Source organism: Amycolatopsis nivea, assembly GCF_004522235.1.
In the GTDB taxonomy this organism is placed as follows: Bacteria; Actinomycetota; Actinomycetes; order Mycobacteriales; family Pseudonocardiaceae; genus Amycolatopsis; species Amycolatopsis nivea.
Genome location: NZ_SDLT01000009.1, coordinates 169,740 through 225,591, shown reverse-complemented (window position 1 = coordinate 225,591; position 55,852 = coordinate 169,740). Strand labels below are relative to the sequence as shown.

General features: G+C 69.2%; 52 protein-coding genes and 1 pseudogene (2 of these 53 only partly in view). 27 read left to right on the top strand and 26 right to left on the bottom strand.

The features are described 5' to 3' along the window. On the bottom strand, positions 1-259 hold the 5' portion of the coding sequence (locus tag EIZ44_RS13860; protein ID WP_134728933.1) for a hypothetical protein. Its footprint begins 92 nt before the window's first position; only the first 259 of its 351 coding nucleotides appear in the window; the start codon lies at positions 257-259; its stop codon lies beyond the left edge, outside the window. 63 nt (positions 260-322) lie between these two features. Then, positions 323-1,405, bottom strand: a complete 1,083-nt coding sequence (locus EIZ44_RS13855; protein WP_134728932.1) for a glycosyltransferase — start codon at positions 1,403-1,405, stop codon at positions 323-325. Between the two features lie 104 nt (positions 1,406-1,509). Between EIZ44_RS13855 and EIZ44_RS13850 the strand changes: the two genes are divergently transcribed. From EIZ44_RS13850 to EIZ44_RS13830, 5 genes are read left to right on the top strand one after another with little or no spacing between them, the layout of a single operon-like run. Beyond that, positions 1,510-1,797: a hypothetical protein gene (locus tag EIZ44_RS13850; protein ID WP_134728931.1), complete on the top strand. Its 288-nt coding sequence runs from the start codon at positions 1,510-1,512 to the stop codon at positions 1,795-1,797. Then, positions 1,794-2,720, top strand: a complete 927-nt coding sequence (locus EIZ44_RS13845; protein ID WP_134728930.1) for an FAD:protein FMN transferase — start codon at positions 1,794-1,796, stop codon at positions 2,718-2,720. Before EIZ44_RS13850 ends, EIZ44_RS13845 begins: the two co-directional genes overlap by 4 nt. Continuing rightward, complete coding sequence (locus EIZ44_RS13840; RefSeq protein WP_134728929.1) at positions 2,717-3,280, top strand: ferric reductase-like transmembrane domain-containing protein; 564 nt, start codon at positions 2,717-2,719, stop codon at positions 3,278-3,280. The genes EIZ44_RS13845 and EIZ44_RS13840 overlap by 4 nt, the downstream gene beginning before the upstream one ends. A gap of 3 nt (positions 3,281-3,283) precedes the next feature. Then, on the top strand, positions 3,284-4,393 hold the full coding sequence (locus EIZ44_RS13835; RefSeq protein ID WP_134728928.1) for an NADH-ubiquinone oxidoreductase-F iron-sulfur binding region domain-containing protein: 1,110 nt from the start codon (positions 3,284-3,286) through the stop codon (positions 4,391-4,393). Further along, positions 4,390-4,587, top strand: a complete 198-nt coding sequence (locus EIZ44_RS13830; RefSeq protein ID WP_037810504.1) for a ferredoxin — start codon at positions 4,390-4,392, stop codon at positions 4,585-4,587. Before EIZ44_RS13835 ends, EIZ44_RS13830 begins: the two co-directional genes overlap by 4 nt. Positions 4,588-4,898: 311 nt before the next feature. Here the strand turns inward: EIZ44_RS13830 and EIZ44_RS13825 are convergent, their stop codons facing one another. Beyond that, positions 4,899-7,868, bottom strand: a complete 2,970-nt coding sequence (locus tag EIZ44_RS13825) for an AfsR/SARP family transcriptional regulator (RefSeq protein ID WP_134728927.1) — start codon at positions 7,866-7,868, stop codon at positions 4,899-4,901. 191 nt (positions 7,869-8,059) lie between these two features. On the opposite strand from EIZ44_RS13825, the gene EIZ44_RS13820 reads away from it, so the two are divergent. Continuing rightward, entirely contained in the window at positions 8,060-9,274 is a 1,215-nt protein-coding gene (locus EIZ44_RS13820; RefSeq protein WP_134728926.1) for a hypothetical protein, read from the top strand. A 221-nt stretch (positions 9,275-9,495) separates the two neighbouring features. On the opposite strand, the gene EIZ44_RS13815 is transcribed toward EIZ44_RS13820, so the two are convergent. From EIZ44_RS13815 to EIZ44_RS13790, 6 genes are all read right to left on the bottom strand, one after another. Continuing rightward, positions 9,496-11,442, bottom strand: coding sequence for a tetratricopeptide repeat protein (locus EIZ44_RS13815; RefSeq protein WP_167754115.1), 1,947 nt, complete (start codon positions 11,440-11,442; stop codon positions 9,496-9,498). Positions 11,443-11,554: 112 nt separating this feature from the next. After that, positions 11,555-11,926, bottom strand: coding sequence for a helix-turn-helix domain-containing protein (locus tag EIZ44_RS13810; protein WP_037810499.1), 372 nt, complete (start codon positions 11,924-11,926; stop codon positions 11,555-11,557). Positions 11,927-12,143: 217 nt separating this feature from the next. Then, entirely contained in the window at positions 12,144-13,412 is a 1,269-nt protein-coding gene (locus EIZ44_RS13805) for a sensor histidine kinase (RefSeq protein WP_037810497.1), read from the bottom strand. A gap of 63 nt (positions 13,413-13,475) precedes the next feature. Continuing rightward, a complete protein-coding gene (locus EIZ44_RS13800) occupies positions 13,476-14,576 on the bottom strand; it encodes a methyltransferase (RefSeq protein ID WP_037810496.1) in 1,101 nt (366 codons plus the stop codon). Positions 14,577-14,749: 173 nt separating this feature from the next. Further along, positions 14,750-15,883 carry a TFIIB-type zinc ribbon-containing protein gene (locus EIZ44_RS13795; protein ID WP_134728923.1) on the bottom strand — a complete coding sequence of 378 codons (1,134 nt, stop codon included), beginning with the start codon at positions 15,881-15,883 and terminating at the stop codon, positions 14,750-14,752. 25 nt (positions 15,884-15,908) lie between these two features. Then, entirely contained in the window at positions 15,909-17,168 is a 1,260-nt protein-coding gene (locus tag EIZ44_RS13790; protein WP_240691290.1) for an SPFH domain-containing protein, read from the bottom strand. Positions 17,169-17,696: 528 nt separating this feature from the next. Between EIZ44_RS13790 and EIZ44_RS13785 the strand changes: the two genes are divergently transcribed. Beyond that, complete coding sequence (locus EIZ44_RS13785; RefSeq protein ID WP_134664995.1) at positions 17,697-17,876, top strand: hypothetical protein; 180 nt, start codon at positions 17,697-17,699, stop codon at positions 17,874-17,876. A gap of 165 nt (positions 17,877-18,041) precedes the next feature. On the opposite strand, the gene EIZ44_RS44670 is transcribed toward EIZ44_RS13785, so the two are convergent. After that, entirely contained in the window at positions 18,042-18,209 is a 168-nt protein-coding gene (locus EIZ44_RS44670) for a hypothetical protein (protein ID WP_158714436.1), read from the bottom strand. Positions 18,210-18,377: 168 nt separating this feature from the next. Here EIZ44_RS44670 and EIZ44_RS13780 point away from each other — a divergent pair, with 168 nt between their 5' ends. From EIZ44_RS13780 to EIZ44_RS13750, 7 genes are all read left to right on the top strand, one after another. Next, positions 18,378-18,632, top strand: coding sequence for a hypothetical protein (locus tag EIZ44_RS13780; protein ID WP_051728752.1), 255 nt, complete (start codon positions 18,378-18,380; stop codon positions 18,630-18,632). 127 nt (positions 18,633-18,759) lie between these two features. Then, positions 18,760-19,215: a hypothetical protein gene (locus EIZ44_RS13775; RefSeq protein WP_134664993.1), complete on the top strand. Its 456-nt coding sequence runs from the start codon at positions 18,760-18,762 to the stop codon at positions 19,213-19,215. A 17-nt stretch (positions 19,216-19,232) separates the two neighbouring features. Continuing rightward, on the top strand, positions 19,233-19,850 hold the full coding sequence (locus EIZ44_RS13770) for a DUF3558 domain-containing protein (RefSeq protein WP_078870352.1): 618 nt from the start codon (positions 19,233-19,235) through the stop codon (positions 19,848-19,850). After that, the gene (locus EIZ44_RS13765; RefSeq protein ID WP_134728921.1) at positions 19,850-21,253 is read left to right on the top strand and encodes a hypothetical protein; all 1,404 of its coding nucleotides are present in this window, start codon (positions 19,850-19,852) and stop codon (positions 21,251-21,253) included. The genes EIZ44_RS13770 and EIZ44_RS13765 overlap by 1 nt, the downstream gene beginning before the upstream one ends. 9 nt (positions 21,254-21,262) lie before the next feature. Next, entirely contained in the window at positions 21,263-22,015 is a 753-nt protein-coding gene (locus EIZ44_RS13760) for an ESX secretion-associated protein EspG (protein WP_134664989.1), read from the top strand. Between the two features lie 83 nt (positions 22,016-22,098). Further along, positions 22,099-22,239, top strand: a complete 141-nt coding sequence (gene cutA / locus EIZ44_RS13755; RefSeq protein ID WP_134728919.1) for a divalent cation tolerance protein CutA — start codon at positions 22,099-22,101, stop codon at positions 22,237-22,239. Between the two features lie 495 nt (positions 22,240-22,734). Continuing rightward, the gene (locus tag EIZ44_RS13750) at positions 22,735-22,884 is read left to right on the top strand and encodes a tyrosine-type recombinase/integrase (protein ID WP_134728959.1); all 150 of its coding nucleotides are present in this window, start codon (positions 22,735-22,737) and stop codon (positions 22,882-22,884) included. A 109-nt stretch (positions 22,885-22,993) separates the two neighbouring features. Here the strand turns inward: EIZ44_RS13750 and EIZ44_RS13745 are convergent. The 5 genes and pseudogenes from EIZ44_RS13745 to EIZ44_RS13725 all read right to left on the bottom strand — a co-directional run bounded on the left by EIZ44_RS13745 (position 22,994) and on the right by EIZ44_RS13725 (position 29,700). Further along, a pseudogene (locus EIZ44_RS13745) lies at positions 22,994-24,112 on the bottom strand (serine hydrolase domain-containing protein). A 67-nt stretch (positions 24,113-24,179) separates the two neighbouring features. Continuing rightward, positions 24,180-25,796 (bottom strand): ABC-F family ATP-binding cassette domain-containing protein, encoded by a 1,617-nt coding sequence (locus tag EIZ44_RS13740; RefSeq protein ID WP_134728917.1) that lies wholly within the window; start codon positions 25,794-25,796, stop codon positions 24,180-24,182. Beyond that, positions 25,793-27,415, bottom strand: a complete 1,623-nt coding sequence (abc-f, locus tag EIZ44_RS13735) for a ribosomal protection-like ABC-F family protein (RefSeq protein ID WP_134728915.1) — start codon at positions 27,413-27,415, stop codon at positions 25,793-25,795. Before abc-f ends, EIZ44_RS13740 begins: the two co-directional genes overlap by 4 nt. 380 nt (positions 27,416-27,795) lie before the next feature. Beyond that, positions 27,796-28,224, bottom strand: a complete 429-nt coding sequence (locus tag EIZ44_RS13730) for a MarR family winged helix-turn-helix transcriptional regulator (protein WP_134664981.1) — start codon at positions 28,222-28,224, stop codon at positions 27,796-27,798. Positions 28,225-28,233: 9 nt separating this feature from the next. Then, positions 28,234-29,700, bottom strand: a complete 1,467-nt coding sequence (locus tag EIZ44_RS13725) for an FAD-dependent oxidoreductase (RefSeq protein WP_134728913.1) — start codon at positions 29,698-29,700, stop codon at positions 28,234-28,236. A gap of 85 nt (positions 29,701-29,785) precedes the next feature. On the opposite strand from EIZ44_RS13725, the gene EIZ44_RS45120 reads away from it, so the two are divergent. Beyond that, a complete protein-coding gene (locus EIZ44_RS45120; RefSeq protein WP_205673137.1) occupies positions 29,786-30,823 on the top strand; it encodes a TetR/AcrR family transcriptional regulator C-terminal ligand-binding domain-containing protein in 1,038 nt (345 codons plus the stop codon). A 204-nt stretch (positions 30,824-31,027) separates the two neighbouring features. Here EIZ44_RS45120 and EIZ44_RS13710 read toward each other — a convergent pair whose 3' ends face one another. Beyond that, on the bottom strand, positions 31,028-31,597 hold the full coding sequence (locus EIZ44_RS13710; protein WP_240691289.1) for a YdcF family protein: 570 nt from the start codon (positions 31,595-31,597) through the stop codon (positions 31,028-31,030). Positions 31,598-31,726: 129 nt separating this feature from the next. Between EIZ44_RS13710 and EIZ44_RS13705 the strand changes: the two genes are divergently transcribed. The 5 genes from EIZ44_RS13705 (at position 31,727) to EIZ44_RS13685 (ending at position 37,959) form a co-directional block, all read left to right on the top strand. Further along, positions 31,727-33,373 (top strand): sigma-54-dependent Fis family transcriptional regulator, encoded by a 1,647-nt coding sequence (locus EIZ44_RS13705; protein ID WP_134728911.1) that lies wholly within the window; start codon positions 31,727-31,729, stop codon positions 33,371-33,373. Positions 33,374-33,436: 63 nt separating this feature from the next. Then, on the top strand, positions 33,437-34,936 hold the full coding sequence (locus EIZ44_RS13700) for an aldehyde dehydrogenase family protein (protein ID WP_134728909.1): 1,500 nt from the start codon (positions 33,437-33,439) through the stop codon (positions 34,934-34,936). A 28-nt stretch (positions 34,937-34,964) separates the two neighbouring features. After that, positions 34,965-36,086: an NDMA-dependent alcohol dehydrogenase gene (locus EIZ44_RS13695; protein WP_043836689.1), complete on the top strand. Its 1,122-nt coding sequence runs from the start codon at positions 34,965-34,967 to the stop codon at positions 36,084-36,086. Continuing rightward, positions 36,083-37,021: an AAA family ATPase gene (locus tag EIZ44_RS13690; RefSeq protein WP_134664975.1), complete on the top strand. Its 939-nt coding sequence runs from the start codon at positions 36,083-36,085 to the stop codon at positions 37,019-37,021. The genes EIZ44_RS13695 and EIZ44_RS13690 overlap by 4 nt, the downstream gene beginning before the upstream one ends. A gap of 182 nt (positions 37,022-37,203) precedes the next feature. Next, positions 37,204-37,959: a vWA domain-containing protein gene (locus EIZ44_RS13685; protein WP_167754114.1), complete on the top strand. Its 756-nt coding sequence runs from the start codon at positions 37,204-37,206 to the stop codon at positions 37,957-37,959. Positions 37,960-38,419: 460 nt separating this feature from the next. On the opposite strand, the gene mftR is transcribed toward EIZ44_RS13685, so the two are convergent. Beyond that, positions 38,420-39,064 carry a mycofactocin system transcriptional regulator MftR gene (gene mftR, locus EIZ44_RS13675; RefSeq protein WP_134728905.1) on the bottom strand — a complete coding sequence of 215 codons (645 nt, stop codon included), beginning with the start codon at positions 39,062-39,064 and terminating at the stop codon, positions 38,420-38,422. Positions 39,065-39,344: 280 nt separating this feature from the next. Between mftR and EIZ44_RS13670 the strand changes: the two genes are divergently transcribed. After that, complete coding sequence (locus EIZ44_RS13670) at positions 39,345-39,953, top strand: acetate uptake transporter (RefSeq protein WP_134728903.1); 609 nt, start codon at positions 39,345-39,347, stop codon at positions 39,951-39,953. Positions 39,954-39,970: 17 nt separating this feature from the next. Here the strand turns inward: EIZ44_RS13670 and EIZ44_RS13665 are convergent, their stop codons facing one another. After that, the gene (locus EIZ44_RS13665; RefSeq protein WP_043836493.1) at positions 39,971-40,429 is read right to left on the bottom strand and encodes an Lrp/AsnC family transcriptional regulator; all 459 of its coding nucleotides are present in this window, start codon (positions 40,427-40,429) and stop codon (positions 39,971-39,973) included. 175 nt (positions 40,430-40,604) lie between these two features. Here EIZ44_RS13665 and EIZ44_RS13660 point away from each other — a divergent pair, with 175 nt between their 5' ends. Together EIZ44_RS13660 and EIZ44_RS13655 are read left to right on the top strand one after the other, a co-directional pair. Then, positions 40,605-44,048: an indolepyruvate ferredoxin oxidoreductase family protein gene (locus EIZ44_RS13660; protein ID WP_134728901.1), complete on the top strand. Its 3,444-nt coding sequence runs from the start codon at positions 40,605-40,607 to the stop codon at positions 44,046-44,048. Positions 44,049-44,570: 522 nt separating this feature from the next. Then, the gene (locus tag EIZ44_RS13655; RefSeq protein ID WP_205673136.1) at positions 44,571-45,938 is read left to right on the top strand and encodes an IniB N-terminal domain-containing protein; all 1,368 of its coding nucleotides are present in this window, start codon (positions 44,571-44,573) and stop codon (positions 45,936-45,938) included. Here the strand turns inward: EIZ44_RS13655 and EIZ44_RS13650 are convergent. Beyond that, entirely contained in the window at positions 45,932-46,738 is an 807-nt protein-coding gene (locus EIZ44_RS13650) for an SDR family NAD(P)-dependent oxidoreductase (protein WP_134728897.1), read from the bottom strand. The genes EIZ44_RS13655 and EIZ44_RS13650 overlap by 7 nt on opposite strands. Before the next feature lie 13 nt (positions 46,739-46,751). Then, positions 46,752-48,182 (bottom strand): MFS transporter, encoded by a 1,431-nt coding sequence (locus EIZ44_RS13645; protein WP_240691288.1) that lies wholly within the window; start codon positions 48,180-48,182, stop codon positions 46,752-46,754. Positions 48,183-48,233: 51 nt separating this feature from the next. Here EIZ44_RS13645 and EIZ44_RS13640 point away from each other — a divergent pair, with 51 nt between their 5' ends. After that, entirely contained in the window at positions 48,234-48,956 is a 723-nt protein-coding gene (locus EIZ44_RS13640) for a TetR/AcrR family transcriptional regulator (protein ID WP_134728895.1), read from the top strand. 44 nt (positions 48,957-49,000) lie between these two features. Here the strand turns inward: EIZ44_RS13640 and EIZ44_RS13635 are convergent, their stop codons facing one another. The 4 genes from EIZ44_RS13635 to EIZ44_RS13620 all read right to left on the bottom strand — a co-directional run bounded on the left by EIZ44_RS13635 (position 49,001) and on the right by EIZ44_RS13620 (position 51,739). After that, the gene (locus EIZ44_RS13635) at positions 49,001-49,798 is read right to left on the bottom strand and encodes a sigma-70 family RNA polymerase sigma factor (RefSeq protein WP_134728893.1); all 798 of its coding nucleotides are present in this window, start codon (positions 49,796-49,798) and stop codon (positions 49,001-49,003) included. A gap of 393 nt (positions 49,799-50,191) precedes the next feature. Continuing rightward, complete coding sequence (locus EIZ44_RS13630) at positions 50,192-50,455, bottom strand: metalloregulator ArsR/SmtB family transcription factor (protein WP_240691287.1); 264 nt, start codon at positions 50,453-50,455, stop codon at positions 50,192-50,194. Positions 50,456-50,489: 34 nt separating this feature from the next. Then, complete coding sequence (locus EIZ44_RS13625; RefSeq protein ID WP_037817763.1) at positions 50,490-50,852, bottom strand: DUF5313 family protein; 363 nt, start codon at positions 50,850-50,852, stop codon at positions 50,490-50,492. 20 nt (positions 50,853-50,872) lie between these two features. After that, positions 50,873-51,739, bottom strand: coding sequence for an RNA polymerase sigma-70 factor (locus tag EIZ44_RS13620; RefSeq protein ID WP_134664956.1), 867 nt, complete (start codon positions 51,737-51,739; stop codon positions 50,873-50,875). A gap of 134 nt (positions 51,740-51,873) precedes the next feature. On the opposite strand from EIZ44_RS13620, the gene EIZ44_RS13615 reads away from it, so the two are divergent. Continuing rightward, complete coding sequence (locus EIZ44_RS13615; RefSeq protein WP_134728891.1) at positions 51,874-52,608, top strand: SDR family oxidoreductase; 735 nt, start codon at positions 51,874-51,876, stop codon at positions 52,606-52,608. A 39-nt stretch (positions 52,609-52,647) separates the two neighbouring features. On the opposite strand, the gene EIZ44_RS13610 is transcribed toward EIZ44_RS13615, so the two are convergent. Beyond that, positions 52,648-53,199, bottom strand: coding sequence for an HAD family acid phosphatase (locus EIZ44_RS13610; protein ID WP_134728889.1), 552 nt, complete (start codon positions 53,197-53,199; stop codon positions 52,648-52,650). Positions 53,200-53,408: 209 nt separating this feature from the next. Continuing rightward, positions 53,409-54,278, bottom strand: coding sequence for an oxidoreductase (locus tag EIZ44_RS13605; RefSeq protein ID WP_037817769.1), 870 nt, complete (start codon positions 54,276-54,278; stop codon positions 53,409-53,411). Positions 54,279-54,430: 152 nt separating this feature from the next. Here EIZ44_RS13605 and EIZ44_RS13600 point away from each other — a divergent pair, with 152 nt between their 5' ends. Together EIZ44_RS13600 and EIZ44_RS13595 are read left to right on the top strand one after the other, a co-directional pair. After that, positions 54,431-55,618, top strand: a complete 1,188-nt coding sequence (locus tag EIZ44_RS13600) for an amidohydrolase (protein WP_134728887.1) — start codon at positions 54,431-54,433, stop codon at positions 55,616-55,618. Positions 55,619-55,705: 87 nt separating this feature from the next. After that, positions 55,706-55,852, top strand: partial view of a serine hydrolase domain-containing protein gene (locus tag EIZ44_RS13595; protein ID WP_134728885.1) — the start only. Its footprint extends 1,209 nt past the window's final position; the window shows 147 of its 1,356 coding nt (coding positions 1-147); its start codon is at positions 55,706-55,708; the stop codon falls past the right edge of the window.

Genomic DNA, 55,852 nt, shown 5'->3' with positions numbered 1-55,852 from the left:
AGTCGTCGTCGAGGGGAGCGAGGATCCGGCGCAGTTCCGCACGGTCGCGGCGGGGGAGGACTCGCAGGGCGGCGTCCAGGTCGTCGCGGGCGTCGACTGGATCGCAGCACGGGCAATCGGACAGCGGAAGATACAGCCAACGGCCAGGCTGGCGAAGGAAGCTCCGGTACCGGTCGAGTGCTGGGGAAACGCGTTCGGCCCACAGATCGCGGGCCTCGGGCTGGTCGGCGCGCAGCGCGCCGGGCGTCCTACGAGGCATTGCCCCTTCTGGTCGACATCATGCCGTGAGGATGCCATATCCCGCTGATGAGCGCGGCAGTGTTCAGTAAGTCCGGCCCTTCCACCCAGTTCGGCGACGGGCGGAGTCGATCGTCATAAGCGTGTACAGCGCCGCAGTGAACGGCAGCAACAGCCCCGCGACCAGCGGCTGCCGGTAGTACCGGGCGACGGGGACGAACGTCGCCGCCATCAGCAGCCAGGCGAGGGCGGCCTGCCACGAGCCGGTCAGGGCGAGCGCAGGCGGGGCGAGGAAAACGGCGATCATCCCGACGACCGTCCCGGCCAGCAGCAGCGGCGAATGCCGGAGCTGGGTGTAGGCGCTGCGGGCGACCATCTGCCACAGGTCCGCGAGCCGCGGGTACGGCCGGACGCTCCAGACCTTCGTCGCGTAACCCAGCCAAATCCGGCCGCCCGCGGACGCGACGGCACGGGCGAGTGCGACGTCGTCGATGACCGCACCGCGGATCGCGGCGATTCCGCCGGCGCGTTCGAGCACTGAGCGGCGGACGAGGACGCAACCACCGGCCGCGGCGGCGGTGCGCCAGCGCGCGGAGTTCACGCGGCGGAAGGGGTAGAGCATCGCGAAAAAGTAGACGAAAGCGGGCACGATCAGCCGCTCCCAGAACGTCGCGGTGCGCAGAACGGCCATTTGCGACACCAGATCCCGGCCGCTGGTCGCGACGAGGGCTTTCAGCGAATCGGGAGCGTGTGCGATGTCGGCGTCGGTCAGGAGGAGGAAGTCGACGTCTCCTGCCTCGCGGACGCCGTGTGCGACGGCCCAGAGTTTCCCGGTCCAGCCATCCGGTGGTTCGCCGGGGCTGGTGACGGTGAGCGGGAGTCCATTGGGGACAGTCAGCGCGCGGGCGACTTCCGCGGTGCCGTCGCTGCTGCCGTCGTCGACGAGAATCACCCTGGCGTCGCCGGGATAGCTCTGGCGAAGCAGCGTGGGCAGGGTTTCTGGCAGCAGTTCGGCCTCGTCGCGGGCTGGTACCACGATGGCGACGGACGGCCAGCGTTCCGGCCGGACCGGCTCGGGCAGTCGCTGGTCGGTGCGCCAGAACCAGCTGTGGCACAACGCGAGCCCGGCCCACACCGCCAGCGTCGCCCACGCGAGGACCGTGCTCATGCGCGGAGTGTAGTGACTGGCAGCAAACTGACAGGTCGCTCCCAGCGGACTCATAGATTCGCGGCTGAGACTGGGTGTTCCCACCACCGGAGAGGACACCCGGCATGGACCCGGACATCAGGAGAAGGCAAGCGGAACGGGCACGCGTCCGGCACCGGACTGCGCTCGTCACGGCGGTCGCGGCGGCGCTCGGAGTCGCGGCGGCAGGCGGGATCGGCTACGGGCTGACGGCGGCCGGTTCGACCAGCAGCACCACCTCGACCGACAACAGCACCACCTCGACCGACAGCGGGACGGGGTCGAGCACCTCGGACCAGGACCAGTTGCAGGCGCCCGCGCAGGATCCCGGATTCGGTTCCGGGCACGCGCACACCGGCTCGGGTGCGTCGTGACCGGGCCGTACTCGGCGGCGTTTCCCTCGCTCGGCACGACCGCGCGGGTGCTCGTCACCGAGGAGGCCGCGCTCGGCCCGGCGACTGAGCTGCTGCGGACGCGGCTCGCCGAACTCGATCGGGCATGCAGCCGATTCCGGACGGATTCGGAAATTTCGGCCCTCCACCGCGCCGCGGGCCGGGAAGTGGCGGTGAGCCCGCTGCTGGCCGACGCGCTGTCAGCTGCGTTGCGGGCCGCGTGGCTGAGCGGTGGCTTGGTCGATCCGACGGTGGGCGGGTCGATGGCGGCACTCGGCTACGACCGGGATTTCGCCGAGATCACCGACGGTCCCGCCGCGGCGCCGGTCCCCGCGCCGGGTTCGCATTGGGTGCTGTTCGAACCGGCCCGCCGGATCGTCGTGCTGCCGCGCGGCGTGATGCTGGACCTGGGCGCGACCGCGAAAGCGTTCGCCGCGGACCGAACCTCCGCCGAAATCGCCCGCCGCACTGGCTGCGGCGTGCTGGTGAACCTCGGCGGCGACATCGCGGTGGCGGGTCACGCTCCGGCAGGCGGCTGGAAGATAGCGATCGGCGACGACCACACCGACTCGATCGACTATCCGGACACGACGATCACGCTCACCAGCGGCGGCCTGGCGACCTCCGGCGTCGCCCGGCGGACCTGGCGACGCGGCGGTCGCGTGGTGCACCACATCGTCGACCCGCGCACCGGCGAATCGGCGGATCCGTGCTGGCGGACGGTATCGGTGGCGGCACAGTCCTGTGTGGACGCCAACACCGCGAGCACGGCGTCGGTCGTGTTGGGCGTTGCCGCGTTGGACTGGCTGAGGTCGCGTGGGCTGCCCGCGCGACTGGTGAGTTCGCGTGGCGCCGTCCGGACTACCGCCGGTTGGCCGGGGGATCGCCGGGAGCGTGCGTCGTGAGTTCCGCGCTCTGGTATTTCAGCCGTGCCACTGGAATTGTCTCGCTCGTGTTCTCGACGGCCGTGGTGGTGCTCGGTTTCCTCAACTCCGGACGGTTCGCGACCCGGCGCTGGCCCCGCTTCGCCCTCGCCGACCTGCACCGAAACCTCGCCCTCGCCAGCCTCGTCTTTTTGGGCGCACACATCGTCTTCGCGGTCGTCGATGGCTATGTCGACCTCAGCTGGCTTTCCGTTGTCGTCCCGTTCGTCTCGGGCTACGAACCGTTTTGGATCGGCATCGGCGCGGTCGCGGTGGATCTGCTGCTCGCCATTGTCGTGACGAGTCTCCTGCGGACTCGTATCGCGCCGCGGTTGTGGCGCGCCGTGCACTGGCTCGCCTACCTGTGCTGGCCAGTCGCGCTCGCGCACAGCGTCGGCCTGATCGCTTCCGACAGCGCCCGCCCGCTGCTCATCGCGCTCGACATCGTGTGCCTGATAGCCGTTTTGGCGGCCGCGAGCGTGCGGTTCGGCAGTACCAACCCCGACACCGAGGCCCGCCGCCTCTCTCCCCTCCAGAGGTGACTCGTGCTTCTTCCGTTGCACCGTAACAATCTTGCCGCGCATCTGTCCGTCCATGGTGGACTCCCCGCCTTGGATCGCGACGCCTTGATCCACGCAATCGACGCCGCCGGTATCCGCGGCCGAGGCGGCGCTGGCTTCCCCGCCGCGGCGAAACTGCGCTCTGTCGCACCAGGACAGTCCATTGTGGTCGCCAACGGCTGCGAGAGCGATCCCTTCAGCAGCAAAGATCGCGCGCTAATGGAGCTTGCGCCACACCTAGTGCTGGACGGTATCCAGGTCGCCGCACGAGCCGTCGGTGCTACCGAGGCTTACCTTTGCCTGCACGGAGAAAACCGAAGCGTAATGGCGGCTCTAGCCGAACGTCGCGACGCAGTTCCGGTGAAGGTCGTCGCAGTCCCGCCCCGATACGTCGCCAGCGAAGAAACCGCGCTAGTGCATTTCCTGGCCACCGGCGACGCCCGCCCGACCGGCAAATTCCCCCGTCCAACCGAACGCGGCCTGCGCGGACGCCCGACGCTAGTCCAGAATGTCGAAACCCTGGCCCGCTTCGCGCTCGTCGCCCGACCTGGCGCGGACCGCTCTGTCCACACAGACCTGGTCACCGTCACCGGAGCCGTCGCCCGCCCCGGCGTGCTGGAATTCCCTGCCGACACCCCGATCTCCGCAATCCTCGCCCGCGCCGGCGGATCCGTTACCGCACAAGCAATCCTGATCGGCGGCTACGGCGGCACCTGGATGCCCCGAGCCTTGGCCGACCCGTTGCCGCTCGGCCGCGAACCGGGATTGTCCTCGCTGCACCTGCTCCCGGAACCGAACTGCGGCCTGGAGCTGACTCGGAATATTCTCTTTGCCCTGGCTGGAGAATCAGCCCGCCAATGCGGCCCGTGCATGTTCGGATTACCGGCCATCGCCGCGGATTTCACCGACCTGCTGTCCGGAAGGGACGCAACCGGCCGCCTGGCCCGCCGCCTCCCGCTCCTCAGCGGACGCGGCGCGTGCGCCCACCCGGCCGGAGCTGTTCGCCTAGCCGCAAGCGCGTTACGCGTCTTCGCCGCCGACGTCCACGCACACCTCACGATCGGCTCGTGCCGGATGATGGCAGGTGCGGCATGAACCGCCTGACTGTGGACCCGATCGCCTGCCGCGCACACGGTTTGTGCGCGGACGTCCTGCCGGAACTGATCACAGTGGACGAATGGGGTTACCCGGTAGTACGCGGGGAATCGGTACCCGAATCGCTGCTAGCCGAGGCACGACGGGCGGCCGCGGCTTGTCCGGCGCTGGCGTTGCGGCTACGGAAATCGTAGTAGCGGCAACGCCAACGCCGGATTCAGTGGCGCATTAGCAACGCCACCACGCCGAAAGCGCTCCTGCAGCTACGGTGAACCACGGGGCATAGTCGGCGAATGATGCGACCACAAACGACAAGTCGAGCTCCTCGTGAACGTGCTAGTGATACATGCTGCGTAACATGTATGACGCAACAACCGAGCTGCCTGGGATTCCGGTGCTAGCCTCGATGAGTTTTACTCTGTGTGGCTGTCTGCCGGATGAGACAGTCTCGGCAGGGGCATCTTGTCGTAAGGACGGGTGATCTCGCTAGGCACCCCCTCTTGTGTCACCCGTTCGAGGTTGCAGAGCGGCGCGGCGCAGGCATGGCGACAGTGCGTTCTCCGTCCCTGGCCTGCGGAATCGCATGGGGATTCCCGGCCACGGCCAGCTGTTGTTCGACGCGGTCGGCCTTGGCGTCCTTGCCGCGACCCCGGTAAAAGGCGGCAGCGCGCCGCCACGCGTCGACAGCGTCTTCATGATTTCCGCGTGAGTAAAGGATTTCGGCGAACGCTTCCAAGGCTCGGGCCTGACCGGTCGCGTTGTGGGCACGTTCGGCGAGTTCGACCGCTTCCTGGGACAACCGCAGCGCGGCGCGGTCGTCCCGTTCGGCTGCGGCGAGCCGGGCCTCCACAGTGCGCAGCCGCATCGTCGCGGTGAGATCGCCGGCGATCTGGGCATGCGCCAGCTGGCAATGCCGGTGGGCAACCGCGAATTGTTCCTCTCGGAGATGGAGCTCCGCGAGCGTCGTGTAGGTCGTCGCTTGACCTGCGGTGTCACCGGTGAGCGCCCGCAGGTGGAGCGCGCGGTGGTAGTGCGGCAGTGCTTTCTCGTACTGGTCGAGTTCGGCGAGGGTCTCGCCGAGGTACTGCTCGGCCTTCGCCTCGCGGACCGCGTCGCCGTTGCGCTGCGCGTGCGTGATGCAGCGACGGAAGAGAGCGATCGCCTCCACGGGGCGTCCGGTGTGCCGGTACAACTGTGCGAAGTTGATGTTGATTGTCAACACCCCGATGGGCGATCCGTCGGCGGTGGCGAGTTCCAACGCTTGGGTCAGCGCGTGCTCGGCCGCTTTGTGGTTGCTGAGCGTGAGGTTGAGCTCGCCGAGATCATTCAGGCTCGAGGCTTCCGCGTGCGAATTGTTGTTCGCTCGCGCGGCCCGTGCGGCAATGCTGAACCCAGTGCTCATTTCGTCATAAAATCCATACCTGTCAAGGGTATCCGCAAGGAGATGCGGCAGCATGTACGCTATTTCGAAGTAATGATGCTGCTCCGCCACTGCGGCGAGTGCTATCGTATTTGTTCTCTCTCGCAAAAACCATCGCTTCGCGGCTTCCGGAGTCGTGAACTGCGTCGGACGGATGCCGGGTTCGGGATCAAGCCGCGGCGGGCGGTCGCGATACGGGTGCGCCATCCGATGCGCGTGGTACGCGGTGCTGTAGTAATGCGACAGCAAGCGCCGCAAGGGCCGCGAGTCGTGGTCTTGATCGCTGAGCGTTCGCGCGTACCGGTGGAAGATCGAGACAATCCGGTAGCGGTCCGTGTCGCCGGGCTGGTCGATCAAGTGCAACGCGACCAAGGTTTCGAGCGCTCGCCGGGTTTCCGCGGCGGGGAGGCCGGCCGCGGACAGCAAAGTGTCGACGTGGATTTCCGCACCGGGGTGGTGGCCGAAGAGCCGGAAAACGGCCTGGCTCGGAGGCTCCAGCATGCGATACGACGAGGAGAAAACGGCGCGCAGGCTCCGGTCATCGCCGTCGTCGCCAATGCTCAGCAGCATCTCCGGATCGCGCAACTGGTCAAGCATAGTGCTGAGACTCAGCCCCGGACGGCGAGCGGCGCTCTCGGCAATCAAGGTGAGCGCGAGTGGCAAGCCGTCGCAGAGGTGGGCGATTCGGCGGGCCGCGTCGGGTTCTCGTTCGCCTCGGCCGTTCAGGCGGCGGACGAACAGTTCCAGGGAATCGCGGTCGTCGAGGCGGTCGAGGCTGAGGGCGGCGAGTTCGTGTCGCCGGGTGAGTGCGCCGAGCCTGCGGCGCGAGGTGATGATCACCGAGCATTCGGACAGCACGTTCAGCAGCTGGTCGACGTGTCCGGAGTTCTCCGCGTCGTCGAGGATGACCAGGACGGACCGGTCGGTCAGCTGCTGGCGCAGGACCGCGGCGCGGGCCGTCGCGTCCACCACGTGGTCGACGGGGTAGCTGAGTTCCTGCAGGAGCCGGTCGACGATGTCTGTCGGTTCGAGGCGCGGTGCCGGGCCGAAGCCGTGCAGGTCGAGGTAGATCGTCCCGCCGGGGAACCAGTCCGCGGCGCGGTGTGCCCAGTGGACGGCGAGGCTCGTCTTTCCGATTCCGGGCGGGCCGCTGAGCACGACGGCGGGCGAGCGGGTCGGCGAGCCTGGGCGGAGCCACTGGTCCAGCGTGTCCAGTGCGCGGGTGCGGCTGATGAACCCGCGGAGGTCGCGGGGGAGCGGATGCGTCGGCGGCGCGGCCCGGCGCACCGGGGCGGCCGGCGGGTTTTCGTGGCGGTCCCGGAGTTCGTCGTGGAAGGCGCGCAGCATGGCCGTGGCGGTGTCGTCGGCGGCGTCGCGGAATCGCCGGTGTGCGTCGAGGTAGTGGGCCTGGGCCTGCTCGGACTGCCCGAGCGCGTAGTAGATCTGGAGCTGGAGCTTGACGAAAGCCAGGCGGCTGGCGTGTTCGGGGGCCAGATCCTGCATCCGCCCGGCGGCCTCGTCGGGACGGCCGAGCGTCAGCAATTGGCTCGTCAGGAATTCTCGCGCGGGAAGCAACATGGACTTTATTCGGTCCTCGCGCCAATTGTCCGCGCGTTCGGTGCGGAGCTCCGGCAGCGGTTCATCACGCCATAAGGAAAGAGCGGCTTCGGCTGATTCGCAAGCCGCTTCATGATCGCCGGAACTCGCCGCGGCGTGTGCTTTCCACATTGTTTTCCGAAAGACCGCGACATCCACGAGACCCTCGTCGAGGTCGATCAGGTAACCGTCGCCGGATCGCGCGACCGTGGCGTGCACGTCCGCTTCTTCGAGGGCGGGACGCAGCCGGTGCACCGCCTTGTACAGGGCTTCTTGCGGGTTTCCGGGCAGGTCGTCGTCCCAGAGCCACGAGATGAGGGTGTCCTGGGAAAAACGCTGGCCCGGCCGGGTGAGCAGGATTCCGAGAATATTCCGGGTTTGCCGCTGGCCCCACTGCTCGCTCATCTTCCCGTGCATCCGCACCGCAGTCTGCCCGAGAATTCCGTAGGCGAAGTCCATTCGACGCCCCTCCCTCGTCGATTGCCTAGTTTCGCATTGATCCGAGGGATCGGCGACCGCTTTCGGGATAAGGATCAGCCAGGGAATTGTCTTGTCCGGTTTCGGTCCGCTTTGTGTCCAGCGGCGGGAAGTCCCCGGTCAGGACCGCGCCGCAGCCTCGGTTCGTCGGTTTCCGGACGGAGGGGATGAAGATGGCGCACGACGTGTGGGTACGCGGTCCGATCGGTCTCGACGCCGCGTCGCGGGTGACGCGGCCGGGGTGCCGGACCGTGCTGGCGGTCGTTCCGACCGTGACGGCGGGGACGCGGCTGGTCGAACTGCTCTCGCTGCTCGAGCGGGACTTGCGGGTGCAGGTGATGTTCACTGTGCCGCACAGCACCGACCGATGGGCCGGGGTCGAGGAGTACGTGCGGGCGCAGCACGGGCTCCTGCTGCCGTGGGAGCAGGCGGTGGCGCACCGGTTCGATCTGGTGCTGGCGGCCAGTCACCGGAATCTCGACCAGGTGCGCGGACCGCTGATGCTGGTCGAGCACGGAATCGGGTCAGTCCGGCCACGCCGGTTCAGCCGCAAGGCGGGCGGGGCGACAGTCGAGACTACTGGACTGGACCGGGAGCTGATCACCTTTCGGGGGCGGGTGCTTCCGGCGGTCCTGGGCCTCGCCACCGAATCGGAGGTCGACGTTCTGCGGGAGCGGTGCCCGGAGGCAGTGCCCGCGGCGGTCGTGGCCGGTGACCTCTGCCTCGACGGGATGCGGGCGGGCATCGGCCGGCGGGAGCGATACCGCCGGGCGCTGGGCGTCGGCTCGCGACGGCTGGTGGTGCTGAGCTCGACCTGGTTCACTGACTCGGCGTTCGGCCGTGTCCCGCGGATGTACGAAGCGATCGTGAACGCACTGCCGAAAGACCGTTACGCGGTGGCGGCTGTGCTGCACCCGAACATCTGGGCGGTGCACGGACGGCGCCAGGTCACCGCCTGGCTGGACGGGTGCCGGGGCCTGCGCGTGCTCCCGCCCGAGCAAGGATGGCAGGCGACGATGATCGCGGCGGACTGGGTGATCGGCGACCACGGCTCGACCACGGGCTACGCGGCTGCCATGGGGAAGCCGGTGACGCTCGCCTCGCTGCCCGACGGACGCCCGCGCGCCGGAAGCGTCGCGGACATCGTGCGGGCGCGGACGAAGCTGCTGGCCGCGGACCAGCCGATCGAGGAGCAAGAAGAAGCCGCCGTCACCGCGGCTCCGCGGCTCGCTGCGGAGGTGCTCCCTGTCGTGAGCGCGAGGATCGACTGCTCAGCGGGGATTTTGCGGTCGGCGATGTATCAGTTGCTGAAGTTGCCCGAACCGGCCGCCCCGGCGTATCCGCCGTTGCCCGCGATGCCCCAGCCGCTGCCCGGGTGGGACGCGTGACCGCCGGCGTCGCGCGCGTTCGGCTCGCGCTGCCCGGGCGTCGCGCGATGCCGGTGCTGGTCGCGGACCTTGACCGGGCCGGGCCTCGGCAGGCAGCCAGCGCGGACGTTGTGGTCCGGGTCCGGTCCGGTGCCGCGACGAACTGCGAGGCTGACGAGCTGAGAGCGGTGTGGCCGGGAGCGATCGCCGCGGCGGTGTGCTGGCCGGGCGGGGCGGTGTGGTCAATGCGGCGGCTCGGCGGGATCCCCGCTGAGGCGGCGGGCCTCGTCGAGATGGCGCTGGGCGCTTGCCTCGTCGCCGTGACCGCGTTCGAGATCGGCGAGCGCGGTGAGGACCTCGGCCTGGAAATGCGGTGACTGGAGGCGCTTGACGCCTTCGAGTGCCTCCAGGAGTTCGGTGCGCGCCCGGCGGTAGTCGCCCCGCCGGGCATGGATCGCGGCCAGCGGGACGACCGCACGTGCGTGCTGGGCGGCGTCGTCCGCCGCCGCCATGATGGCGGCGGCTTCGGCGAGTTCCCGCATCGCTTCGTCTTCCCGCCCCAGTTTGATCAGCAGTTCGCCGCGACGGCGCCGGGCCATGCCGACGCCGCGCGGAAGCCCGATCTCGGCGTGTTTCTCCGCGCTGCGCTCGTACAGTGCCAGTGCGCCTTCGAGGTCGCCGCGGCCTCGGGCGTCCCTGGCTATCCGCGACAGCGCTGTGGCCTGCGTCGGACCGTGCTGCTCTCGGTCGCCGATCTCGAGTGCCGCGGTGTGGTGGGCGGAAGCTTTCCCGAACTGCCGAAGCCGGTCATAGACGTAGCCGACTTGACTGTGCAGCCGAGCCTCAGCCAGCGGCTGCCCGCATCGCCGAGCCGCCTCGATCCCCGCCGTGCACAATTCCAAAAACGGTTCGTAATCCCGGTAGTGCAGGAAGAATCCCCACGACGCTTCGGCGAGTTGCCACAGTTCCTCGTCCCACCCGTGTGCCGTGGCGGCTTTCGCGACGGCGTTGATGACCGGCCGGTCGCGGCGCCACCAGGTCACCGCCTGGTCGCGGTCGGCGAAAGATGCCGTCGCCGCAACGGTTTCGGCCGCGAAGGTCGGGCGGAACGGGTGGATGAGCGCGCTCGCGGTGACGGTTTGGTCCCGGTACCAGCGGATGTAGCGGCGGACGAGATAGTGCCGGTCGGCCTCGGCGTCCTGGCGTTCGGCGCGCACGCGGGCGTCGTGGCGGACGACGTCGTGCTGTGCCACGGTTTCGTCCTCCAACTCGTGGAGGAGGTTGGCTTCGATCAGCTCGTCGACGGCGTCGTCCAGGTGGGCGGGCGAGCTCTGCAGCGTGTCAGCGAGCGCATCGACGGCGTGGTGCGGGCCGGGCAGAATGCCGCAGGTTCGGTAGAGCCGGGCCGCCGAGTCGTCGAGCGCGGCGTACGAGGCGTCGAAAACCGTTGCCAGATCAGTAGAACCGCCTAGGCGTCGAGCACGTCCGCGGCGCGCTTCCTGGTGCGGGTTGCGTCTTGGCCGGACGCGCAGCCTCGCTCCGGTGATGGTGAGGGCCAGCGGGAGACCGGCGCACGCGGTCAGCAGGTTTTCCGCGTCCTCCTGGCTGATCTGCCGTTGCCCGGCCCGGCGGACGAGCACCTCGCGGGCCGGTCTGTCCGGAAGCGGGCTCAGCGGAAGGATTTCCGCGCCGTCCAGTGCGAGACTGGTCAGCTGCGACCGGCTGGTGACGAGCACGAACGCGTGCGCGCTGGACGGCAGCACGGCGCGGGCGTCGGCGCTGTGCACGACGTCGTCGAGCAGCACGGCGAACCGGCGATCCGCGGTCACCGCACGGAATTCGGCGGCCCGCTGGGCGAGCGAGGCCGGGATGTCGTCGGCGGGAATGCCCAGCGCGACAAGGAAACCGTGCAGTACGCCGCTCGCGGATTCCGCGGTTTCGGTGCCCTCGGAGGAAAATCGCGCGCAGAGGATGCCGTCGGGGAACTGGGCGCGGTGGGTGTGCAGCCAGTGCAGGGCGAGCGCCGTTTTGCCGATCCCGCCGACTCCGGTGAGCACGACGACGGACGGGGCGGGGTCGGAGCGGAGCCGGATTTCGTCCAGCCGGTCCAGTTCCGCGTTGCGGCCGAGCAGCACGGACGGCGCGGGCGGGAGCTGGACCGGCGCCCGCACCGGTCTGTCGGACGTCACCGCCCCTGGCCGCGCTTCAGTCATTCCGCACCCCCCATTATTCCTCCTTACCCGGTCCGGATGGCGAATGAAATGAAAAGCGTCAGGAATCACCCACCCCCTGGGGGAAGGATCAGTGACGTGGGGTATCGGGCTTGCGCCGATCGAGAGCGTTCTGGCCGCCATGCGGGCGGATCGTCACCTTTTCCCGCAGCAGCAAGCGACGGATCGTGCCATAGGACGCCTGATGCGCGTCCGCGATGCTCTGGATGGTCGAGCCGGATTCGTATTCCCGGACTATCCTCGGCACGTCGAGTTCGCGGCGCACGCCCTGGCGGATTTCCGGCAGCACCGCGCCTTCCTGCCGCAGCAGCCGTCCGGTCCAGCTCAGGGACAGGCCGTGCTCCCTGGCGATCTCGGTGATCGACGCGCCGGCCCGCCAGGATTCGAGCATCCGGCGATTCCGCTCGATCCGATTCGTGCGTGCCTCGTCCGGCGTGTCCATGCAGGCGCTCCCGCTGCTTGGCCCGAAGGTGATCGACCCTCCATTATCAGCGTCGCGGAGCGGGAATGTGAACCTACGAACGGGGTGCATGCGCGGCAGGGTGTTTGTCCGCAATTGGCGACACCAAGCGAGCGAGCTGAATTGAATATTCAGCAAATGGAGCAGGCCGCTCCGGAAAGCGCAGCGCTTCCCCGGAAGCGGGGTAGAATCCGCCGCGTCAGTGCGGCACCCACAGCGTGACGCGGGTCCCGTTGCCCGGCGTCGATTCCACCCGTCCGGTGCCTCCGACCTCCGCCAGCCGGGCTTCGATCGACTGCTGGATGCCGAACCCCGGACCCCGTTCGCGCACGTCGAAGCCGCGGCCCTGATCCCGTGCGACCACCGCGGTCCCGCCGTCGCGTTCCTCCACCCGGAGTACGACGCGGCTCGTCCCGGCATGTTTCACGGTGTTGCGCAGGGCCTCCCGCACCGCTTCGCACATCGCGGTGCGCCGGTCAGCGGAAAGGCGGTCGTCGTCGGCGAAGTCGGCGGCTACGAGCTGGGTGCGCAGGCCTTCGCGGGCCATCTCGGCGGCGACGTCGGCCAGTTCGACCACGAAGCTGCGCCCCTTGCGCGGTTCGATCGGCTCGGTGATGCTCCGGCGGAGTTCGGCCGCCTCGGCGTGCGCGACCGAGCGCAGCTGGGCCAGCCGTTCGGCGGCGTGGTCGGCGTCGTCGGACGGGGCGATGGCGAGCGCCTCCAGGGTCTGCAGCACGCTGTCGTGCAGCAGCCGCTGGGTGCGCCTGCGTTCGGCCTCCTGACCGCGGCGCAGGCCGATGTCCAGGGCGAATCGGGTGCCGACGCCCAGCAGCACCAGGATCCCGCACGCCACCACGATCGACACCGCCAGCGCGACCAGGCAGCCGATCGACCGGCTGATCGCGAGCGGATCGTCAAGCCGCAGCCCGCCCGCCACGGTCAGCAGGACGCGTACCGGGACCGCCGCGGCGAGCAGCAGCACGGCGGCGGGCAGGCCGGACGTCCCGGCCCACATCGCGACCGAGCCGACCAGCCACGTCCAGGTGACGTCGATCGCGAACGGCTGCACCGCGTCCGGGGCCAGCACCGCGATCAGCAGGTTCAGCGCCAGCCCCGCAGCGAGGTCGACGGTGAGCACCCGCCGCGTGCGCCGCGCGGGCAGGCCGCCGGAGCGCAGCAGCCACCACAGGAACCCGGCGTTCGCGGCGACGCCCAGCACGGCCGCGGGCAGCACCGGGAACAACCCGGTGCTGCCGTTGGCCGCGGCGAAGCCGATGAACACCTTCACGAACGCGGCGATCCGGTAGGCGACCGGGACGACGACCCAGTACCGCGCGGCGCGCGCCAGCGTCGCGTCACCGACCTCGGCGAGGTCCCCGCCTGCGTCCGGCCGCTCCGGCGGGCTGCCGCGGTGCAGCAGCGTCCGCACGAATTCCCGCCGCGGTACGGCAAAACCCGGTACGGGCATCGTCCCTCCCCGTGTCTTCGGCGAGGATATTCGATTGGTGTAGTCCAGCGTGGAAACGCCGGGTCACGCTCTGGACATGGTCAACCGCCACAGGATCGTGCGTTCCCGGGAACGTGCCGCGTGCAGCGGATCGGCACTGTCCGTGGCGCGTCGGTGCCGTGGCGTGGTTTCGCGGCGTCCCACGACCTTGAGACCAGCGGCGGAGATCCGGTCGAGCAGTTCGGCACGCGTCCGCAGACCGAGGTGTTCGGCGAGGTCCGACAGGATCAGCCAGCCTTCCCCGCGCGGCGTCAGATGCTCGGGCAGACCGTCGAGAAACCGGTGCAGCATGGCGGACGAGGCGTCGTAGATCCCGAGTTCCAGCGCCGAGGCCGGGTTTCCGGGCAGCCAGGGCGGATTGCAGACGACCAGGTCAGCGCGCCGGTCGGTGGGCCACAGGTCGGTTTCGCGGACCTGGACCCGATCGGACAGGCCGAGCCGGCGCAGGTTGTCCCGCGCGCAGCGCACGGCGCGCGGGTTGAGGTCGGTCGCCACCACTTCGGCGGCGCCCCGCCGGGCCAGGATGGCGGCGAGCACGCCGGTACCGGTGCCGAGATCGAATACGACCGGAGACCCCTTGCCCGGCAACGGTTCCTGTGCGACGAGGTCGAGGTATTCGCTCCGTGTCGGCGCGAACACGCTATACGACGGATACAACCGCGCGCCTAATGCGTTGATATGGATGCCTTTCTGATGCCATTGATAAGCGCTCAGGGCGCCGAGCAGCTCACGCAACGAAAGCAGCGTGCCGGGTAAACCGCCGAACGCGTGCTCGCAGGCGGCTTGGATGTCGGGGGCTCGGCGGAGCTGAAGCGAATGGTCGGCTTCCACGGAGACCAGGACTTTTCCGAGCAGCGCCGCGCGTTCTGCCCGAGCGGCGCGCACCTCGGCGAAAGATCCCGCGCGCTGCGGGAGCCGCCGGTCCATGGCGCGCACGAGCTGTCGTGCGTTGGGGAAGTCGCCGCGCCACAGCATTCCGGTGCCAGCGCGCGCGAAACGCAGTGCGGCGGCAGCGGTCAGCCGGTCATCGACGACGACAATGCGGCCCGGCGGCGGAGTTCCGTTTCCGGAATGCCAACGGGCGGTGCGGGTGGTTTCGTTTTCGGTCCACGTGACGGTGGACATGAATGCTCCCGGGAAGGGTCGAAGGGCCAGTCAGCCGTCGACGCTTCGCAGAGAGCAGGCGAGGATTCCCGCCGGTCAAGACAGCGGCGAACCCGCGTGCTCCCGCGAAACGCGGGAGCGGCGGTCGCCGAGAACCATGCCCATCAGCACGGCACATCACTTCCTTCGAAAACTCAGTGGTGCGTAACGGAATGGTGCGTGGTGCCGGTGCTGTGGCCCTTCGTCGCGATCAAGTAGACGATCACCGCGATCACGATCAGCGCGAGCACCGCCGCGATGGCGATCTTGACCTTGCTCCACGGACGCTGGCCGTGGATCTCGCCGGTGCGGCCGTTGACGAGGATCTGCCAGTTCTTCCCGGCGTACACATAGGTCGCGACCCATACCGGCAGCAGCATCAGCTTGAAGGTGACGTTGTTGTGCTGCGTGTCGACCGAGTTCAGCCGCTGCGTGTCGCCGCCGATGTCGTACTTGCAGTCGTCGGCGATGACCGGGGCCATTCGGTTCTTCGCCTCTTCGAAGCCGTTCTCCGGTTCGACGTCGTACCGCAGCGCGAAGTGCCCGGAGAGGAATTGCGGCTGGTACGGCGCGGAATCGAGCAGCGGCCACGGCGCGAGCTTGTCCAGCTCCGGCAGCGGCAGCTGGGTGCTCGCCGGCACCAGGACGTCGTCGAAGTTCCGCGCGACCTGCCCGCGCGCCGGGTACCAGCGGGTATGCCGCACCTGGCGCGTCTTGCGCTCGCCGTTGTCGTAGTAGGTCTCGGTGACGTAGTAGTACTCGCCGCGCGCGCCGGTGTACACGGACACGGTCTGCGAGTCATACGTCCAGTGCGGGATGTACGTGCTCTTCGTGGACTCCGCCGTGGTGACCTTCTTCAGCGCGGTCGGCGCGAACCAGCGCGAAGACGTCCACTTCTTCAGATGCGTGCTCACCGCGGGCCGGTCGAACGCGAACGGCAGCACGCCTTCGGGCACCAGCTGGCCGGACGCGCCCGGGTCGATCACCAGCGGCGCGCCGCAGAACTGGCACATGCTGGCGGTCTCGTTGGTTTCCGTCCTCGCCGCGCATCGCTGGCACACGAAGACGTACTTGCCGATCGACCCGACTGGCTTGCGCGCGAGGTTCGCCAGCTCGGCGAACGGGATCTCGCGGATCTGCCGCTCCCCGGCGGCGATCTCCTGCCGGAACCCGCAGTACGGGCACTGCATCGCGGTCGTGCCCGGCGCGAACTCCAGCCGCGCGCCGCAACCGCCGCACGGATAGGTCGTGTTGGCCACGCCTTCCTGCTGGAAGCGCGGGTCAGTCATGGGTCCCCCAGATGGTCGGCGCGGCTCAGGACGGCGGCAGCGGCGGCGGGGCCGCGCCGAACAGCGCCGACACCTCCGGCACCTGCGCGGCCGGGGTCCACTGCGCCATGCCTGCCTTCCACACCAGGGTGTCCCGGGCGAGCGTGCCCGAGGAGATCTGCTGGCCGAGGCCCGCGCGGTCGAACGGGCCGAGCTGCTGGCCGTTCGCGCCGACGAACCACTGCTCGCTCTGCGGCAGCGGCGGCGGCATCTGCGGCGGGGCCTGCTGCTGGTACTGCGGCTGCTGCGGGGCCTGCTGGTACTGCTGGGGAGCCTGTTGCTGGTACTGCTGCGGGGCGGGCTGCTGCTGCGGTCCGGCCGCGCGCTGGCCGAGCGCCATGCCGAGGCCGATGCCCAGTCCCTCGCCCGCGCCGCCCTGGTTGTTCGCCGCCGCCTCGATCGCGTTCGCGGACTGGAACTTCGTGTACTGGTCGAGGTCGCCGACGACCCCCATCTGGGTCCGCTTGTCCATCGCGGCCTCGACCTCGGGCGGGACCGAGATGTTCTCGATCATGAACTTCGAGATCTCGATGCCGACCTCGCGCAGTTCGAGGTTCAGCGCGTTCGCGATCTTGCCCGCGATCTGGTCCTGCTGGGTGACCAGGTCGAGCATCGGCACCTGGGCCGCGGCGATCGCGGGCCCGAGCTTGCTGATGACCATGCTGCGCAGGTAGTCCGACACCTCTTCGGTGCGGAACTGCGGGTCGGTGCCCGCCAGTTCCTTCAGCAGCGCGACCGGCTCGACCACGCGGACCGCGTAGCCGCCGAACGCGCGCAGCCGGACCATGCCGAACTCGGCGTCGCGCAGGATGACCGGGTTCTGCGTGCCCCATTTGAGGTCGGTGAACTGCCGGGTGTTGACGAAGTACACCTCGGCCTTGAACGGCGAGTTGAAGCCGTACTTCCAGCCCTTGAGGGTGGACATGATCGGCATGTTCTGCGTCTGCAGCGTGTACATGCCCGGCGGATAGGCGTCGGCGACCTGGCCCTCGTTGACGAACACCGCGGCCTGCGACTCGCGCACGGTGAGCTTGGCGCCCATCTTGATCTCGTTGTCGTAGCGCGGGAAGCGCCACACGATGGTGTCCCGGCTGTCGTCGGTCCACTCGATGATGTCGATGAACTCGCCGCGGATCTTGTCGAAGATGCCCACGTCTGACCCCTCGTCGCGTTGCCTCGTGCCCGCGGGCCACAGTACCGTGCCCGCCCCGCCGCGGATCACTCCGGCGCGGCGGCCTCCTGCCAAGCGTCCTGCTTTTGGCACTTCAAGGCGCTGGCCAGGGCGTTGCTGCAGAATTATCCGTCTGACCTGCGGTTTTAGTCCGGTTAGTTCTGGTTGAGTCCGGGCTGATCCGTACCTGTGACGGCCTGGGAGTTGCGGGTCGCCCGGTCGCTGCGAGGGCTCAAGATGAGGATTTCTTGCCCTGTGCGGAGCGACAGTGCGGCCTACCCGCGGCTGATCGCCGTTCGTCATCCCGCCGCCTCCGTAGGTGGGTTGTCCGGTTGATCCAATGGGCCATTCGGCGCCGTGTGGTCGGTATGGGCGGAGGAACGGTTTTCGATCTGCGGCGCACGGGGAGCGCTCAGCGGCTCGTGAGAAGCGGTGAGCGCGGGTTTCGCGGGGGTTGCGGTGGCCGGTGCTGTGGGCAGTATCGGCGCTGGCCTTGGCGGCTGCGGCGGTGTTGAGGCTGCGGGAACGGCGCGAGCAAACCCTGGTCGCGCTGGGGCTCGCGCGGCGACGGTCGCGGGCGGGGCGGTCATGTTGGGGGTCTCGGTGGCTGAGGAGAAACGGCAGGAACAAGCCGTCTTGGACCAGCAGCATCAGACCTTGGTGGCGCGGATTCTGCCCCGCGCGCCGGGCAGCATGGTGAACTTCTTGGTTGAGAAAATCGCCTATCCGACGCCGGACGCGGTTTCCTCGGCGTGCTTCGTTTGGTGGACGCGTGCCGTCTGACGTTCGACGCGCTGACCGACGACACCCCACACGCCGAGGCCGGTTCCCAGTTCGGGCGCTTGACCCTGCAACAACAGGGCGAAGCGTCGCGGATCGTGGCCTGTCAGCCGTGCCGGTAACGCGGATGCAGGCCGTCCTTGAGCGCGTCGCTCAGACCCAGCGTGGTCAGTTTGGTGGCGACCGCGGGGGCAGCACCAGTCCGGACTTGGTGGCTGCGGCGGCTTTGCTGAGCAGGGCCCAGGCGGATTCCATGCTGAAGTAGCTGACCTTGGTGAGATCGACAACGACGGTCGCGGACGCACGCGCGAGGGCTTCGTCCAGCGCCGAGGACAACGCAGCGGGGTCCGTTCTTCGTCGTGGGTTCGGACGGTGACGGTTTCCTGGTCGGGCGTGCTGAGTTTGATCGCGCCGTCGTCTGCGGGCTGCGGCGCTGGCTGTTCTGTCCGGTGATGGTCGACGTTCTGCGCGCCCCGCCGTTTCGGCAGGCGTTAGCGTGGAGAAATGGGCCGCCCGAGCGATACCGGCGACGGCGCGGAAATCGAGTGCGGCGCGCCGTATCCGGCCGATATGCGAGAGAAGGCGGTGTGGCTCCGGCAGACGATGGGCCAGGCGGCTGACGTGCTGGCCGCGCAGGGACTCGCGCATGACGAGATGCTGGCGGCTGGTGGTCCGGCCAATTCCCGTGCGTGGGTCGAGTACGAGGCCATGACGCGCCGTCACGCCGAGTTGCTGCTTAGGGACCCGTCTCCAGAGTGACGCACGCCCTTTTTCGGTGAACCGGTCACCCCTGCGTGACGGGTCCACTACGGTGATTCTAGGCAAGTTGCCCATGGATCGGAGAACTGTCCTTGGGCGGGCGCAGGTCATACGAGGGGTGGGCGCAGTGTCGCAACCTGGACAGCAACCGGGGTGGCTCGACGGGCTGTACTTCAACATCGGCGATGCGTTCAGCGCTGGGGACGCGGCCGGTGCCGCGATGGGCGGTGCGCCCAGCGGCCAGGGATTCACGATGAGCCGCGACGACGCAGCGGCGATGCTCACGCTGGCCAAGACCGTCCGAGAACACTTCCGCGACATGCGCCCTGAGGCGAATGAGCTGACCCGGCTGACGTCTCCGGCGGACGAGCCGACCAGCAACGGCTACACCAAACTCCTGGTCAACGAGGGCGAACCGAAGGGCGCGTTCGTCACGGGCAGGGACCAGGTCGACCAGGAGTTCGCCTATGCCGACGAGCTGGTGAAGCGGCTGGAGAAGGCGCTCGGGATCACCGAGTCGTCGGATGAGCAGGCAGCGACCGACGTCAAGAACGCAGGTAAGCAGGAAGGGGGGTTCGCGTGAGGACTGGCCGAACGCTCATGTCTGTACTGGGCGCGGCTGCGGTTGTGTCGGTTGCTGCCGGATGCTCTGGTGGTCCGGCGGCTGCTCCGGCGACTACCGCGTCGACGTCCTCGTCCGCGGCTGATGTGGCGTTGCCGCACAGCGGTGCGCCGAAGGTCGAGCATCCGCTGCCCGCGTCGGTGCTGTCCGGGCAGCCCTGCCAGGAGGCGCTGACCTCTGACCAGCTCAGCCAGATCTTCGGCACGGTGCCGCAAGGCAAACCGGACACCCTTGGCGGAATTGGTCCCGAGTGCAAATGGAACAACCTCGACTCGGGTGCAGGGCTGTCGGTTTTCTACGTGACGCAGCCGCACGACGGGCTCAGCGGCCTGTACCAGAACACGAAACCACAGGCCAAGGTCTGGCGGGAGCTGTCGCCCATTCAAGGGTTTCCGGCTGTCGCGAATTCGACGTTCAGCTCGGGCACTCAAACTGGCTTCTGCCAGGTGAGTGTGGGCATCTCGGACGAGTTGACGGTCGATGCTTCACTGACTCCCAGCGATGCCAAGAGGGCCAGCGGGGCTGATCCGTGTGAGTTGTCGGCGCGCGTGGCGGACATGGTGGTCTCGAACCTGAAGCGCAAGGCGGGTGCGTGATGGGGTTTTTCGAGATGCTTGGTGACGCGGCGAAAGCCGTGGGCGGGGCGATCGAAGACGCCGCGGACTGGGTCGGGGATCGGGCCAGCGACGTGGGCCATTGGTTCGGCGATCTCTACCACGGGAACCTTGGTGACCAAGCCGTTCCGGCGCCGGAGCTGGTGGCGAAGATCCTGGCCAGCCAGGGCGCCCAGAGCTGGCATCAGGGCGCGCAGCAGGCCACGGGCCTGGCGGGCAAGCATGACCAGGCCGGTGCCTGGGTGCAGCAGTTGAGCGCGGGCCTGGAGTCTGCGTGGACCGGGGGCGGTGCGGACGCCGCGCAGGCGCGGATCAACCCGTTCGCCGACGCCACCACGGCCGCCGCGCAGACCTACACCGGCAATGGGCAGAACCTGACCGATCTCGCGCACGGGTTCGACTCCATGAAGCAGAGTTTGCAGCCGATGCCGGGTGCTCCGCCGCACAAGAACCTCTGGGACGAGGCGACCTGGTGGAACACCGACACCGAAGACCAGATCAACCAGTACAACAAGACGGCTCAGGACAACCTCGACAAGTACCACGGCTACACCCAGCACGCCCAGACCAGCGGGCAAGGGCTCAAGAGCGACTACGGCCAGCTGAGCGGGTTCGACGGCGACGTGACCGTATCCGAGCCCGACAAACACAAGACGGGCGGTCCGGACGACGGGCACGGACCCGACGGCCGCTCCCGCTCAGGTTTCGGGCCGTCGCGCACAGGCGGGCCTTCGGAGACCGGCGGGCCGTCGAGCACGTTCACCCCGAGCTACCCCGGCAGCATCCCTCCTCCATCAGGTTCGGGCAGCCACCTGCCGACCTACCAGCCGCCGAGCCATCCGGTGGGGACTGGGCCGGGCGACGGCACGACGGCAGCAGGGTGGACGCCGCCGGACGCCACTCGGACCACCGGTCCGGGCTCGGGCTGGGTTCCCTCGCCCTCGATCCCGGGCGGCGGCACCGGCGGCGGCACCGGCGGCGGGAGCTCGTGGACGCCGGGGCTGGCTGGCGGATTCGGTCCGACCGGCGGATTCTCCGGGAGCGGTGGAGCCTCCGAGACCGGCGGTTCCAGTGGTCGAGGGGGAAGCGCCGCAGGTCGGCTGGGCGCCGGATCAGGTACCGGTGGTGCGGCCGAGGGCGCGGCGGGGAGAACCTCATCCGCAGCCGGCGCCGGGATTCGCGGCGCGGCCGGGGCCAAAGGATCGGCCGGAATGGGCGGCATGGGTGCCGGGGGCGGCAAGGGCAAGGGCGAAGAGGACAAGGAGCACCAGCGCAAGTACGGGCTGGAAGACGATTCCGCGTTCGACATCACCGACGACGAGGACGGCCGGTTGCGTGACTTCCGCACCGGACTCCCGCCGACTCCTCCGACCATTGGCGGCTGAAACACGCCGATGACGATCCTCGACAAGCCGGTGCGCATCCCGCGGTCGGCGTTCTTCGTTGCCTGGAGCCACCTCAGCGGGGGCACGCTCCCCGCCGTGATCGATCCGGACACCACCTACACGCCCGCGGACTTCGCCCGCGAGCTGGAGCAGCGCACGCTATCCCGGTTCGAGGCATTACGGCTGGCCACACCGGACGGACGGCTGACTCCGTCGTTCCGGGCCACGCTGGAACTGCTCGCCGCACCAGAGAAGGAGTTGTACGCCTGGACCGCGTTCGTCCACCGTCCCGACGACAACGGCGCGGTTTTCGTCGCTTCCTCAGGCGATAGCGCCGTCCGGCTGATTACTGACCATCGCTCCATCCAGCTCGACCCGATCCCGGTGCGCGAATTGGCGACGAGCCTGGTCGGCACCCTGCCCGACTACGCGCCGGCCAGGATCAGTCGACTGCGGGTGCCGATGTCCTACCTCGACGGCAGCAACGCTGACCCGCTTTCGGAAGACTCTGGTCAAGCCGACCAGATCCGCCACCTGACCCGGGCCGAACGCGCAGGCGTGCACAAGCTCTACGCCGCCATTCAGCGGGGCGCCAACCGTATCCGCAGTACCCCGCTCACCGTCTACGACCTCACCCGAAACGGCCGCATCCTCGCCTTCACCAGCACCGGCAACAACGGCAGCGAAGAAGCGACCATGTGCCCCGGCAGTCACCGGAACCTGGTGGACGCGCTCAACCTCACCCTCAACGCCCTCGGCTGACCGCACCGGCACGTCTCCTGGCGCGAACCCGGTTGCTCCAAGCCGGTCACGCCGAGTTCTGCGGCTAAGTTCGAAAGGGACCGTTGAACCGAAGAAGGGCACAGTGTCGCGTAGCTATTAAAGAGAGCCATCACTACGATGTTCCCGACATTGTAGCGAAACCGATTGAGGCGGGCAGTGCGGAATACCTTGCAGGGCTGACTTTCGAAACTCGGCCGGAGTAGTTGGCTATCAATGTAAGCCGGACCGGACCTAATCGCGGATCGAATTTCCCGAGCTGCTCACCTTCGCTGCCGTCGGCTTCGACGAGAGGGCGAGCAGACTCTGCAGCGACAAACTGCTTTCAGAGCGGATGGTGGAATCAATCGCGCCATCCACCGGCGCTTGCGCCCTGTCGTAATCATTCGCGCGAATGCGCAGCGCAGTCGGGTCCGTCGAGGCTAGATAGCTGGAGCGTCGCGATGCTAGAGTCATAGGTAAGTCGAGACCGTTGTTCAAAGCCGCTCTGTGCATGGGTGTGCGAAATCAAAAGCCGTAAATGCACGTTCGAGTGTGCGCATGGCCTCCGTTTCATTTCCCAGGCGGCTTAACTCTTCGGCCTCCCGGCCTGCGACCACGCCCGTGTGGCAGGTGCGATAGTGCCCGGTACGTAGCTCTCGGCCTGTTGAAGCAGGCGGATAGCTGGGGTTGGCTTGACCTACGGGGAACGCCAGGACGGTATGCACGCGCTCCGGCATCTGATCGCTTCGGCGATGTTGGCCCGGGGAGCGAGCATCAAGGAGTTCGCGGCCTACCTCGGCCACCACGACGAAGGGTTCACACTCAATACCTACACGCACTTGATGGCGTCGAGTCACGACCGGGCATGAGCAGCCGTGAACAACCTGTTCAACCGTCGTCCTGACGCGGAAGAACCTCCGCTGGCAGCCTGACGGCCTGCGCTGCACAGAGCCGTCAATTTAGGGGCTGTTATGCAGGTCAGAGGCTATTTGCCTGCCAAAAGTCCTGCATGTGCGGTATGCCACCGGGTCCGTCCACCCCGCGCTGGGTGAGCAGGATCGCCACCGAACTCGTCGACGGCGTCAGGTAAGCGCTGGTTCCGGTGCCGCCGACCCAGCCGTAGCGGCCCGGGACCTGCCACGGCCGCGTCGGCGCGACGTCGACCGCGCCGCCGAAGCCCCAGCCCTGGCCTTCGAGGAAGAGCGGGTTGGCCGCGATCTGTTCCGCGGTCAGCTGGTTGGCCGTCATCTGCCGGACGGATTCCTTCGACAGCAGGCCGTTTCCCCCGGAAAGGAGCATCCGGGCAAAGCGGTGCCAATCGTCCGCGGTCCCGGCGAGTCCGCCGGAGCCGGCCGGGAACGGCGGCACCTCGCGCCACTGGCCGTCCGGCGCGTCGGCCAGTTCGAGGCCGTTCTCTCCCGAGCGGTAGTAGCTGGCGAACCGGTCCCGTTTGGCGGTGGGGACCTCGAACGCGGTGTCGACCATGCCGAGCGGCTCGAACACCCGCTCGGCGAGGAAGTCCGGCAGCGACTGGCCGGACGCGCGGGCGATCAGGATGCCTTGCAGGTCGGCGCAGGTGTCGTACAGTCAGGCCGCGCCGGGCTGGTGCAGTAGCGGGATGCGCGCCAGCCGGGCGAGCCACTCGTCGGGTTCCGGGCGCAGCCGGACCTCGCGGCCGTCGGTCTGCACCGTGCGCAGCTCCTGGACCTGCGGGAGCGAGAAGTCCGACGGGAAACCGTAACCGGCGCGGAAGGTCAGCAGGTCGCGGACGGTGATCTGCCGTTCGGCGGGCACGACGTCGTCGACCGGGCTTCGCGGCGTCCGCACGACCGTCGGGGCGGCCAGTTCGGGCAGCCATTCGGCGACCGGGGTGTCCAGACCGAACCGGCCGTCCTCGACCAGCATCAGCACGGCTGCCGCGACGATCGGCTTGGTGATGGAGGCGATGCGGAAGATGGTGTCGCGGGTCATCGGCGCGGTGCGCTCGACGTCGAGATGTCCCATCGCGGTGACCTGGACGTCGTCGCCGCGCGCGACGAGGGCTACCGCGCCCGGGATGAATCCGGACTCGACGTGGCGGCGTAGGGCTTCGTGCATCATCGGTCGTTCCCTTCGCGGGCGGATATTCCGCGGGGTGGTCGGTGCCCGGGCCTTCCGGCGCGGATCACTCTAACGGCGCGGCGCGGTGGTCGGGTCCGATGCGGAGGACGTGCCCGGTCCAGCTTTCGCGCAGCCGCCGGTCGTGCGTGGCGGCGACGATCGCGCCCGGGCTGGTGCCGAGGGCGTCCTCCAGTTCGTCGCACAGCGTGGGGGATAGGTGGTTGGTCGGCTCGTCGAGCAGCAGCAGGTGCGGCGGGTCGGCGATGAGCAGCGCGAGCGCGAGGCGGCGGCGCTGCCCGACGGACAGTTCGCCGACCGGGCGGGAAGCTTCGCGATGGGTCAGCAGTCCCAACGAATTCAGCGGGACTTCCGCGACGCGTTCGGGACCTAGCTTCGCGAGGTACGTGGCGCGGGCGGTCCGTTGTGGCCGGACGAAAGTGGTGTCCTGGCTGAGGATTCCGGTGGTTGTGCCGGGTTCGCGGGTGACGCCTTCCGCATCGAGTTCTCCGGCGAGCAGCAGAAGCAGCGTTGACTTCCCCGCGCCGTTCGGGCCGGTGACCAGCAGCCGAGTGTCCGGCCGGATCTCCAGGCGGGATACGGAAAGCCTCTCCGGCAGGTGCACATTGTCCAGTGTGGCAAGGGTTTCTTGCGGATTCTCGACCGCCAGCGCACGCGGGCGGAACCGGAGCGGTGGCGGTGGTGCCGGAAGCTGGGCGCGTTCCCGCTCGTCCAGTCTTCGCGTGGTGGCCCGGAACCGGCGCGAGATCTGGTTCTGCACCCGGCCGGACCGGCGGCCGAGGCCCATTTTCTCGTTGTCCGGCGCGAGCCGGCCCGGCGCGACCCGATGCGCGGTGACCCCGAGCGCGTCGCGCAGTTCCTCCAGTTCTTCCTGCTCCTCGAGGTACTGCCGTTCCCAGCGCTCGCGTTCGGCGCGTTTCCAGCCGAGGTACTCGGTGTAGGTGCCGCCGTGGCGCACCGGGCCGTCCGGAGCCGGGTCGAGGTCGAGGATGTCGGTGCACACCGCGTCGAGGAACGCCCGGTCGTGACTGGCGAACACCACCGTGCCGGGCAGTTCCCGCAGCTGGGCCTCGAGAAACGCGGCGGCTTCGGAGTCGAGGTGGTTGGTCGGCTCGTCGAGCAGCACCGCCGACGGACGGCGCACCAGCAGGTCCGCCAGCGCGAGCCGGCCACGCTGACCGCCGGACAACGAGCCGAGCGTGCGCTGTCGGTCGATGTCGGCGAGCCCGAGCCCGGTGAGCACGACCTCGGCGCGCCGGTCCGCGTCCCATGCCTCGTGTTGCTGTGCCAGGTCAAGCAATTCGGCGTACTCGGCCAGGAGCGCGGCGTCTTCGGGTTCCTCGGCGAGCCGCGCCGCGACCCGGTCGAGTCCGGCCAGCACTTCGCGGGCCGCGGCGAGGGCCTGCCCGAGGACGTCCGCGACCGTCTCGTCCGGATCGAACGGCATTTCCTGGTGCAGGAAGCCCAGATCCGGCGGCCGCTCGACCTCGCCGCGATCCGGCGCGTCCACGCCCGCGAGCACCCTCAGCAGCGTCGATTTCCCGGTGCCGTTCTCGCCGATCACCCCGATCCGGCGGCCGGGGGCGGCGGTGACCGACACTCCGTCGAGCACGCGCCGTTCCCCGAGCACCCGCACGATCTCGTGCGCGCGCAGGGCGGTCATCCCGTGATCCCGGCCGTTTCCCGGAGCTGCCCGTCGTCCAGCCGCAGCCAGCGGCCGACGCCGATCTCGGCCAGGAACCGTTCGTCGTGGCTGACCACGACGAACGCGCCCTGGTAGGCGTTGAGCGCGCTTTCCAGCTGGCCGGCGCTGACCAGGTCGAGGTTGTTCGTCGGCTCGTCGAGCAGCAGCAACTGCGGGGCGGGCTCGGCGAAGAGGACGCACGCGAGCGTCGCGCGCAGCCGTTCCCCGCCGGACAGCACCCCGACCGGCAGATGCGCCCGCGCGCCGCGGAACAGGAAGCGCGCCAGCAGATTCATCCGGTCCGCGGGCAGCATTTCCGGTGCGGCGGCAGCGAGGTTCTCCGCGACCGTGCGTTCGGAATCCAGCAAATCGAGCCGCTGCGACAGATACGCGATGCGCCCGTCCACCCGGCTGATCTCGCCCGCGTCCGGGGCGAGCTCGCCCTGCATCAGGCGCAGCAACGTCGACTTGCCCACGCCGTTCGGTCCGGTCAGCGCGATCCTTTCCGGACCGCGGACGGACAGATCCGCACCGTCGCCCGCGAACAGCCCGCGCACGCGAAGATGCTTGCCGTCGAACAACGTCCGTCCAGCCGGAACCGCCGTTTTGGGCAGCTCCAGGCTGATCTTCTGCTCTTCTCGCAACGACCGTTCAGCCTGGTCGAGCTTGGCTTTCGCCGCGCTGACCCGCGCCGCGTGCGTACCGTCCGCCCTCGCCGCGGACTCCTGCGCGTTGCGCTTCATCGTGCCCGCGAAAATCTTCGGCAGACCGGCGCTGGACAGATTGCGCTTCGCGTTGCTGGCCCGTTTGTCCGCGCGTTCCCTGGCTTGCTGCATTTCGCGTTTCTCGCGTTTGACCTCTTGCTCGGCGTTGCGGATATTCTTTTCCGCGACCTCGCGTTCGGCCTGCACGGCTTGTTCGTATTCGGTGAAATTGCCGCCGTAGAACCGGATTTCGTCCGCGCCGAGCTCGGCGATCCGGTCCATCCGGTCGAGCAGCGCACGGTCGTGGCTGACCACGAGCAGGCAGCCGGACCAGTCGGAAAGCACGTCGTAGAGCTGCTGGCGGGCGGTGTGGTCGAGGTTGTTGGTGGGCTCGTCGAGCAGCAGGACGTCCGGGCTGCGCAGCAGTTGCGCGGCGAGGCCGAGCGAGACGACCTGCCCGCCGCTGAGCGTGCCGAGCAGCCGGTCGAGCGCGAGATCGCCCAGCCCGAGCCGGTCCAGCTGCGCGCGGGTCCGGTCCTCGATGTCCCAGTCCGCGCCTATGGTGGTGAAGTGCTCCTCGGCCGCGTCGCCGCCCTCGACGGCCGTGATGGCTTTCAGGATCGCGTCGATGCCCAGCACCTCAGCGACCGTGCGATCCGCGGTGAGCGGCAGGTCCTGCGGGAGATACCCGAGCACCCCGTCGACGGTGACGCTGCCCGCGGCCGGCTTGAGCTGCCCGGCGATGAGCTTCAGGAGAGTGGACTTCCCGGCCCCGTTGGGCGCGACGAGCCCCGTGCGGCCTGCCGGGAACGTGGCGGAGAGCTGGTCGAAGACGAGAGTGTCGTCGGGCCAGGAGAAGGAGATCCCGGACAGGACGATACGAAGATCGGACATGGTGCGGCCTCGCGGTGGATCGGCAGGGAGGTGCCCCTGCTGGTGGTGGTAGTGGACGACATGGGTGGGGCCGTTCGCGACCTGCTGCCCGGCTTGCGCCTGGGCTTCCCCGATCGGCTCGCGCCTTCGGGTTGCCTCGCAGCCCGTGGGTCCAGTGGCGTACGTCGCCCGACCGGCACGGGAACCTCCACGCGCGGCTCGCGGCCGCGCAGGGATCAGCGAGGGGCCGGTGCCGTACTGGCCCGTGCCCCGGGCTCACCCGGAGATGTCGTCTTCACCTGCCACGATAGAAATCCTCTTGATCGAGTCTGCTGTCCGTCGGCCAGGATACCAGGAAGCGGAGGACGCGCATCCGAGTTCCACAGTGGACGGACTGCGGTTCAGAACGTCTGCCCCAGCCGCTCCAGCAACGGGGCCGCCTCCTTCAGCACCGCCAGCTCCTGCGGCGAAAACTCCGAGCCGAGCGAAGCCGCGAACTGGCGCATCCGGGCGTCCCGCCGGGCCCGCAGCACCTCGCTGCCCTCGGGAGTCAGCGAGACGATCACCTGCCGTCCGTCCGCCGGGTCGGCGCTGCGGGTGACGAAGCCGCGGACGGACAGGCCGCTGATGGTCGAGCTCATCGCCTGCGGGGTGATCTGCTCGGCGCGGGCCAGTGCGGCGGTGGTGGCCGGGCCGTCGCGGTCCAGGCGGGACAGGGCGGAGCGTTCCGGCAGGGACAGTTCGGCCGTGACCTGGCTCTGGCGCAGCCTGCGGGCGATCAGGCTGACCGCGCCGTACAGCGTCGCGGCCAGTTCGTCGGGGTCGGACATGGGAAGAGGCTAGAGCAGGTGCTCCGGGACCGCGGTGAGGTCGCCCGCGTCGGAGATCAGGCCGATATAGCCGTCGGGGCGGAGCAGGACCAGGGTGCGGTCGGCCGGGAAGTACGCGCGGGCGAGGTGGCCGGCGGAATCGGCGATCTCGTCGTCGGCGGCGGGCTCGGCGACTACGTGGAAGGTGCGGACGGGGGAGTCGAATCGGGGGCCGAAGTTCAGCAGGGTGAACTGGCCGCCGCGGGTGAGGTCGAACAGGCGGCATTTGCCGGTCGTGGTGGTGAGGCCGGGGGCGTCGGGGGCGCGGTCGCCTGCCCGGAGCTGGGCGGACTCGTCGCGGTCGTCGCGCGCCAGGACCGAGCCGCGGTAGTTGACGCTGAGCTGGGTCGTGTCCCGGTCGCTGCGGATGGGGATGCGCTTCTGCTCGGCGGCTTCGGCCAGGCGGGCGGTCGACAGCCGCAGCACGCCGGCGGCGATCGGGCGGCGTTCGGCCTCGTAGGTGTCCAGCAGTTCCGGCACTCCGGCGGCGAGTTTCCAGCCCAGGTTGCGGGCGTCTTGGATGCCGGTGTTCATGCCCTGGCCGCCCGCGGGGGAGTGCACGTGCGCGGCGTCGCCGGCGAGGAAGACGCGGCCCTCGCGGTAGCGGTTGGCCAGCCGGGTGTTGGAGCGCCACACCGACGTCCACTCCGGTTCTTGCAGCCGGATGTCGGTGCGGCCGCTTCGCCGGTCGAAGATCGTTTGGAGGGTGGCGAGGTTGAGGCCCGTGTCGCCGAGGATGGGCGCCTGGTACTGGAACAGGTGGGTGGACGGCAGCGGGCAGAGGCTGACGAAACCTTCGTCGCAGCGCCACATGTGCCAGGCGTCGCGGTCGAGGCCGTCGACGGCCAGGTCGGCGACGATCATCCGGATCCGCTCGTCCGTCTCGCCTTCGAAGGCGATTCCGGCTTGTTTGCGCACGACGCCTCGGCCGCCGTCGCAGCCGACCAGCCATTGTGCGCGGACGGTTTCGGTCTGGTCGCCGGAGCGCAGCACTGCCGTCACGGCGTCGGCGGATTGCTCGAAACTCTCGAGCGCGGTGCCGAATTCGACAGTGCCGCCGAATTCGGCCAGCCGCAGGCCGAGGGTTTCCTCGACCCGCCATTGCGGGGTGATGACCGAGGCGGGGTACGGAACGTCGGGCCGCTCCTCGAAGGCCGGGCCACCGCTCGTCCGGCCGTCGGGGTCGGTGAGCAGGATCGGCATCGCCGACCGGCCGTTGGCGAGGATGCGGTCGATGACGCCGAGGTCGTCGAACACCTCGAGGCTGCGCGGCTGCAGTCCCTTGGCGCGCGAGCCCGGGCGGAGGCCGGGGGACGCTTCGACCAGCCGGAACGCGACGCCGCGCCGGGCGAGTTCGCAGGCCAGCGTCAGCCCGGTCGGGCCCGCGCCGACGATCAGGACCGGCACTTCCGGCGTGGACAGGTGTGCTTGCGGCATTTTCAACCCCCTGGCTCCGAAGAACTTCTGTCCGCAAGAGTAGGGAAACTTGCTAAGAAAGACAAACCTTTCTATCGTGGGCTGGGTGGCCCCTGAAACCGTGCGCCGCCGGCATGGCGAGCAGCTGGAATCCGCGTTGCTCGCGGCCGGATGGGACGAACTGGTCGAGACCGGTTACTCGCGGCTGACCATGGAGTCGGTGGCCGTCCGCGCCCGCACGAGCGAGGCCGTGCTCTATCGGCGGTGGGCCAACAAGGACGAACTGGTGCTGGCCGCGATGCGCCGGCACCGCGACGACCACCCCATCACCGTTCCCGACACCGGGAGCTTGCGCGGCGACCTGCTCGGGTACCTGACCTCGGCGAGCGAAGCGCTGGCCGGATTCTTCGCCATCGCAGCCGCCGCGGCCATCTCCGGACTGTCGGCCAGCACTGGTGCCAGCCCCGGCCAGGTCCGGGACCGGATCATCGGCGACCGGCTGCTCTCACGAGACATGTACACGCGCGCCCACGCCCGCGGCGAGATCGACCTGACGCGCCTCCCCGGTGCGGTGCTGGAAATGCCCTTCCAGCTGATGCGGCACGACCTGCTGCTGAACCTCGCTCCACTCCGTCCCGCCCGGATCCGGTCGATCGTCGACGACCTCTTCCTGCCGCTCGTCCAGCCAGTTTCTGGAGTTAAGCACTTAACTACTGCTCCGGAAAACCAGCCGAGACCGACGTCGGGAGACCTTTTCCGGTCGATGCGCTGGGCGCAGCGCAAGCGGATCGAGGAATGGAGCCGCACGCGCGACCTGACCTTCGAGCAGGCCCTGGTGCTCGGCTACCTGGAGCGGCAGCCCGGGGTCATTCAGCGAGATGTCGCGGAGATGAGTTACACGACGCCCGCGAACGTCTCGCTGCTGCTGAAGGGCCTCGAACGCCGCGGGCTGGTCGAACGCCGCACCGAGGGCGGACGCAAGCGCGTCTACGCGACCCCGGCCGGAATCGACCTGGTCACCGGCCTCGACGCGGTGCTGGCCGAGGCGGAGGAACTGGTCTTCGCCCCGCTCGACCGGGACGAGCGGGCCGGGCTGGAAAGGTTGGTGGACAAGATCAACGCGCACCTGGCCGGGGGTTCGTGAGTGGCGATGCCGGTTCTTGCCGGGATTGCTGCGGACGAGACCTGAGCGCGCGCCTTTCGGGGAGGTGAGGTCGGCTGCGGTGGGGAAGGGCAGGGGTTCGCTCGCTCGCGGCACCAGTGCGCGGCAAGCACGCCCCGGCCGCCAACACACCGCAAGACGTCTCCGGCCGGTGTTTGCCAGCGCGCCACCCGAGCGAACCCCGGCTCAACCCCGAAGCCGCCGCAGATTTCGTTTCCCCATCACCGCCAGTACCGGCTTCACCGCCAGCCACTCCCCGAACCGGTAATCCCGCCCGGGAACCAGTCGCTCCGCCAGGTCCGGCCGGTGCCGTCGCAGGTAATGCCGCGCCTTCTCCGCATGCAAAGAATTCGAGACGATCTTGATCCGGTCCGCGTCCTCGATCAACGGCACCGCACCCAGTACGTTCTCCCACGTCGACCGGCTCTCGGTTTCGAGCACTAGCTCGCCACGGTAGCCGTACTTCCGGGCGTACCGGGCCATCAGCGCGGCTTCGGTCTCCGTGCCGCCGACGGCTCCGCCGCACAGCACCAACCTCGACGGGCCTGGCGCCTGCGAACGTACTGCCGCTCGCACTCGCCAGCGATTCACGAAATTGGCTCGCGACCCGCGGTTGCGGTAGCCGAGCACGACCACTGCCTCGCCGGTGCCCGACGTTCCGGGGCGGTCGCCCATTCCGCGGCGCGAGGAGCGCCAGTGTTCCCATTCGGCCCAGCTGAACACCACGACGAAAAGCATCAGAAAACGGCGCGCCACTCACCCGATCCTACCAGTGTCCACAAAGGACAAACCGGGGAACGGAAGAACGCACGTCTGGAACTTGTCGATCCGCGAAGGTACTGTCACACGAACCGCTACGTCGCCGTCCGGTAGTCGGGAGGAGCAGTGTCGCTCGGAGGGATACCGTCGCAGGGCTCCGCTGTCCTGCGGCCGCCGATCGCCGATTCGTGGCGTCGGTCCCGGCTGTTCGGCGTCGAGCCGGAGCTGGACCGGGGCGCGATTTCGATCGGCGAGGTCGATCCGCGCAGCAGGCTGATGACCGCCGCCCGTCCGGTGCTGGACCAGCTCGTCGAGCAGCTCACCGGCACCCGGTTCTCCATTCTGCTCGCCGACCGCGACTGCCGCCTCGTCTTCCGCTGGTTCGGCGACCGCGGTCTGCAGCACCAGCTGGAGGAGCTCGGCGTGCTGCACGGTTCGCAGCTCAGCGAGGGCCGCGTCGGCACGAACGCGCTCGGCACGCCGCACGAGTCGCGCCAGGCGGTGGAAATCCACGGCCAGGAGCACTACGCCGACGCGTTGAAGCGGTTCAGCTGCTACGGCCATCCGATCCGGCATCCGCTCACCGGACGGATCGAAGGCGTCCTCGACATCACCGGCGAAAGCGACAGCAGCAACCCGCTCTTCGGGCCGCTGGTGAAACGCGTCGTCGGCGATATCGAACAGCTCGTGCTGGAGAGCGCCCGCGCCTGCGAACGGCGGCTGTTCCTGGCGTTCCAGCAGGCCACGCACCATCGCAGCGTCCCGGTCGCGGTGCTCGGCGGCGATCTGGTGTTCGCCAACGAAACCTGTATCGAACACCTTCGCCCCGCCGATCCGACCCTCTTGCGCACGTTGTTGCCGCAAGTGCCGGAACGCGGAGTATTCGACACTCGCCTCGATGTGGGTGACGGAATCAGTCTTTCGGTCGTAGCCGAACGCGTAGAGGGTTCGACAGACGGCGCCGTCTTCCGCATCGCGCGGAGCACCAGCAGCACCCGAAAACCCGTCCCCGCACCGGCAAAAACCGCGCGCTCGGTCCTCATCACGGGCGAACCCGGCACCGGCCGGACCACCGAAGCCCGCGCGCGAGCCGGCGTGGACGATCCGGTCGTCCTGCACGCTGCGGCCGCGCTGCGCGAGGAACCACGAGACTGGGCAACAAGATTCACCGATCTCGTCGCGCAGCCGCGCACCGCCGTCGTCCTGGACGACGTGCACCTGCTGCCGGAAAGCCTGCTCCCGTTGGTCGGCGAGGCGCTCGACAACCCGGGAACGGCCCGGTTGCTGCTCACCTCCGTTCCCTCGGACGCAATGTCCCCAGCCGTAGCGGCGATCGCGGCGAGATGCGCGGAAACCGTCACCCTCGCCCCGCTGCGCGAACGCCTCGACGACCTGCCCGCGATCGCCGCGGCGATGCTCCGCGACGAATATCCCGACCGGAAACCGCACTTCACCGGTACCGCGCTGGCCGCGCTGCGGACGCATCCGTGGCCGGGCAACCTGCACGAGCTGCGCGCGGTGCTGCGCGAGGTGTCCCGCCTTCCGTACACGGGGGTGATCGACCTCGCCCAGTTGCCACCCGCGTGCCGCGGCAGTTCCCGCACGAGGCAGCTCGGCGGGCGCGAGCTCGCCGAACGGAACGCGATCGTCACGGCGTTGCGCGCCAGCGAGGGCAACAAGCTGCGCGCGGCCCGCGAACTCGGCATCAGCCGCACCACGCTCTACCGCCGCATGCAGGCGCTGGGCGTGACCGACGACTGTCCACTTCTGTAACACTTCGCCCCCGGTCCGCCGGGTGACGATGACCTCCGTCACAACGAAGTGAGGAGGCGCCAGGTGACCGCAACGGTGGAATTCCCCCTGCACACCCAGGTCCGGGAGTTCGTGTCCGGCCCGCTGGAGCTCTTGATCGGCGGGCGCTGGGTCCCGGCCGCGTCGGGCCGCACGTTCCCGACCTACGACCCGGCAACCGGGGAGAAGATCGCCGAGGTCGCCCACGGCGAGGCCGAGGACGTCAACCGCGCCGTCGCCGCCGCGCGCAAGGCGTTCGACGAGGGCCCGTGGGCCGCGATGAAGCCGAACGAGCGCGAACGGCTGATCTGGCGGATCGGCGATCTGCTGTCCGAGCGGGCGGAGATCTTCGGCCAGCTGGAAGCGCTCGACAACGGCAAGTCCGCGGCGATCGCGACCGCCGTGGACACCGGCTGGGCCGCCGACGTCTTCCGCTACTACGCGGGCTGGGCGACCAAGATCGAAGGCAGCACGGTGAACGTGTCGATGCCGTTCGCGCCGGACACGCAGTTCCACGCCTACACGCTGCGCGAGCCGGTCGGCGTGTGCGGGCAGATCATCCCGTGGAACTTCCCGCTGCTGATGGCCGCGTGGAAGATCGCGCCGGCGCTCGCCGCGGGCAACACCGTGGTGCTCAAGCCCGCCGAGCAGACGCCGCTGACCGCGTTGCTGCTGGGCACCCTGTTCGAGGAAGCCGGATTCCCGCCCGGCGTGGTCAACATCGTCACCGGTTTCGGCGACGCCGGGGCCGCGCTGGCCGCGCACGACGGCGTCGACAAGGTCGCTTTCACCGGTTCGACCGAGGTGGGCAAGAAGATCGTCCAGGCGGCGAGCGGAAACCTGAAAAAGGTTTCGCTGGAGCTGGGCGGGAAGAGCCCGAACGTGGTGTTCGCCGACGCCGACCTCGACCTCGCGGTGCCCGGTTCGGTCAACGCGTGGATGTTCAACCACGGCCAGTGCTGTGTGGCCGGGACGCGGCTGTACGTGGAGGACACGATCTTCGAGGAGTTCACCCAGGCGGTCGCGCAAGCGGCGAGCCAAGTGAAGATCGGACCGGGCCTCGACCCGGAAACCCAGCTGGGCCCGATGGTTTCCCAGGAGCAGTTCGACCGCGTCTCGCGCTACCTCGGCGAAGGGCTCGCCGACGGGGCCCGCGCGCTCACCGGCGGAAAACGCTGGGGCGACACCGGATACTTCATCGAGCCGACCGTTTTCGTTGACGTGAAACCGGAATTCAGCATCGTCCGCGAGGAGATCTTCGGCCCGGTCGTGGCGGCCATGCCGTTCAACGCCGAACAGGGCGTCGCCGCCGCGGCCAACAACAGCGAGTACGGACTCGCCGCCGGGGTCTGGACACGCGACGTCGCGAAGGCGCACCGTACTGCGAAGGAACTGAAGGCAGGCTCGGTGTGGGTCAACCAGTACAACGGCTTCGACACGGCGATGCCGTTCGGCGGCTACAAACAGTCCGGCTGGGGCCGGGAACTGGGCGCGGCCGCGCTCGACCTCTACACGCAAACCAAGTCCGTGAACATCGCGCTGTGATCCGCCCGCTCGAACAAAGGAGTTCCCGATGAAGACGAAAGCTGCGGTCGTCTACGAGGTGGGCAAGCCGATCGAGGTGGTCGAGCTCGACCTCGAAGGCCCCGGCGAGGGCGAGGTGCTGATCCGGTACACCCACGCCGGGCTGTGCCACTCGGACGTGCACATCGCGCACGGCGACCTGGAGGCCCGGCTGCCGATGGTGCTCGGGCACGAGGGCGCGGGCATCATCGAGGACGTCGGCCCCGGCGTCACCCGGGTCAAGCCGGGCGACCACGTGGTGTGCTCGTTCATCCCCAACTGCGGCGTGTGCCGCTGGTGTTCCACCGGGCAGCAGGCGATCTGCGACATGGGCGCCACGATCCTCGAGGGCTACCTGCCCGGCGAGCGGTTCCCGTTCAGCGGCCCCGGCCCGGTCAAGCAGTACGGCGCGATGTGCATGCTCGGCACGTTCAGCCAGTACTCGACCATCCACCAGAACTCGGTCGTGAAGGTCGACGACGACCTCCCGCTCGACAAGGCGGTGCTCGTCGGCTGCGGCGTCCCGACCGGATGGGGTTCGGCGGTCAACGCGGCCAACGTGCGCCCCGGCGAGACGGTGATCGTGTCCGGCGTCGGCGGCATCGGCATCAACGCGGTGCAGGGTGCGCGCTACGCCGGCGCGAAGAACGTGATCGCGCTGGACCCGCTGGAGAACAAGCGCGAGAAGGCGATGGAACTCGGCGCGACGCACGCGGTCGCGACGCCGGAGGAGGCGGCTGAGCTGGCGCAGTCGTTCACCAACGGCAACGGTGCGGACAAGACGATCGTCACCGCGGGCATCGTCACCGAGGAGATCGTGACCGGCGCGTTCAACGCCACCGGCAAGGGCGGCACGATCGTGCTGACCGGGCTGAACAAGCTGTCGGTGAACAACGTCAACCTTCCCGGTTCGATCCTGACGCTGTTCAAGAAGACGGTGAAGGGCAGCCTGTTCGGCGACTGCAACCCGACCACGGACATCCCGAAGATCCTCGGGCTGTACCAGAGCGGGGACCTGAAGCTGGACGAGATCATCACCCGCACGTACACCCTGGAAGAGGTCAACCAGGGGTACGACGATCTGCTGGAGGGCCGGAACGTGCGCGGCGTCCTGGTCCACGACGCACCGTGACGGCTTTGTCGGCGGACTGCGGGCCGGTTTCCGGTCCGCAGTCCGCGGTCCCCCTCCTGACCGCGGACGTGGTCGGCCGCCGCCGAGAAATCGAACTCCTGCTGGCCGGTTTGGATTGCGGCGCGCACGTCGTGCTCGAAGGCCCGCCCGGCACCGGCAAAACCACCCTGCTGCGCGCAGTCGCGGAAGCAGGCGGTTCACCGTTTGTATTCGTCGAAGGCAATGCCGAACTAACGCCCGCCCGCCTAGTCGGTCAGTTCGACCCTTCGCGAGTACTGGCCGAAGGCTACGTGCCCGAGACCTTTGTGGACGGTCCACTCATCGAGGCATTGCGCACGGGCGGCCTGCTGTACGTCGAGGAAGTCAACCGGATCCCGGAGGAAACCCTCAACGTCCTGATCACCGTCATGTCCGAAGCCGAACTGCACGTGCCACGCCTGGGCCGGGTACGCGCGGCGGACGGATTCCGTTTGGTAGCCGCGATGAACCCGTTCGACGCCGTCGGCACCGCGCGCATTTCGTCGGCTATTTACGACCGGGTCTGCCGGATCGTGATGGGCTATCAAACCCAAGACGAAGAAAGCGACATCGTAGCCCGCCGCAGCCCCGCGGTCCCTGCCGAATGGCGCGACCGAGTCGTAGACCTGGTACGCCGCACGCGCAACCACGCCGACGTCCGGGTCGGTTCCTCAGTACGCGGCGCCATCGACGTAGTACGGCTGGCAGTTTCCCTGGCCCGCATCCGCAACGCGTCGACCACAGATTGGCGAATCGGCCACGATGCCGCACTGGCTGCGTTGTCCGGCCGAATCGGCCTGCACGAATCCAGCGGACGCACCGCGGAATCGGTGATCGACGAACTGTATGTAGCGGTTTTCGGCGAGGAATCCCCGCCGCAGGATTCCGAAGGCGGCGACCCGCCGGGGGAAGCCTAAGCCCGCCACCGGCGGGCCCACAGCAACACCAACGCCCACCCCGGCCAGGCTCAGCGCGGAGCAGCACCACCCCGCGCTCTGAACTCTCCCGGAACGGCCGTTTCGCGGAAATCTCGCCCGAGGTAGGCGTCCTGGACGAGGAAGCGTTCAGCACGGTCTTCCGCGAGGATGCAGACGAAGCAATGGCCTTGCTGGTCGAAATGAGCAAGGCCACCGACGAGTCCCTGCGCGCAGCAGCACGAGATCTGGCCCGCAGACTAATGATCGACGTCGCCCGCCGCGGCGTCGCACGAGGCCGAGGCGTAGGAAAACTACGCCGCGACCGAGCCGACCGAGGCGGCGAACTAGACCTGGACCGCTCCTTGCCAGCACTAGTAGACGCAGCCGCAGTCGGCCGGGTCCCAGCACTGGACGACCTAGTGTCGCGCCGCTGGGCCCGCCCAGAATTGGCCCTATGCCTGGTAATCGACACCAGCGGCTCAATGACCGGCGCCCGCTTGGCCGCAGCCGCCCTCACCGCAGCAGCCTGCTCGTGGCGGGCCCCAGTGGAACACGCAGTGGTGTCTTTCGCGCGGAACGCGGAGGTGATCCGCCCGCTGCGATCCTCCCGATCGAAGTCCGCGGTGGTGGAGTCGGTGTTGTCGTTGCGAGGACACGGAGTCACCGCATTGGCCGCAGCTTTACGGAAGGCGAATGAGCAACTGGCTACCTCGCGCGCAGCAAGGAAAACGGTTCTCTTGCTGTCGGATTGCCGGGCCACGGATGACCAGGACCCGCTGCCTGCCGCTCGCGCGTGCGAAGAGCTGCTGATCCTGGCCCCCGCAGAGGATTGCGAGGAAGCCGAACGCTTCGCACGTGAAGCCGGTGCCCGCTGGCGTCCGCTAAGCGGTGCCGCAGCCGCCCCCGCCGCACTGGCCGTGTTGCTGGACCGTACGTGAGGGCCACCCTCACAGCCGCTGATTCCTTCAGGGTTCCCCTCACGCCCCGCCGACGGTCCGTGAAGGGCTCCTTCACGGACTTGGATTCCCTCAAGGAGCCCTTCACGGCCCGCCCGCCCGCTCGCCCCGCGCCCGCCCGCCGCGCCCGCTCGGGATGCGCCCCAATGCGGCATTGGGTGCGTCGCATGCACCGAACGCCACTTTGGGTGCATCAGATACACCCAAAGTGGCATTGGGGCGCACGCCCCCACCCCACCCAAACCGCCGCCGATGCACCCAACGATCGGTGCACCCACACCACCCCCGCACCCCGATACGAAGCTCTCCTGCGGTCTGAGGGTGCTTGTCAAGGCATCTTTCCAGCCTTGACAAGCACCCTCAGACCGTCAGCACAATCAAGCTTCGGGGTGCCCACCGCACGCCAGGGCGCAATGTCGCCGCCAGGCGACGAGCCGCCCCCTCAACCAGACCCAGGCTCCCCAACCAACACCTCATCAGCAAACCCAGCCGCCAACGCCCGCAACCCGGCATCCAAATACAACGTCAAATCAGCATCCGCCCGAGCCGACCACCGCTCATAAGCCGCCCGGCACGTAGCCAGCACCGCCCGCCCCACCGCCAGCGGATACAACGAATCCTCAGCCTGCCCAGTCCGCCGAGCCACAAACCCGATAACCGCCCGCTCCCAAGCGTCATAATGCCGAGTAGCACTAGCCGCCAACTCGGCCACAGTACTGAGCAAATTCATCCGCATCCGCAGCTCGGGCACATCCTCAGCCCGGTAATGATTAGCCGCCAGCACCGCCCGCCGCACCGCCTCGAGCACGGGCACATCCTCCGGAGCCTCAGCCAGCAACTCCCGGATCGTGTCCACCTCGGAGTCGAACTCGTTCCACAACACGTCCGACTTGGCGTCGTAATACCGGAAGAACGTCCGCCGGCTCACCCCGGCCGCAGCCGCGATCTGATCCACCGTGGTCTCGTGAAACCCCTGATCGGTGAACAGCCGCAGCGCGATCTCCTCGAGCTGCCGCGCGCTCGTCCCCCGAGGCCGCCCCCGCCGGGGCCGCGCCTCGCCAGACTCGCCGACCGGATCTGCAGGCATGCCTCCCCCTCCCGCGGGCGCTTCTGTCACCGGGTGACACTACTCGGCCACGGACGCCCGGCCACCGCGAGGCCGCCCCGGCGAGATCCACAATGGATGGTCGAGTTAACGAAGAATGCGCGATAAAAGACAGTAAGTCCGAAACAAACCCCATTCACCGATTCCCGCAGCGATATTGCCGAATTGCCACTCGAAAGAGGGACCTTGTGGACAGTGGACAAGTCTGTTGCGCCCGGTGTCAGATGTGAAGATCCTGCCGCAAAGCAGAATCGAGGATCCGATGAGTGAGACCGCTGCTCGCCCGACCTCACCCGCCACCGCCGGGATCGCCGATCCGGGACCGCTGGGCCTGGCCGGTTTCGCCGCTACCACTTTCGTCCTGAGCGCGGTGAACGCCGGTCTCATCCCCAAGACCGTCGAACCGGTCGTCCTGCCGCTGGCCCTCTTCTACGGCGGGCTGGCCCAGCTGCTCGCCGGGATGTGGGAATTCCGCAAGAACAACACTTTCGGCGCGACCGCGTTCGGCACCTTCGGCGCGTTCTGGCTGGCTTTCGCCTTCTACGTCTGGCAGTTCGCGGCGAAGATCCCGCCCGCCGACGCGGCGACCGCGACCGGGATGTTCCTGTTGGTGTTCACCATTTTCACCGGCTACATGATGATCGCGTCACTGCGCACGAACGCCGTCCTGATCGGCGTGTTCGTCCTGTTGTTCCTGACCTTCCTTTTCCTCACCATCGGCGAATTGGGCGGCGCGGAAGGCGCGGGCAAGATCGGCGGCTGGCTCGGGCTCGCCACCGCGGTGGTCGCCTGGTACGGCTCGTTCGCGGTCGTCACCAACACCACCTTCGGCCGCACGGTGCTGCCGACCGGGACGATGGGCAAGCGCTAGCCAGGCGGGAACCAACGTCACTCCGGCCGGTCCTCGCCGCGCACCCATGAGTCGAGCACGATCAAAGTACGCGTACTGGTGATCCGGTGACTGCGCCGCAGCTCGTCGATCGTGGCCTGCAGATGTGCCATGTCGCGGCTGCGCAGCCACACGACCGCGTCCGGGTCGCCGGCGATGGTGAACACCGCCTGCGCCTCCGGGATCCGCGTGGTGGTCTCGACGATCTCCGCGACGTTCGTGCTGCCGAAGAACCGCAGCTGCGCGAACGCCTCGATGCCCCAGCCGAGCTTCGCATGGTCGACCTGCACGGTGAAGCCGGTGATCACGCCCTTCTCCCGGAGCCGGTCGACGCGCCGCTTCACCGCCGCGGTGGAGAGCGACACCCGCCCGGCGATGTCCGAGAACGTGCGCCGGGCGTCCTCGCGGAGCAACGCGATGATCTCGTGGTCGGTCGCGTCCAGCAGTTCTTCGGCCATGAGCGGCATCGTACGCAACAGATCTGCCCGATCCGCCCTCTCGCGCGTCATCCTTTGCGTCCTTGCCACTACAGTGGCCGGGCACGTTGCGCCGGGGTCCGAGCGTGAGGTGAGGTGGCTCACGTCCAGGCGGCGGGTGCCCGTGGGCTTGATGGCGTGCGGAAGGGAAGTGCGGATGAACGCCTTCACGTTGGAAGACCGGTACGTGCGCGAAGCGGGCACTGTCTACTTGACCGGGGTGCAGGCGCTGGTGCGCGTCCTGCTCGACCGGATCCGGCTGGACCGCCTGAACGGCGCGGACTCGGCGGCCTTCGTGTCCGGGTACCAGGGTTCGCCGCTCGGCGGGTTCGACCTCGAGCTGGCGCGGCGGGCGGGTCTGCTGGCCGAGCACAACATCGTGCACAAGCCGGGCGTGAACGAGGAACTCGGCGCGACCGCGGTCATGGGCAGCCAGCTGGCCGCCCGAGCAGGCACGATGCGGCCCGACGGCGTGGTCGGCATGTGGTACGGCAAGGCCCCCGGCCTCGACCGCGCCACCGACGCGCTGCGGCACGCGAACCTCGCCGGCACCGATCCGCGCGGGGGCGCGGTCGCGCTGGTCGGCGACGACCCCAACGCGAAATCCTCGACCATCCCGTGTGCGTCCGAGCACGCGCTCGCCGACCTCGCGATGCCGGTGTTCTTCCCGGCCGATTCGCAGGACGTGCTGGAGCACGGCAGGCACGCCGTCGAACTTTCCCGCGCGAGCGGGCTGTGGTCCTCGATGAAGATCGTCGCGAACGTCGCCGACTCCGGCGGCACCGCGCTGGTCGATTCGGAATGGACCGCACCGGAGATGCCGGAGGGCGCGTACAAGCACCAGCCGAACAGCCGTCTGCTCGGGCCGGAGCTGATCACGCTCGAGCACAGCCTGCACCGCGTGCGGCTGCCGCTCGCGATGGAATACGTGCGGGCCAGCGGAATCAACCGGATCGTCCGGTCCGGACGGAACGATCGGGTCGGCATCGTCACCGCCGGGAAGTCCTATTTGGACCTTCGGCAGGCGCTGCGGATGCTCGGCCTCGACGAGTCCGAGCTGTCCCGCTACGGCATCCGGCTGCTGAAGCTCGGCGTCGTGTACCCGGTCGAACCGGGCATCATCAAGGAATTCGCCGAGGGCCTGGACGAAATCCTGGTGATCGAGGAGAAGCGCGCGCTGGTCGAACCGGCGATCAAGGAGATCCTCTACGGCCGCACCGGCGCGCCGCGCGTGTACGGCAAGTCCGACCAGCACGGTCAGGTGCTGTTCACCGAACTCGGCGAACTGGACCCGGACCGCATCGCGAGCGGCCTGGCCAAGCGGCTGCCGGACGCGGAACCCGTTGCGGCGTGGAAACAACGCCGTCGCCGCGAGCGGATTTCGGTGCCGCTGCTGGCCCGCACGCCGTACTTCTGCTCCGGTTGCCCGCACAACTCGTCCACCAAGGTCCCGGACGGCACGCTCGTCGGTGCCGGAATCGGGTGCCACACCATGGCTTTGTTCATGGAGCCGGAGCAGGTCGGCGAGGTCGTCGGCCTGACCCAGATGGGCGGCGAAGGCGCGCAGTGGATCGGCATGGCCCCGTTCGTCGAGACTCCGCACCTGATGCAGAACATCGGCGACGGCACGTTCATGCACTCCGGCAGCCTCGCCGTGCGCGCGGCGGTGGCGGCGGGCGTCGACATCACCTACAAGCTGCTGTACAACTCCGCGGTCGCGATGACCGGCGGCCAGGACGCGGTCGGCGGACTGTCCGTGGAGAAGGTGGCTGCGCTGCTGCTGACCGAGGGCGCGGCGAAGGTCGTCATCACCTCGGACGCGCCGCGGCGGCTGCGGAAGCGCAAGCTGCCGCGCGGGGTCGAGGTGCGCGATCGGTCGGAACTTCTTCGCACGCAAGAAGAACTCGCCGCGCACCGCGGGGTCACGGTGTTGATTCACGAGCAGGAGTGCGCGGCGGAGAAGCGGCGTAAGCGCCGTCGGGGGAAGCAGGAAACGCCCGCGCGCAAGGTGTTCATCAACGAACGCGTCTGCGAAGGCTGCGGCGACTGCGGGGTGAAGTCGAATTGCCTTTCGGTGCAACCGGTCGAGACGGAGTTCGGCCGTAAAACCCAGATCCACCAGGCGTCGTGCAACGTCGACTACTCGTGCCTCGACGGCGACTGCCCGTCGTTCCTGACCGTCGTCCCGACCGGCGAGGTCAAGCGGCGGCATCTCGCCCCGATCGGCGCGGACGCCGTGGCGGAACCGGAAAAGACCCGATCCGACGTCGCCGTGCGGATCACCGGCATCGGCGGCACCGGCGTGGTCACCGTCGCGCAGATCCTCGGCGTCGCCGGGGTTCTCGACGGCAAGCAGGTGCGCACCCTCGACCAGACCGGCCTCGCGCAGAAGGGCGGCGCGGTCGTCTCGGACGTGAAGATCTCCGCCGGCGCGGTCGAGCAGGCCCCGAAGCTCGCCAACGGGGAGTGCGACCTCTACCTCGCGTGCGACGCGCTGGTCGCCGCCGACCCGGCGTACCTCGGCGTGGCCGACGCCGAGCGGACGGTCGCCGTGGTGTCCACTTCGGAGGTTCCGACCGGGCGAATGGTGGTGGACAAGGAAGTTTCCTACCCGGACCAGTCGAGCATCCGCGGCGCGCTCGGAGACGCGACCGCCGCCGGGCACTACCTCGACGCGCGCGGCCTCGCCGAGCAGATCTTCGGCGACGACCAGTTCGCCAACATCCTCCAGCTTGGCGCGGCCTACCAGACCGGCTCGCTCGCGGTCACCGCGGAGAGCCTGGAACAGGCCATCAAGATCAACGGAACCGCGGTGGAGACGAACCTGCAGGCGTTCCGGCGCGGCAGGCAGCTGGTCGCCGACCCGGACGCGCTCAACGCGGAACTTTCGCCGTCGGCGGAGGACCCGGCCCCGGCCGCGGTCGACGCGGAAGCGGTCCGCCGGGTGCGCGCGCTGGTGCGGGCCGACGGCGAACTCGCCCGAGTGCTCGACCTGCGGATCCCGGACCTCATCGCCTACCAGGACGAGCGCTACGCGCGGGAGTACGCGGAGTTCGTCGAGCGGGTCCGCACCCGCGCCAGTGCTTCGGTCACCGAGGCAGTCGCGCGGAACCTCTACAAGCTCATGGCCTACAAGGACGAGTACGAGGTGGCGCGGCTGTCGCTGGACCCGCAGCTGACCGCGGAAATCGAAGCCCAGTTCGGCGTCGGCACGCGGTTCGCGCACCGGCTGCACCCGCCCGTGCTGCGCGCGCTGGGCATGAACCGCAAGATCAGCCTCGGCGGCCGCAGCTTCCGGCCGGCGTTCGCGGCGCTGCGGGCCATGCGCAAGCTTCGCGGGACGAAGCTGGACCCGTTCGGCCGCGCTGAGGTCCGGCGGGTCGAGCGGGCGCTGATCGGGGAGTACCGGCAGGCCCTGACGCGCGCGCTCGAGGTCGCCGACCGGGGCGACTCCCGGCTGGTCGAGCTGGCCGCGCTGCCGGACGCGGTGCGCGGGTACGAGGAGATCAAGCTGGCGAACGTGGCGTCCTACCGGAAGCGGCAGGAGGAGCTGCTGCGGGAGCTGGAGACGCCGGACTCGGTGCGGGTCGCCACTGCCTGAGGGCGGAGCCAACCGCACTGTTGCGGCAGATTTCGCACCGAATCCCCTTAATCGGAGCGTGATCAACCTCCGCAAACGGTATCTAACGCGGATTACGTGCCGAACTTCCGCGAAACCTCCGAAACGGCGGGAGGGCCGGGCAAACCCGGTCTCCCGCCGTTTCGGCTTTCCCGCCGCGTCCGTCCCGGCGCGAAAAGCCCTGTAGGTGTCACACCAATGGGTGGTCCTGGCGAACCTCTTCGGGCGACCCGCGTCCGTCCCCCGATCGGTGGGGTGGGCGGCGCCCGGCGGGGTGGCGGGTCGGCAACCCTGTGACCAGCGCGGACGCGCCGAATCCCCTAATGCCCCTAATCGGGGGAGCGGCGAAGTCCCTAGTGGGTGCCCCGGCTAACCCGGGTGACCCCCCGATGGCGGGCATTCGGCGGCGTCCTATGTTCGGAAAAGGAGCCGGCTCTGGGGCCGGCTCGTCCGTTTCTCGGACACCCCACCCCGATCCGTTGTCACCACAGGAGAATACAAACTATGGGCCCGGTGCAGACGCTGCACGAATTCGCGCTGAACCTGCTGAACGACCCGCAGTCGCTGGCGGAGTACAAGGCCGACCCGCAGGGGGTGCTGAACGGCGCCGGTCTGGGCGAGCTGAACCCCTCGGACGTGCAGGACATCATGCCGCTGGTCATGGACAGCGCCCCGCTGCCCGCCGCTCCCGCCGTCCCGGCCGCCCCCGCGGTGCCGGGCGTCCCGGCCGCGCCGAGCATCCCGGCCGTGCCGGGCGTGCCCGCCGCGCCGAGCGTTCCGTCGGCTGACCTGGGCGGTGCCTTCGACCAGGCGAACTCCGCCGCCGAGCCGGTGGCGCACCAGGTCGGCGACGGCCTCGGCGGTCTCGCCGGCGCCCTGCCGAACCTCAGCCCGGTCTTCGAGGGCGTCAGCAACGTCGCGGACGCGACCGGCCTGAACACCGTCACCCACGGCGCGCTGGGCGCGGTCTCCGGCGTGCTGGACCACGTCGCCGAGGCGACCCACTCGGTGCCGGTCGTCGGCCCGATCGTCGACGCCGCCGCGATCGACACGCAGAACACCGTCAACGCGGTGGGCGAGCACGTCTTCGACGGCAAGCTCGTCGGCTCCGCGGTGGACGCGACCACCAACCACCTCGGCGACGCGCTGACCTGGAAGGCCGTCGTGGCCGAGTCCGGCAAGCTCCCGGTCGTAGGCGGCCCGGTCAGCGGCATCGTCGAGGACGTCCGCCAGGGCGGCTCGCACCTGCTGGGCACCGTCAACGAGGCGATCGGCTCGACCCCGGTCGGCGTCCACGAGGACAGCCTCCGCGCGGACCTGACCCAGGCGACCGGCGACCTGACCCAGGCCGGCGACCTGTCCGGCACGCTGGACCACACGACCGGCGCGGTTCCGGGCCTCCCGGCCGTCCCGGCGGTGCCGGGTGCGGGCGAGCTGCCGCAGGTGCCCGGTGTCGGTTCGCTGCCGCAGGTCCCGGGTGTCGGTTCGCTTCCGGCCGTGCCGGGCGCGGGCGAGCTGCCGCAGGTTCCGGGCGTCGGCGCGCTGCCGGCCGCCCCGTCGGTCCCGGGCGTCGGCGAGCTGCCGCACGCTCCGGCGCTGCCGGCCGCCCCGAACGCGGGTTCGCTGACCCACGCCATCGAGGGCGCGACCGCCCACGCGCCGGCCGTCAACGCGGCTGCGCACCACGTCACGAACACCGTTCAGGACGCCGTCGAGACCGGCACCCAGCACGCGACGACCGGCGAACTGCCGGACGCCTCGCACGCCGCGCCGGTGCTCAACGAGGTCCAGAACCACCTGCACGACGTGGCGGGCGGCCTCGAGTCGCACGCGAGCAACGTGCACCTGGACAGCCTGCACCTGGGTCACTGATCCTGGCGCGTTAAGGGTTTTCCCGCCGCGGGCTCGGACCGGTCACGGTCCGGGCCCGCGGTGTTTTCTGTGCCGGGCAGCAGGGACAGCACCAGTTCGCGATCCCGGAAGAGGCCGCCGGTGGGAGCACCGGCCGGCAACGTCGCGGCCCACACCACGCTGCGGGCGCTTTCGCTCGCCGGGCGAGCCGTGTCCTCGTCACCGCGTTCGGGATGGGTGGCGGTTTCTCCCGGATCGACGGCGTTGACGAGGATCGGGGTGTCCCGCAGCGCCGAGGCGAGTACGCCAGTCAGAGTGTTCAGCGCGTGCTTGGCGAAGGAATGCGCTGGCGCGCGGAGGCTCGCGCCGAGGTCGAGCCCGGTGGAGATCTGCAGCGCGGAAACGCTGGAAACATTGACGATCCGGGCGGCCGGAGCGGCTTTCAGCGAAGGAAGCAGCAACTGCGTCAACTGCCACGGGCCGAGCACGTCGATGTTCAATGCGGACTGGACGGCGGACAGATCGACGTCGAGTGCGGACAGCGTCGCGAAGTCGACGACGTCGCTGGCATTGTTGATCAACACGTCGAGGTGGCCGAAGGTTTCGGCCACCCAATCGGCGGCGGCGGTCATGGTGGCGAGATCGGCGAGGTCGAGCCGCAATGCGGTGGCGTTCGGGAGTTGTGCGGCAAGGGATTCGGCGCGGGCGAGGTCCCGGGCGGTGAGGACGACGTGGTAGTCCTGCTCGGCCAGAAGCCGGGCGATGGCGAAACCGAGGCCGGCTGCGCGGCTGGTTCCGGTGATCAGGGCGGTTTTCGACACTGCGTCGCTCGTTTCAGTGGGCGGTGTGTTTCGGGAGGAATCCGACGAGGGCCAGCGCCCCGAGGTAGAGACCGGCGCAGAGGCCGAAAACCAGTTCAGCGGCAGGGATCCAGGACGGTGCGGCGGCCGGTCCGACACGGGCGAAGAAGACCGTGCCGAGCACGGCGACACCGATGGCTCCGGCGAATTGCTGGGCGGCGTTGAGCATTCCGGAACCGCTGCCGACTTCTTCGGGCGTCGCGTCGCCGAGGATGAAATCGAACAGCGGGATGAACAACAGCCCGGAACCGGCGCCGGTGACGAAGAGGGCGGGGGCGAGCTGCCAGATGGTGATGGCGGCACCCCAGTGCGCGATCGACCACCACAGGGCGAGCAAGCCGACAACCGCGATGGCCAGTCCTAAGTGGAGGGACGCGCGCCCGAGTTTCGCGGCGAGCACCGCGCCGGACAGCAGGGTCGCGATCGCGGTGCCGGCGGCCCAGGGAAGCAGGGCGAACCCGGATTGCAGGGGCGTCCAGCCGAGACCGGACTGCAGCAGCAGGTTCACGACGAGCACGAAGCCGCTGAGCGAGGCGTAAAACCCGCCGGTGATCAGCAGTCCGAACACGAAACCGCGCTTGGCGAACAGGGACGGCGCGATGACCGGGTGGCTGCTGCGGCGTTCCGACCTGGCGAAGAGGACGAAGGCGACGACACCGGCGGCCATGAGCACGTACGTCCAAGCAGGCCAGCCGAGTTCGCGGCCTTGGATGAGCGGGACGATGAGCAGCGCTGACGCGGCGGTGAGCAGGCCGACGCCGCGCAGGTCGAGGCGGACGCCGCGGTCCTCGCCGCTGTGTCGCGGCAGCACGCGCAGGGCGAGCAGTCCGGCGAGGATGCCGAACGGGACGTTGATCAGGAAAATCGAGCGCCATTCGCTGCCGAACAGGTTCAGGTGCAGCAGCCAGCCGGCGAGGATCGGCCCGGCGACGGTGGCCAGGCCCATGATCGGGCCGAACGGCATCAGGGCTTTGCGCAGCTGATCGGGCGGGAAGACGACCTTCACCAGCGCGATGCCCTGCGGGATCATCGCCGCGCCGAACAGGCCCTGGAACACGCGGGCCCCGATCAGGAACCCGGGGCCGGGGGCGAGGCCGCAGGCCAGCGACGCGAGGGTGAAGCCGGTCATGCCGAGCAGGAACAGCCTGCGCCTGCCGAGCAGGTCGCCGAGGCGGCCGGACGTCACGAGGCCGAGCGCGAACGCCGCGGTGTAGGCCGACAGCACCCACTGCAGGGTCATCGGCCCGCCGCCCAGGTCAGCGCGGATCGAGGGGCCGGCGAGGGCGGCGACGCTGGTGTCGATGAGGTCCATCAGATCGGCGATCACGACGACCGCCAGCACGAGCCACGCCTGGACCAGCGGAAGCGGCTCGGCGCGCGTTGACGAACAAAGTTCAGTAGTCACGAACTAAGTTCTAAATGACGAACTAAGTTCGTGTCAAGCTATAGTGACTGCATGCCCGCTGCCCCCCGAGAGCGCCGCGCCGCCCGGCACGCGTCCGCCGAGGCCCCGCCGAAACCGCGGAAAGAACCCATCACGGTCGACCGGATCACCGACGCCGCGCTGCAGGTCGTCGCCACCGAGGGCTACGACGCGCTGACCGTCCGCCGGGTCACCGCCGTGCTCGGCACCGGACCGTCCTCGCTGTACGCGCACATCGTCAGCAAAGAGGACCTCGACGATCTGCTCATCGGCAGGCTCTGCGCGCAGATCGACCTGCCCGAACCGGACCCGGCGAAGTGGCGGCAGCAGGTCCTGGACGTCTACGGGCAGATCCGCGACCTGTACCTGAAGTACCCCGGCGTCTCCCGCGCCGCGCTGGCGATGGTGCCGACGCATCTGGAAACGCTGCGGGTCAGCGAAGGGATTTTCGCGATCCTGCTGGCCGGCGGCATCGAACCGCAGACCGCCGCGTGGGCGCTGGACTCGCTCACGCTCTACGTCACCGCGTACGCCTGGGAGCGGTCGCTCGTCCAGCAACGGCAGCAGCACGGCGGCGAGTGGGTGCTCAGCCAGGAGGAGTTGATGGAGCGGTTCAGCGGGCTGTCGGAGGAGAAGTTCCCGCACACCCGGCGGTACGCGGCGGAGCTGACGTCTGGTGCCGGGCATGACCGGTTTGCCTTCATGGTCAACCTGATCACGCAGAATCTGGCAAGCGGGGCGCCGGAAGGTGCGTGAGGGTTCCCCTCACGAACCTCGCGGGCTGCTTGGCGCGGCTGGGGTTAGCGGGGTTCCGGGATCGCCGGGTCGCAGCAGCCGGTCATCCGGGGCAGTTCGCGGTTGACCTCGGCCAGTTCGGCGGCGACCGCGTGGCATTGCCCGCACACCGCGAGGTGTCCGGCGAGGACTCCGGCCCGGCGGGCGGGCAGGGTGCCGCGCAGCCACGCGCCCATCCGGCGGCGGACTTCTTGGCACTGCGGCAATTCCGCGTCCGGCACCTGGACTTGCAGGTACGCCTGCCGCAGTCCCTCGCGGGCGCGGCGGGCGAGCACCGCGACGCCGTTCGGGGAAACGCCGAGCACCGGCGCGAGTTCCGCCGGGGTGTTGCCCTCGGCGGACATCCGCCACAACACCGTGCGCCAGCGGCCGGGCAGGGTTCGGTACGCCGACCACACCAGCCGGTCTTCGGAGCGCATGACTGCGAGTTCGTCAGCGCCACCGTCAAGAGTTACGGGTTCCGGAACCGTGGCATAGAGATCGATGCGGTTTTCGTGGCGGCTCCACCGGGCGAAGAGATTTCGCATGGTGGCCACGAGATACGCGGGCGCGTTCGATTCCGGGCCGCCGCCCGCCGCGACCGTGCTGAGCACGCGGGCGAAGGCTTCGGCGACGAGATCGTCGCGTTCGGCTTGCTGGCGCACCAAACCGGCGGCGACGCGGCGCATCAGCGTGACGTGCCGCCGGAACAATTCCCCGCCGGCCTGGCAATCTCCGGCGCGCACGGCGGCGAGGAGCTCGGCGTCGGTGCGCTCGTCCTCGTCCTCCTCGGTGACCAGCGTGCTGCCCAGTGTCGCGTCCACCGTGCACCTCCCACCGGACCGGCCCACACCTCGTCACGCGGGACTACTGAAAGTAACTGGTACAGCAGTGTACTCCATATGCCGCCGAGGATCCGGCACTCGGTCGCGCGATTCCGCGCCGGTTGCCGCTGTCAGCCGAACGGGGAAGTCCTGGCCGTTCAAGGGCATTTCGTTCGGCCGCCGACTGTCCGAAGTGGACTATTGACGGACGGTCAGGAGGGTTTTCCGGCCAATTCGGTGAAATAGGGTGCCGTGGCCGGGTGGTAGTCGGCGAAGTCCGGCTTCGGTGTGCCGTCGTCGCGCCTGGGGACTCCAAAAGCAGTGCCATCCTCCAGGCGTCGGATTCGTCGGTGGCCGAAACAGTCAGTCGCCGCGACGGTCGAGCCGCTGCTGTCAGGCGGGCGGGGCGAGAAGCTGGGTGAGCCAGGCGGTGAGTTCGGCGAAGCCCCGCGGGTCGAGGGCGTAAAACCGTTGCCTGCCCACGAGTTCGTCGCGCACCAGCCCGCTTTCCCGCAGTACGCGCAGATGCCGCGACACCGCCGGGCGGCTGATGGCGAAGCGCGCGGCGATTTTCCCGGCAGGCAGGCGCTGGTGTTGCAGAAGCGCCAGGATGTCCCGCCGCACCGGGTCGGCGATCGCGCTGGCGGCCAGGTCCACGGCGGAAGCGTAACCCAGCAGTTACGCGTCCGGCTCACGGCCAGGTCGACGCGCCGCCGCGGCGTTTGCGGACCGCTTTCCCGGTGCCGGGCGGGAAACCGTGCTTGGTGAGCCGGACCTCGGCGAGTTCGTCGGCGCTGGTGACGGTGAGGAACAGGCTCAGCAGCAGGCTGATCAGCAGCGCGGCGACGATCATCCCGGCGGGCATCGGCGTGACCAGGGTGAGGACGACGTAGCCGGCGATCAGCCAAGGCAGCGCCTCGGCGAAGATCCGGAACGCGAAGCGCAGCACCCAGGTCTTCGCGGTCGCGTCGTACAGCACCCACTCGCGGTACTCCTCGGGGAGTACCCCGCCGTAGACGTAGTGCAGCCAGCGCACCGGGCCGGGTCGCTTCATCCCCGCCGGGTACCCCGGGCTCAGGCGGGATACGCCCCGAGCTTGGCCGGGTTCATCAGCCAGAACACGCGGTGGATGCCCTCCTCCGACGCCGTCGCGGTGAGCACCGCGGTGACGGTTCCGCCGTGGCTCACCACCGCCGCGGGCTGGCCGTTGGCATCGCTCCAGCGGACCTCGGCGCCGGCCCAGAACCGGTCGGCGAACGCGCGGACGTACTTCGCCACCGTGACCGCGCCGACCACCGGAATCCGCGTCGCGCGGACCGCGCCGCCGCCGTCGGAGTAGCTGACGACGTCCTCGGCGAGCAGTTTCTCCAGCGTCGCCAGGTCGCCGGAGCGCGCGGCGTCCACGAACGCGGTGAGCAGCCGCCGCTGTTCCGCTGGTTCGACGGGCGCCCGGCGTTCCGCGGCGAGGTGCTTGCGCGCCCGGCTGACCAGCTGGCGCGCGCTCACCTCGGTGGTCTGCACGATGTCGGCGATCTGCTGGTACGGGTAATCGAACGCCTCGCGCAGCACGTACGCCGCCCGTTCCGTCGCAGGGAGCTTTTCCAGCAGGAACAGCACGGCGACCTCGAGCGCGGCGGCCCGCTCGGCGCCGAGCTGCGGGTCTGCCGAGGTATCGACGGGTTCGGGCAGCCACGGGCCGACGTAGGTTTCGTGCCGGGCGCGCGCGGTCTGGCTCGCGGTGATGGCCAGCCGGGTCGTGGTGGTGGCGAGGAACGCGCCCGGGTTGCGGACGGCCGAACGGTCGCAGGTCTGCCAGCGCAGCCAGACGTCCTGCAAGAGGTCCTCGGCGTCGGCGACGCTGCCGAGCATCCGGTAGGCGATCCCGAACAGCCGCGGCCGGACCTGCGCGAACACCGAGGCGGCCTCGGCGATTTCCTCCATCGGCGGCGCGTTCCTTCCTGTTCCGGCGGGCATTCGCGAGCTTAGCGGGCCGGGGTGTCACAAATCGGCGCGCTGTCCGGTCCTGACTGGCGACGCTCGCGGCGGCCGCCGCGGCGGGAACGGAGGGAACGAGCATGAAGATCGTCGTCATCGGCGGAACCGGGCGGATCGGCTCGCAGGTCGTGGGGCTGCTCGAGGGGCACGAGGTCGTCGCCGCCGCGCCGAGCACCGGCGTGAACGCCTTGACCGGCGAGGGGCTGTCCGGCGCGCTGCGGGGTGCCGACGTGCTGGTGGACGTGTCGAACTCGCCGTCGTTCGCGGACGACGACGTGATGGAGTTCTTCCGGCGTTCGACCGGGAATCTGGTCAAGGCGGCGAGTGAAGCCGGGGTGGGGCATTTCGTCGCGCTGTCCGTCGTGGGCGCCGACGAGCTGCCGGATTCCGGGTACCTGCGGGCGAAGGTCGCGCAGGAGAAGCTGATCCAGGACAGCGGGCTGGACTACACGATCGTGCGCGCGACGCAGTTCCTGGAGTTCGCGGTCGCGATCGCGGACACCTCGACGGTCGACGGCGTGGTGCGGCTCTCCGACGGCGGCACGCAGCCGATCGCGGCGGAGGACGTCGCGGTGGCGGTCGCGCGGGCCGCGGGCGAGCCTGCGGCCGGCGGGATCGTCGAGATCGGCGGACCGGACGTGCTGCCGATGGACGAGTGGATCCGGCGGGTGCTGACCGCGCGGAAGGACCCGCGCGAGGTGGTGACCGACCCGGCCGCGAAGTACTTCGGGACGGTGCTGGGCAAGGACAGCCTGGTGCCCGCGGAAGGCGCGTGGCGGGGGAGGGTCGGGCTGGCGGAGTGGCTGGGCCGGTGAACGGCGATCCCGGTTCTCGCCGGGATCGCCGCTCGCGAGTTACGAAAGCTGGCCGTCGTAATCCGGGAGTTTGAAGCCTTTTTCGTAGTCCCCGGCTTCGAGGTCGGTGGACCGGTTGCCGATGTTCGCCGTGATTGTGTAGCCCTGGTCGGTCAGGTCCGCGCGGCAGCGTTGCTTGCCTTCCGCGGTGTGCTCGCCGGATTTGCGGGTGCAGATCGCGTCGATCGGATAGCCCGCATCGGCCAGCTGCGTGCGCGCCGAGGAAGAACTGGTCCGCGCGGTCACGAAGAGGACGGACACGTGGTGCTCGCCTGCCCATTGCGCGACCGCGAGCACCGGCCGGTTCGGTTCGCCGGGGTGGTATTCGGTTTCCAGCGACGTGTTGTCGATGTCCAGCACGATCGCCAGCCCGGACCCGCCCTGCGCGACCCGGTCGGTCAGCCACGGAATGGCCGGATCGACGGCTTCGCGCACGTCGGCCTGCCATTGGTCGTAGCTGGGCAAGTCGGCTGGCGCGGCCGAGGCGGTGGCAGGCGCGGCGATCAGCCCGGCGACGGCGAGAATGGCGGCGCAGGCGGTTTTGACGTTCATCGGCGCGTTTTCTCCTTAGCGTGGCGGAAAGTGCCGTCGAGCACGCTAATCGCGCGGGGGATTCCGGTGTACCGTCGTTCGTCGGTGAATATTTCGTTCGCGGAGGAGAATTCGCGGTCCGTTCACCGGGAGCTGCGGGGGATTTTTCCGCCGCGATTCGGGGTGATGATTGTCGACGCGGGTTGACAATCATCACCCCGAATCCGCCGTTATCCGGCGATGGTGTCCAATTCGGCCAAGGCGTCCGCGGGCAGTTCCAGTTCGCCCGCCGCCACGTTCTCGCGCAGGTGCGCGACCGACGACGTGCCGGGGATCAGCAGGATGTTCGGCGACTGGTGCAGCAGCCAGGCCAGCGCGACCGCCTTCGGGCTGGCGCCGAGCCGGGCGGCGACGTCGTCCAGCGTCGAGGACTGCAGCGGGCTGAACCCGCCGAGAGGCCAGAACGGGACGTAGGAAATCCCTTGGGCGGCAAGGGATTCGATCAGCTTCTCGTCCCCGCGGTGCGCCACGTTGTACCAGTTCTGCACGGTGACCACCGGCGCGATCGACTGCGCCTCGGCCACCTGCTCGGCGTCGACCACGCTCACGCCGAGTTCCTTGATCTTGCCTTCCTGGCGCATTTCGGCGAGCGCGCCGAACGGCTCGGCCAGCGAACCCGGCACCGGCGAGTGACCGTCCGGTCCGCCGCCGACGCGCAGGTTCACCACGTCGAGCGCCTCGACGCCGAGGTTGCGCAGGTTCGACTCCACCTGGTCGCGCAATTGCGCGGGCGAACGCTCGTGGATCCAGCCGCCCTGGTCGTCGCGCACCGCGCCGACCTTGGTGACGATCTGCAGCCCGTCATAGGGCGCGAGCGCTTCGCGGAGCAGTTCGTTCGTGACGTGCGGCCCGTAGAAGTCAGCCGTGTCGATGTGGTTCACGCCCAGCTCGACGGCCGTGCGCAGGACCGCGAGCGCCTCGTCGCGGTCGCTCGGCGGCCCGAACACGCCGGGTCCGGCGAGCTGCATCGCGCCGTATCCCAGGCGGGCGACGGTGCGCCCGGCCAACGTGAACGTCCCGCCGGGGAGGTTGTCGGTCAATGTTCCGCCCTTCTTTCCTCGCCGCGCCGGTGCCGTCGCGGCTGCCGTCCATGGTGCGGCCGGTCGCGCGGCGCGGCCAGTACCCCTCGGTCCTGGGAGTGTCAGGGCCAGGCTCGCGGGACAGCCGGTCGGTAATTTGGTATACCATCAGCATGGCTTCTCTCACTGTGACCGGCGTGCGCCCGTGGGGCGGCGAGCCGGCCGACCTCGTCCTCGACGGCGACCGCATCTCCGACGTCCGGCCCGCGGGTTCCGCCCCGGTCGAGGGCGAGCGGATCGACGGCGCGGGGCTGCTCGCGCTGCCCGGGTTCGTCAACTCGCACGCGCACGTCGACAAGAGCTGGTGGGGCAAGCCGTGGGTCTCCTATGGCGGCGTCGCGAGCACCGAAGGCCGCATCGCGCACGAGCGGGCCGAACGGGACGCGCTCGGCATCCCGAGCGTCGAAATCGCCGAGACGGTGCTGCGCGAATTCCTGCGGCACGGCACCACCGCGGCGCGCAGCCATGTGGACGTCGACCTGGGGCTCGGCCTGCGCGGGATCGAGATCGTGCAGGAGGCCGCGGAACGACTGGGCGGCGCGGTGGAGGTCGAGATCGTGGCCTTCCCGCAGGACGGCGTGCTGCGGCGGCCGGGTGTGCTCAAACTGCTCGACGAGGCCGCGGCGGCGGGCGCGGGGCGGATCGGCGGCCTCGACCCGGCGGGCATCGACCGCGACCCGGTCGGCCAGCTCGACGGACTGTTCGAGATCGCCGAACGCCGCGGCGTGGGCCTCGACATCCACCTGCACGACGGCGGTGAGCTGGGCGCGTTCCAGTACGAGCTGATCGCGGACCGGACCGTGCGCACCGGGCTGCAGGGCAAGGTCACCGTGTCGCACGGCTTCGCGCTCGGCGAGGTTCCCCCGGCGCGACAGGCGGCGCTGCTCGACCGGATCGCCGAGGCAGGCATCTCGCTGGCGACGGTCGCGCCGGTGCGGGTGGCGCCGCTGCCGTGGGCTGAGCTGTCCGCGCGCGAGATCCCGGTCGGCCTCGGCACGGACGGGATCCGCGACCTGTGGTCCCCGTACGGCGACGGCGACATCCTGCAGATCGCGCTCGGTTTCGCTCGCTTGCACGGCTTGCGGAGGGACGAGGATCTGACGGCGGCGGTGGAGCTGGCGACGCGGCGGGCGGCGTCGTTCGTGGGCCGGGAGCGGCATGATCTGGTGCCGGGTTGCCGGGCGGATGTGGTGCTGGTGGCGGCGGAGAACGTGCCGGACGCGTTGATGCGGGTGCCGGTGCGGTCGTGGGTGATCGCTGGTGGCCGGGTGGTGGCGCGGGAGGGCGAGGTGCTCGTCTGAGCAGTTAGTCCGATGCTCCAGTCGAGCGCGGATTTTTCCGCATCCTGAGACGAACTTTTGCTCCCGCCGCGGCGATACCTTCCCGGGATGGACAAGCTCGACGCTCTCCGCAGGCGGCTGGAGCAGGACCTTCCCGCGCTGCTGGACCACCACCGAGTCCCCGCCGCGGTGATCGCGGTCGCGGTCGGCGAGGAGACCGCCGCCGCGGCCGCCGGGGTGCTGAATCTCGGCACT

What these genes read in the sequence shown, in the direction of transcription:
- EIZ44_RS13855 (WP_134728932.1), bottom strand. Translation starts at nt 1,405, where the DNA reads ATGAGCACGGTCCTCGCGTGGGCGACGCTGGCGGTGTGGGCCGGGCTC.
- EIZ44_RS13850 (WP_134728931.1), top strand. Translation starts at nt 1,510, where the DNA reads ATGGACCCGGACATCAGGAGAAGGCAAGCGGAACGGGCACGCGTCCGG.
- EIZ44_RS13830 (WP_037810504.1), top strand. Translation starts at nt 4,390, where the DNA reads ATGAACCGCCTGACTGTGGACCCGATCGCCTGCCGCGCACACGGTTTG.
- EIZ44_RS13825 (WP_134728927.1), bottom strand. Translation starts at nt 7,868, where the DNA reads ATGGACTTCGCCTACGGAATTCTCGGGCAGACTGCGGTGCGGATGCAC.
- EIZ44_RS13820 (WP_134728926.1), top strand. Translation starts at nt 8,060, where the DNA reads ATGGCGCACGACGTGTGGGTACGCGGTCCGATCGGTCTCGACGCCGCG.
- EIZ44_RS13810 (WP_037810499.1), bottom strand. Translation starts at nt 11,926, where the DNA reads ATGGACACGCCGGACGAGGCACGCACGAATCGGATCGAGCGGAATCGC.
- EIZ44_RS13805 (WP_037810497.1), bottom strand. Translation starts at nt 13,412, where the DNA reads ATGCCCGTACCGGGTTTTGCCGTACCGCGGCGGGAATTCGTGCGGACG.
- EIZ44_RS13800 (WP_037810496.1), bottom strand. Translation starts at nt 14,576, where the DNA reads ATGTCCACCGTCACGTGGACCGAAAACGAAACCACCCGCACCGCCCGT.
- EIZ44_RS13795 (WP_134728923.1), bottom strand. Translation starts at nt 15,883, where the DNA reads ATGACTGACCCGCGCTTCCAGCAGGAAGGCGTGGCCAACACGACCTAT.
- EIZ44_RS13780 (WP_051728752.1), top strand. Translation starts at nt 18,378, where the DNA reads ATGGGCCGCCCGAGCGATACCGGCGACGGCGCGGAAATCGAGTGCGGC.
- EIZ44_RS13770 (WP_078870352.1), top strand. Translation starts at nt 19,233, where the DNA reads ATGTCTGTACTGGGCGCGGCTGCGGTTGTGTCGGTTGCTGCCGGATGC.
- EIZ44_RS13765 (WP_134728921.1), top strand. Translation starts at nt 19,850, where the DNA reads ATGGGGTTTTTCGAGATGCTTGGTGACGCGGCGAAAGCCGTGGGCGGG.
- EIZ44_RS13760 (WP_134664989.1), top strand. Translation starts at nt 21,263, where the DNA reads ATGACGATCCTCGACAAGCCGGTGCGCATCCCGCGGTCGGCGTTCTTC.
- EIZ44_RS13750 (WP_134728959.1), top strand. Translation starts at nt 22,735, where the DNA reads ATGCACGCGCTCCGGCATCTGATCGCTTCGGCGATGTTGGCCCGGGGA.
- EIZ44_RS13740 (WP_134728917.1), bottom strand. Translation starts at nt 25,796, where the DNA reads ATGACCGCCCTGCGCGCGCACGAGATCGTGCGGGTGCTCGGGGAACGG.
- abc-f (WP_134728915.1), bottom strand. Translation starts at nt 27,415, where the DNA reads ATGTCCGATCTTCGTATCGTCCTGTCCGGGATCTCCTTCTCCTGGCCC.
- EIZ44_RS13730 (WP_134664981.1), bottom strand. Translation starts at nt 28,224, where the DNA reads ATGTCCGACCCCGACGAACTGGCCGCGACGCTGTACGGCGCGGTCAGC.
- EIZ44_RS13725 (WP_134728913.1), bottom strand. Translation starts at nt 29,700, where the DNA reads ATGCCGCAAGCACACCTGTCCACGCCGGAAGTGCCGGTCCTGATCGTC.
- EIZ44_RS13695 (WP_043836689.1), top strand. Translation starts at nt 34,965, where the DNA reads ATGAAGACGAAAGCTGCGGTCGTCTACGAGGTGGGCAAGCCGATCGAG.
- EIZ44_RS13685 (WP_167754114.1), top strand. Translation starts at nt 37,204, where the DNA reads ATGGCCTTGCTGGTCGAAATGAGCAAGGCCACCGACGAGTCCCTGCGC.
- mftR (WP_134728905.1), bottom strand. Translation starts at nt 39,064, where the DNA reads ATGCCTGCAGATCCGGTCGGCGAGTCTGGCGAGGCGCGGCCCCGGCGG.
- EIZ44_RS13670 (WP_134728903.1), top strand. Translation starts at nt 39,345, where the DNA reads ATGAGTGAGACCGCTGCTCGCCCGACCTCACCCGCCACCGCCGGGATC.
- EIZ44_RS13665 (WP_043836493.1), bottom strand. Translation starts at nt 40,429, where the DNA reads ATGGCCGAAGAACTGCTGGACGCGACCGACCACGAGATCATCGCGTTG.
- EIZ44_RS13660 (WP_134728901.1), top strand. Translation starts at nt 40,605, where the DNA reads ATGAACGCCTTCACGTTGGAAGACCGGTACGTGCGCGAAGCGGGCACT.
- EIZ44_RS13655 (WP_205673136.1), top strand. Translation starts at nt 44,571, where the DNA reads ATGGGCCCGGTGCAGACGCTGCACGAATTCGCGCTGAACCTGCTGAAC.
- EIZ44_RS13640 (WP_134728895.1), top strand. Translation starts at nt 48,234, where the DNA reads ATGCCCGCTGCCCCCCGAGAGCGCCGCGCCGCCCGGCACGCGTCCGCC.
- EIZ44_RS13625 (WP_037817763.1), bottom strand. Translation starts at nt 50,852, where the DNA reads ATGAAGCGACCCGGCCCGGTGCGCTGGCTGCACTACGTCTACGGCGGG.
- EIZ44_RS13620 (WP_134664956.1), bottom strand. Translation starts at nt 51,739, where the DNA reads ATGGAGGAAATCGCCGAGGCCGCCTCGGTGTTCGCGCAGGTCCGGCCG.
- EIZ44_RS13615 (WP_134728891.1), top strand. Translation starts at nt 51,874, where the DNA reads ATGAAGATCGTCGTCATCGGCGGAACCGGGCGGATCGGCTCGCAGGTC.
- EIZ44_RS13610 (WP_134728889.1), bottom strand. Translation starts at nt 53,199, where the DNA reads ATGAACGTCAAAACCGCCTGCGCCGCCATTCTCGCCGTCGCCGGGCTG.
- EIZ44_RS13600 (WP_134728887.1), top strand. Translation starts at nt 54,431, where the DNA reads ATGGCTTCTCTCACTGTGACCGGCGTGCGCCCGTGGGGCGGCGAGCCG.